Annotated in this window: 46 protein-coding genes and 2 tRNA genes (1 of these 48 running past the window's edge); 29 read left to right on the top strand and 19 right to left on the bottom strand. The window is 67.0% G+C overall.

Features of this window, described 5'->3' with window-relative positions:
- Positions 1-635: aldehyde dehydrogenase family protein (locus HWW87_RS28135; protein ID WP_175823040.1), on the top strand; the 635-nt coding region annotated here is incomplete at its 5' end.
- Between the two features lie 90 nt (positions 636-725).
- Here HWW87_RS28135 and HWW87_RS28130 read toward each other — a convergent pair.
- Positions 726-998: a hypothetical protein gene (locus HWW87_RS28130; RefSeq protein ID WP_174391013.1), complete on the bottom strand. Its 273-nt coding sequence runs from the start codon at positions 996-998 to the stop codon at positions 726-728.
- Positions 999-1323: 325 nt separating this feature from the next.
- On the opposite strand from HWW87_RS28130, the gene HWW87_RS28125 reads away from it, so the two are divergent.
- The 3 genes from HWW87_RS28125 to HWW87_RS28115 are packed head-to-tail and all read left to right on the top strand — an operon-like array spanning position 1324 to position 3556.
- Positions 1324-2106: an amino acid ABC transporter substrate-binding protein gene (locus HWW87_RS28125; protein WP_175823039.1), complete on the top strand. Its 783-nt coding sequence runs from the start codon at positions 1324-1326 to the stop codon at positions 2104-2106.
- 14 nt (positions 2107-2120) lie between these two features.
- Complete coding sequence (locus tag HWW87_RS28120) at positions 2121-2801, top strand: amino acid ABC transporter permease (RefSeq protein WP_174391015.1); 681 nt, start codon at positions 2121-2123, stop codon at positions 2799-2801.
- The gene (locus HWW87_RS28115) at positions 2798-3556 is read left to right on the top strand and encodes an amino acid ABC transporter ATP-binding protein (protein WP_175823038.1); all 759 of its coding nucleotides are present in this window, start codon (positions 2798-2800) and stop codon (positions 3554-3556) included. The genes HWW87_RS28120 and HWW87_RS28115 overlap by 4 nt, the downstream gene beginning before the upstream one ends.
- A 19-nt stretch (positions 3557-3575) precedes the next feature.
- Here HWW87_RS28115 and HWW87_RS28110 read toward each other — a convergent pair whose 3' ends face one another.
- The gene (locus HWW87_RS28110) at positions 3576-4391 is read right to left on the bottom strand and encodes an alpha/beta fold hydrolase (protein WP_175823037.1); all 816 of its coding nucleotides are present in this window, start codon (positions 4389-4391) and stop codon (positions 3576-3578) included.
- Positions 4392-4472: 81 nt separating this feature from the next.
- Here HWW87_RS28110 and HWW87_RS28105 point away from each other — a divergent pair, with 81 nt between their 5' ends.
- Complete coding sequence (locus tag HWW87_RS28105; protein ID WP_175823036.1) at positions 4473-5087, top strand: CGNR zinc finger domain-containing protein; 615 nt, start codon at positions 4473-4475, stop codon at positions 5085-5087.
- A 36-nt stretch (positions 5088-5123) separates the two neighbouring features.
- Here HWW87_RS28105 and HWW87_RS28100 read toward each other — a convergent pair whose 3' ends face one another.
- Both HWW87_RS28100 and HWW87_RS28095 read right to left on the bottom strand, forming a co-directional pair.
- The gene (locus HWW87_RS28100) at positions 5124-6170 is read right to left on the bottom strand and encodes a DUF3592 domain-containing protein (RefSeq protein WP_175823035.1); all 1047 of its coding nucleotides are present in this window, start codon (positions 6168-6170) and stop codon (positions 5124-5126) included.
- 190 nt (positions 6171-6360) lie between these two features.
- Positions 6361-6436 (bottom strand) — tRNA-Lys (locus HWW87_RS28095).
- Between the two features lie 190 nt (positions 6437-6626).
- Here HWW87_RS28095 and HWW87_RS28090 point away from each other — a divergent pair.
- Both HWW87_RS28090 and HWW87_RS28085 read left to right on the top strand, forming a co-directional pair.
- Entirely contained in the window at positions 6627-7031 is a 405-nt protein-coding gene (locus HWW87_RS28090; protein WP_027785770.1) for a PaaI family thioesterase, read from the top strand.
- Positions 7032-7039: 8 nt separating this feature from the next.
- On the top strand, positions 7040-7906 hold the full coding sequence (locus tag HWW87_RS28085; RefSeq protein WP_175823034.1) for a patatin-like phospholipase family protein: 867 nt from the start codon (positions 7040-7042) through the stop codon (positions 7904-7906).
- Positions 7907-7953: 47 nt separating this feature from the next.
- Here HWW87_RS28085 and HWW87_RS28080 read toward each other — a convergent pair whose 3' ends face one another.
- A complete protein-coding gene (locus HWW87_RS28080; protein WP_175823033.1) occupies positions 7954-8967 on the bottom strand; it encodes a D-2-hydroxyacid dehydrogenase family protein in 1014 nt (337 codons plus the stop codon).
- A gap of 427 nt (positions 8968-9394) precedes the next feature.
- On the opposite strand from HWW87_RS28080, the gene HWW87_RS28075 reads away from it, so the two are divergent.
- Positions 9395-10444 carry a LysR family transcriptional regulator gene (locus HWW87_RS28075; RefSeq protein ID WP_175823032.1) on the top strand — a complete coding sequence of 350 codons (1050 nt, stop codon included), beginning with the start codon at positions 9395-9397 and terminating at the stop codon, positions 10442-10444.
- A gap of 123 nt (positions 10445-10567) precedes the next feature.
- Here HWW87_RS28075 and HWW87_RS28070 read toward each other — a convergent pair whose 3' ends face one another.
- The 3 genes from HWW87_RS28070 to dprA form a co-directional block, all read right to left on the bottom strand.
- Positions 10568-13165: a DNA topoisomerase III gene (locus HWW87_RS28070; RefSeq protein ID WP_175823031.1), complete on the bottom strand. Its 2598-nt coding sequence runs from the start codon at positions 13163-13165 to the stop codon at positions 10568-10570.
- 193 nt (positions 13166-13358) lie between these two features.
- Positions 13359-13739, bottom strand: a complete 381-nt coding sequence (locus HWW87_RS28065; protein ID WP_174388623.1) for a thioredoxin family protein — start codon at positions 13737-13739, stop codon at positions 13359-13361.
- Positions 13740-13775: 36 nt separating this feature from the next.
- Positions 13776-15089: a DNA-processing protein DprA gene (gene dprA, locus HWW87_RS28060; protein ID WP_175823030.1), complete on the bottom strand. Its 1314-nt coding sequence runs from the start codon at positions 15087-15089 to the stop codon at positions 13776-13778.
- A 185-nt stretch (positions 15090-15274) separates the two neighbouring features.
- Between dprA and def the strand changes: the two genes are divergently transcribed.
- The 14 genes from def to HWW87_RS27990 all read left to right on the top strand — a co-directional run bounded on the left by def (position 15275) and on the right by HWW87_RS27990 (position 28105).
- Positions 15275-15778: a peptide deformylase gene (gene def / locus HWW87_RS28055; protein WP_174388625.1), complete on the top strand. Its 504-nt coding sequence runs from the start codon at positions 15275-15277 to the stop codon at positions 15776-15778.
- Positions 15779-15812: 34 nt separating this feature from the next.
- Positions 15813-16796: a methionyl-tRNA formyltransferase gene (fmt, locus tag HWW87_RS28050; RefSeq protein WP_175823029.1), complete on the top strand. Its 984-nt coding sequence runs from the start codon at positions 15813-15815 to the stop codon at positions 16794-16796.
- A 120-nt stretch (positions 16797-16916) separates the two neighbouring features.
- Positions 16917-17558, top strand: a complete 642-nt coding sequence (locus tag HWW87_RS28045; protein WP_175823028.1) for a LysE family translocator — start codon at positions 16917-16919, stop codon at positions 17556-17558.
- A gap of 100 nt (positions 17559-17658) precedes the next feature.
- On the top strand, positions 17659-18516 hold the full coding sequence (gene htpX, locus HWW87_RS28040; protein WP_174388628.1) for a zinc metalloprotease HtpX: 858 nt from the start codon (positions 17659-17661) through the stop codon (positions 18514-18516).
- Between the two features lie 233 nt (positions 18517-18749).
- Positions 18750-20141, top strand: coding sequence for a 16S rRNA (cytosine(967)-C(5))-methyltransferase RsmB (gene rsmB / locus HWW87_RS28035; RefSeq protein ID WP_175823027.1), 1392 nt, complete (start codon positions 18750-18752; stop codon positions 20139-20141).
- Positions 20138-20728 carry a DUF4390 domain-containing protein gene (locus tag HWW87_RS28030; RefSeq protein ID WP_175823026.1) on the top strand — a complete coding sequence of 197 codons (591 nt, stop codon included), beginning with the start codon at positions 20138-20140 and terminating at the stop codon, positions 20726-20728. Before rsmB ends, HWW87_RS28030 begins: the two co-directional genes overlap by 4 nt.
- Positions 20718-23132: a sensor histidine kinase EsaS gene (gene esaS / locus HWW87_RS28025; RefSeq protein WP_174388631.1), complete on the top strand. Its 2415-nt coding sequence runs from the start codon at positions 20718-20720 to the stop codon at positions 23130-23132. Before HWW87_RS28030 ends, esaS begins: the two co-directional genes overlap by 11 nt.
- A complete protein-coding gene (gene esaR / locus HWW87_RS28020) occupies positions 23133-23834 on the top strand; it encodes a response regulator transcription factor EsaR (RefSeq protein WP_006495385.1) in 702 nt (233 codons plus the stop codon).
- Between the two features lie 61 nt (positions 23835-23895).
- A tRNA-Phe gene (locus tag HWW87_RS28015) sits at positions 23896-23971 on the top strand.
- Positions 23972-24322: 351 nt separating this feature from the next.
- The gene (gene queC / locus HWW87_RS28010; protein ID WP_175823025.1) at positions 24323-25057 is read left to right on the top strand and encodes a 7-cyano-7-deazaguanine synthase QueC; all 735 of its coding nucleotides are present in this window, start codon (positions 24323-24325) and stop codon (positions 25055-25057) included.
- A 75-nt stretch (positions 25058-25132) separates the two neighbouring features.
- Positions 25133-25765 carry a 7-carboxy-7-deazaguanine synthase gene (queE, locus tag HWW87_RS28005; RefSeq protein ID WP_006482565.1) on the top strand — a complete coding sequence of 211 codons (633 nt, stop codon included), beginning with the start codon at positions 25133-25135 and terminating at the stop codon, positions 25763-25765.
- A gap of 18 nt (positions 25766-25783) precedes the next feature.
- The gene (gene queD / locus HWW87_RS28000; RefSeq protein WP_175823024.1) at positions 25784-26236 is read left to right on the top strand and encodes a 6-carboxytetrahydropterin synthase QueD; all 453 of its coding nucleotides are present in this window, start codon (positions 25784-25786) and stop codon (positions 26234-26236) included.
- Positions 26237-26570: 334 nt separating this feature from the next.
- Positions 26571-27356 (top strand): aldolase/citrate lyase family protein, encoded by a 786-nt coding sequence (locus HWW87_RS27995; protein ID WP_175823023.1) that lies wholly within the window; start codon positions 26571-26573, stop codon positions 27354-27356.
- Positions 27353-28105: a tetratricopeptide repeat protein gene (locus tag HWW87_RS27990; protein WP_175823022.1), complete on the top strand. Its 753-nt coding sequence runs from the start codon at positions 27353-27355 to the stop codon at positions 28103-28105. The genes HWW87_RS27995 and HWW87_RS27990 overlap by 4 nt, the downstream gene beginning before the upstream one ends.
- A gap of 70 nt (positions 28106-28175) precedes the next feature.
- Here HWW87_RS27990 and rodA read toward each other — a convergent pair whose 3' ends face one another.
- The 5 genes from rodA to HWW87_RS27965 all read right to left on the bottom strand — a co-directional run bounded on the left by rodA (position 28176) and on the right by HWW87_RS27965 (position 34466).
- Positions 28176-29324, bottom strand: coding sequence for a rod shape-determining protein RodA (gene rodA, locus HWW87_RS27985; RefSeq protein ID WP_175823021.1), 1149 nt, complete (start codon positions 29322-29324; stop codon positions 28176-28178).
- Between the two features lie 11 nt (positions 29325-29335).
- A complete protein-coding gene (mrdA, locus tag HWW87_RS27980; RefSeq protein ID WP_175823020.1) occupies positions 29336-31624 on the bottom strand; it encodes a penicillin-binding protein 2 in 2289 nt (762 codons plus the stop codon).
- A 101-nt stretch (positions 31625-31725) separates the two neighbouring features.
- A complete protein-coding gene (gene mreD / locus HWW87_RS27975) occupies positions 31726-32238 on the bottom strand; it encodes a rod shape-determining protein MreD (RefSeq protein WP_006482567.1) in 513 nt (170 codons plus the stop codon).
- Positions 32235-33296, bottom strand: a complete 1062-nt coding sequence (gene mreC / locus HWW87_RS27970) for a rod shape-determining protein MreC (protein WP_175823019.1) — start codon at positions 33294-33296, stop codon at positions 32235-32237. Before mreC ends, mreD begins: the two co-directional genes overlap by 4 nt.
- A gap of 126 nt (positions 33297-33422) precedes the next feature.
- On the bottom strand, positions 33423-34466 hold the full coding sequence (locus HWW87_RS27965) for a rod shape-determining protein (RefSeq protein WP_004189550.1): 1044 nt from the start codon (positions 34464-34466) through the stop codon (positions 33423-33425).
- A gap of 367 nt (positions 34467-34833) precedes the next feature.
- Here HWW87_RS27965 and gatC point away from each other — a divergent pair, with 367 nt between their 5' ends.
- The 5 genes from gatC (at position 34834) to HWW87_RS27940 (ending at position 39946) form a co-directional block, all read left to right on the top strand.
- Entirely contained in the window at positions 34834-35133 is a 300-nt protein-coding gene (gene gatC, locus HWW87_RS27960; protein ID WP_006477478.1) for an Asp-tRNA(Asn)/Glu-tRNA(Gln) amidotransferase subunit GatC, read from the top strand.
- A gap of 69 nt (positions 35134-35202) precedes the next feature.
- Complete coding sequence (gatA, locus tag HWW87_RS27955; RefSeq protein WP_175823018.1) at positions 35203-36693, top strand: Asp-tRNA(Asn)/Glu-tRNA(Gln) amidotransferase subunit GatA; 1491 nt, start codon at positions 35203-35205, stop codon at positions 36691-36693.
- A 4-nt stretch (positions 36694-36697) separates the two neighbouring features.
- Positions 36698-38173, top strand: a complete 1476-nt coding sequence (gene gatB / locus HWW87_RS27950) for an Asp-tRNA(Asn)/Glu-tRNA(Gln) amidotransferase subunit GatB (RefSeq protein WP_175823017.1) — start codon at positions 36698-36700, stop codon at positions 38171-38173.
- 118 nt (positions 38174-38291) lie between these two features.
- Positions 38292-39131: a polyphosphate kinase 2 family protein gene (locus HWW87_RS27945; protein ID WP_175823016.1), complete on the top strand. Its 840-nt coding sequence runs from the start codon at positions 38292-38294 to the stop codon at positions 39129-39131.
- Between the two features lie 41 nt (positions 39132-39172).
- Positions 39173-39946: an exodeoxyribonuclease III gene (locus HWW87_RS27940; RefSeq protein WP_175823015.1), complete on the top strand. Its 774-nt coding sequence runs from the start codon at positions 39173-39175 to the stop codon at positions 39944-39946.
- A gap of 93 nt (positions 39947-40039) precedes the next feature.
- Here the strand turns inward: HWW87_RS27940 and HWW87_RS27935 are convergent, their stop codons facing one another.
- The gene (locus HWW87_RS27935) at positions 40040-41092 is read right to left on the bottom strand and encodes an NAD(P)-dependent alcohol dehydrogenase (RefSeq protein WP_175823014.1); all 1053 of its coding nucleotides are present in this window, start codon (positions 41090-41092) and stop codon (positions 40040-40042) included.
- Between the two features lie 226 nt (positions 41093-41318).
- On the opposite strand from HWW87_RS27935, the gene HWW87_RS27930 reads away from it, so the two are divergent.
- On the top strand, positions 41319-42263 hold the full coding sequence (locus HWW87_RS27930) for an AraC family transcriptional regulator (protein WP_175823013.1): 945 nt from the start codon (positions 41319-41321) through the stop codon (positions 42261-42263).
- A gap of 23 nt (positions 42264-42286) precedes the next feature.
- Here the strand turns inward: HWW87_RS27930 and HWW87_RS27925 are convergent, their stop codons facing one another.
- The 5 genes from HWW87_RS27925 to HWW87_RS37280 all read right to left on the bottom strand — a co-directional run bounded on the left by HWW87_RS27925 (position 42287) and on the right by HWW87_RS37280 (position 47684).
- Positions 42287-43330, bottom strand: a complete 1044-nt coding sequence (locus HWW87_RS27925; RefSeq protein ID WP_175823012.1) for a M48 family metallopeptidase — start codon at positions 43328-43330, stop codon at positions 42287-42289.
- On the bottom strand, positions 43320-44741 hold the full coding sequence (locus tag HWW87_RS27920; RefSeq protein ID WP_174433999.1) for an AmpG family muropeptide MFS transporter: 1422 nt from the start codon (positions 44739-44741) through the stop codon (positions 43320-43322). Before HWW87_RS27920 ends, HWW87_RS27925 begins: the two co-directional genes overlap by 11 nt.
- Before the next feature lie 116 nt (positions 44742-44857).
- Positions 44858-45466, bottom strand: a complete 609-nt coding sequence (gene metW, locus HWW87_RS27915; RefSeq protein ID WP_034179337.1) for a methionine biosynthesis protein MetW — start codon at positions 45464-45466, stop codon at positions 44858-44860.
- Complete coding sequence (locus tag HWW87_RS27910) at positions 45463-46608, bottom strand: homoserine O-acetyltransferase (protein WP_175823011.1); 1146 nt, start codon at positions 46606-46608, stop codon at positions 45463-45465. The genes metW and HWW87_RS27910 overlap by 4 nt, the downstream gene beginning before the upstream one ends.
- Positions 46609-47306: 698 nt before the next feature.
- The gene (locus HWW87_RS37280) at positions 47307-47684 is read right to left on the bottom strand and encodes a hypothetical protein (protein WP_244107353.1); all 378 of its coding nucleotides are present in this window, start codon (positions 47682-47684) and stop codon (positions 47307-47309) included.
- On the opposite strand from HWW87_RS37280, the gene HWW87_RS27905 reads away from it, so the two are divergent.
- Positions 47644-55136, top strand: partial view of a YadA-like family protein gene (locus HWW87_RS27905; protein ID WP_244107352.1) — the 5' portion only. 823 nt of this gene lie beyond the right edge of the window; only the first 7493 of its 8316 coding nucleotides appear in the window; the start codon lies at positions 47644-47646; the stop codon falls past the right edge of the window. The two genes, HWW87_RS37280 and HWW87_RS27905, sit on opposite strands and share 41 nt — an antisense overlap.

The following is a 55136-nucleotide window of genomic DNA, read 5'->3' as shown; positions in this document are numbered from 1 at the left end:
ACGAAGCGAGTACGCTCGCGGTGTCGGGCTCGTACAAGAATTCGGGGCAGCGCTGCACGGCGATCAAGCGGATGCTCGTGCACGAGTCGGTGGCTGATCGCTTCACGGAACTCGTCGTCGGGAAGACGCGCGCATGGTCGTATGGCAATCCGTCCGATCCGTCGGTCGACATGGGCACGGTGATCGACGAAGCGGCCGCGAAGTTCTGCGAGCAGCAGGTAAATGATGCGATCGCGCGCGGGGCGCGGCTGCTGGTCGGCAACGTGCGTGACGGCGCGCTGTATTCGCCGACCGTCGTCGATCGCGTGACGCCCGACATGCCGCTGGTGAAGCATGAAACCTTCGGGCCGGTATCGCCGATCATGCGCTTTCGCGACATCGACGAAGCGATCCGGATGTCGAACAGCACCGACTACGCGCTGTCGTCGTCGGTGTGCACGAACCGCTTCGACCACATCACGCGCTTCATCACCGAGCTGGAAGTCGGCAGCGTGAACGTGCGCGAGGTGCCCGGCTATCGACTCGAACTGACGCCGTTCGGCGGCGTGAAGGATTCGGGGCTCGGGTACAAGGAGGGTGTGCAGGAAGCGATGAAGAGCTTCACGAATACGAAGACGTATTCGCTGCCGTGGTAAGCGGCGGTGTGATGCGGACGCGCCGGCGCGGAGGCCGGCGCGTGGAATGTCCTCGGGCGGGACGCGGCCGCGGCGGCCGCCGAGCGACCGTCAGTCGTCGTCGCCGCGGTGATGTCGCCAGCCGCGATGCCAGCCGTTGTCGTGCCGATAACGGCGGTAGCGATATTCGCCGTAGTACGGGCCGTAATAGGCGGGCGCCGGCTCGTACACGACGGGCGGCGGCGTGTAGTAGACCGGCGGCGGCGCCTCGATCACCGGCCCCGGCACGCCCAGGTACACGCCGACGTCGGTGTGCGCGAACGCGCCTGCCGACTGGCAGGCAGCCGCGATGCCGAGGGCACAGGGCAACAGGATGCGTTTCATTTGCCGTTCACTCCGATCGTGGGGAGCCAAGCCCGCGACCTATCGGTTCATCATGTTTTCATGGTACGTAGCGCGTGCCGAATGGGTGATACCGCAATGTCGCTTCTGTAACCGCCGGTAACGAATTGTCGGACGATTGTCGCGTTGAATCGCGACGGATTTCGTCTGCGCAATGAGCGGCTGCCCGCGCGTTATTCGACGCGCTCATATCGTTAGCGGATTTGCGTTTTTGCCGGGCATCGGCGCGTCGGTAGAATTCGCGGACCTCTCGCGCGGCCGCTCGGGCCGGCGGGTTCACTCCCTTTCATCGTTCGGGGTCCGCACCATGAAATTCCTCCGCTCCATTCTGCTCGTCGCGCTGCTGCAGGCTGTCGCGGCCACGAGCGCATTCGCCGCCGACGATCTCGCGCAGATCAAGTCGGCCGGCGTGTTCCGGGTCGGCACCGAAGGCACCTACGCGCCGTTCACGTACCACGACGAGACGGGCAAGCTGACGGGCTTCGACGTCGACATCGCGACCGCGGTCGCGCAGCGTCTCGGCGTGAAGCCGCAGTTCGTCGAAGGCAAATGGGACGGGCTGATCGCGGGCCTCGACGTGAACCGCTACGACGCGGTCGTCAACGAAGTGTCGATCACCGATGCACGCAAGGCGAAATACGATTTCTCGACGCCGTACATCACGTCGCACGCGGTGCTGATCGTGCGCGCGGACAACACGACGATCCGCTCGTTCGACGACCTGAAGGGCAAGAAATCCGCGAACACGCTGACCAGCAATTTCGGCAAGCTCGCGGCCGCGCACGGCGCGGACGTGGTGCCTGTGCAGGGCTTCAACGAATCGATCGACCTGCTGACGTCGGGGCGCGTCGATGCGACGATCAACGATTCGCTGTCGTACCTCGATTTCCGCAAGCACAAGCCCGACGCGAAACTGAAGATCGCGGCGACCGACAAGGCCGGCGCAGGCGACGCGTCCGGCGTGCTGCTGCGCAAGGGCAGCCCCGCGCTGGTGGCCGCGATCGACAAGGCGCTCGCGGACATCAAGGCGGACGGCACCTACGCGAAGATCTCGCAGAAGTACTTCGGCCGCGACGTGTCGCAGCCGTGATGCGGAGCTGAACGATGCCGGCCTGGCTGCACCTGATGGCGGAATCGCTGCGCCCCCTGCTGGTCGCGGGGCTCGTGTTTACGGTTCCGCTCACGCTCGCGTCGTTCGCGATCGGCCTGTTGCTCGCGTTCGGCGCGGCGCTCGTGCGGCTGTTCGGGCCGCGCTGGGCGCAGGCCGCCGTGCGGTTCTATATCTGGCTGTTCCGCGGCTCGCCGTTGCTCGTGCAGTTGTTCGTGATCTTCTACGGATTGCCGAGCGTCGGCATCGTGCTCGATCCGCTGACGGCCGCCGTGATCGGTTTCTCGCTGAACGTCGGCGCGTACAACGCCGAGGTGATCCGCGGCGTGATCGAGTCGATGCCGAAGGGGCAGTGGGAAGCCGCGTACTCGATGTCGATGACGCGCGCGCAGGCGTTGCGCCGCGCAATCCTGCCACAGGCCGCGCGCGTCGCGCTGCCCGCGCTGTCGAATTCATTTATTTCGCTCGTGAAGGACACGTCGCTCGCGGCCGTGCTGACGGTGCCCGAGATCTTCCAGGCCGCGCAGCGCATCGCGGCCGTGACCTACGAGCCGCTGATTCTCTATACCGAAGCCGCGCTGATCTATCTGCTGTTCAGCTCGGTGCTGTCCACGCTGCAACGTCGCCTCGAAACCCGCTTCGGCCGGCATGCGCTGTTCCACGCGGAGTTGCGATGATCTGCCTCGAACGCATCGACAAGTCGTTCGGATCGCATCGTGTGCTGAGCGGAATTGACCTCGCGTTGCAGCCGGGCAGCGTGACGGCGCTGATCGGCCCGTCCGGCAGCGGCAAGAGCACGTTGCTGCGCTGCGTGAACCTGCTCGAAGTGCCGGAGACGGGCACGCTCACGGTCGGCGAGGCGCGCATCGACTTCGTGCCGGGGCGCCGGCCGTCGCGCGACGCGGTGTTCGCGGTGCGCAAGCAGACCGGCATGGTATTCCAGAACTTCCAGTTGTTTCCGCACCTGAGCGTCGTGCAGAACGTGATGGAGGGGCTCGTGACCGTGCAGCGCTGGCCGCGCGAGCAGGCGCGCCAGCGGGCACTCGCGCTGCTCGACAAGGTCGGCATCGCGGACAAGGCCGACGCATGGCCGGCCACGCTGTCGGGGGGGCAGCAGCAGCGCGTGGCGATCGCGCGGGCGCTCGCGCCGTCTCCGCAGGTGCTGCTGTGCGACGAGCCGACGTCGGCGCTCGATCCGGAATTGTCCGTCGAAGTGGTCGAGGTGCTGCGCCAGCTCGCGCGCGAAGGCACGACGATGCTGATGGCCACGCACGACCTGCGCCTCGCTGCGTCGATCGCACACGATGCGGTGTTCCTCGCCGATGGCCGCATCGTCGAAGCCGGGGCATCGCGCGACCTGTTCGGCCGGCCGCGCGACCCGCGCACTGCGAAGTTCGTCGCGACGCTCGCGCAAGGCGTGCCGGCGTTCTGACGCGTGATGCGGTGCCGGCTCAGCCCGGCGCGTACCCGTCGAGCACGGCGGCGACGATTGCTTCCGGCGCATCCTCCTGAACCAGATGACCCGCATGCGGGACCCGGATCAGCTGGCCGTTCGCGATGCGATCGGCCAGCGTTTGTCCTTGTTCGAGCGGAATCCACGCATCGTCCTTGCCCCACACGATGCGCACCGGAAAGTCCGGCGGCGCGTAGCGGGCCTCCGCTTCCTCGATGTAGCGCTGGCGCATCTGGGCGATCTGACGATAGAACGCGGCCTGGCCGGCCGGCGTGAGCCACGGCGCACGGTAGATCGACAGCGCGTCGTCGCTCAACGGCCGCGCGACCGCATTGCCGAGATAGGCCGACACGAGCGCGCGATGCGCATACGCGGGCAAGCCGGTGAACGCGGCTTCGTGCTGCGCGACGTGACGTACGAACGGCGAGCCTTGCGGCGCGATTGCGACCGGGTTCACGAGCGTGAGATCCGCATACGCGATGCCGTCGAGAAAGTGCGCGCGCAGCACGGTTGCGCCGCCGTAGTCGTGCGCGAGCACGCGCGGCCGCGACAGTTTCCATTCATTCAGCAGCGCGCCGAACAGCGCGTTCTGGCGGCCCAGCGACACGTCCGCGTCCGGCATGTCGGACTGGCCGTAGCCGAGCAGGTCGTAGAAATACACGCGATGGCGCCGTGCGAGCCACGGTGCGATCCGGCGCCATACCTGCGACGAAAACGGCGTGCCGTGCACGAGCACGAGCGGCGGGCCTTCGCCGAGCGTGCCCCATGCAATCCGGTGGCCTTCGAAATTGAAGCGGTTCGGAAGTTCGAGCATCGGCTTCTCCGTGCTAACCTGTTTTGGTTGTTAACAGGTTACGCCGGATTCTCCGGATGTGAAACCGATAGGTGGAAATAAATGGTTACTCGATCCGACCCGGCTCGACACGGGCACGAATGGCGCGCGGCCGATTTCGTCGGCGGCCATCCGGCGCTCGACTTCCTCAACACGGTGGCCGACACCGGCAAGACGCGCGACGAGGAGAAGCTCGTCGACTGGCCGGCCGTGCGCGCATGGGCCGGGAAAGCGGGGTTGCTGGCGCCGGACGATCTGACGCGACTGCTGCGTCATCCCCGGCAGGATGGCCCCGACGAGCTGGCGGCGCTGCACCGCTTTCGCGACGACGCGTACATCGCGATCGCGCACCTGACGGCCGAAGGCGGCGGCGGCGCGGGCGCGCGCGCGTCGGACCGGCTCGCGGTGGCGATTCGCGAGGCGATCGGGCGCAGCGCGTTCGACGCGGTCGGCGGCCGCTTCGCATGGCGGCCCGATGCGCGTGCCGCGTCGCGCTGGATCGATGCGGTCGCGCTCGGTTTCGAGCATCTGATGCGCAGCGACGATTTCGCGCGCGTGCGGCAGTGCGGCCGGTGTACGTGGTTCTTCGTCGATCGCGGCCGCGGCGTCGGGCGGCGGTGGTGCGACATGCGCACGTGCGGGAATCGCGCGAAGGTGGAGGCGTTCAGGGAGCGGTGACGCGCGCGTCGCGGCGGTTGCCGCACCGCGCGTGCGTCATTGAGCGGCTTCGTGCTGCCGGTGGTCGGGCCATAGCGTCGCGGCGACGAACAGCCCCGCTGCAAGGAACGGCGCGCCGATCGCGAACAGGATGGCCGTGAGGCCCCAGCGATCCCAGAAGCGGTCGACGAGCGCACGCTCGGGGGTGACGGGGTCGTACAGCACGCTGACCGCGTCGCCTTCGTGCAGGCCCGGGTGCGACGACGCCGAGCCCTGGGCGAACGTGATCAGCCGCCCGCTGTCGGTCGTGAACGCGACGACGGCCGAATACAGCGACGTGCGCGGCCGCGACGACCGCCCGTTTTTCGCGATCTCGACCACATGGCCGGTCGAACGCGCATAGTGGTGGACGATCTGCCACTCACGCAGGCCGGCCGCGCCGGCGCCGGCAAGGAAGCCCGTGCCGATCGCGATCGGAATCAGCACGATCGCGACATCCCAGCGGCGCCGTGCCGGCTGGCGGGCGGCGCGGGGCTGCGCCGGCTCCGATTGCCGGCGGCGGCGCTCGCCGGCAATCAGCAGCCCGCCGATCGCGAACGACGCGACGGCGAGCAGCGCCGGCACGGCCGCCGGAAACCAGCGTTGCGTGAAATCGTCGATCAGCGCGGGGCGCTCGGGGTGGTCGGGATCGACCAGGACGTCGACGTTCTCGCCGATGTCGTAGGCGGGGACCGTCGACGCGGTATTGCCGGCGACTTCGCGGCGCTGGCCGTCGTTCGCGAGGTACGCGACGATCGGCCGGTACGCGCGCATCGCATCGCTGTCCTGGACGATGCGCACGACCGTGCCCGGCGCGCGGACCAGGTGGCCGGGTTCCCCGCTTGCCGTGATGGCGAGTACGCCGGCCAGCACGAACAGGACGACACCGATCATCAGCGCGACCAGCGCGTCCTTACCCGGCATGACACGATCCGGTTCGTGCGTCGCGCGGATTCGGGTGTGCCCGGGTGAGCGGCCCATCGCGACGGACAGGCCGATATTGGCGCAACCATGCCCTCTGAATGGTCGCGTCTCGTTCACATGCTTCCATGTCTGACGTCCCATGTTCTCTCAGTGCCGGCGGGCAAACGACGATATCTGCGCGCCGGTCGTGTGATATTTGTCGGACGATTCTAGCGGAAACGATGCACAACGGGCGTGCGATGGCATAGCCCGCGAAAGGCATGCGCGGCGAATGCGGCGCGCCAAAACGGAAAAGGCCGGTCAGCTTTCGCTGACCGGCCTTTGGAATTCCTGGTGGGGCGTGAGTGACTCGAACACTCGACCTACGGATTAAGAGTCCGCTGCTCTACCAACTGAGCTAACGCCCCCAACAGAAGAAAGATTATGCGTGAGTATTTCAGGCTTGGCAAGCCCTTTCTGCAAATTTCCTGAAAATATTTCGTCAAGACGGCGGCGGCTGCCGGCGCGGTAACGAGCGGCCGCAGTTTGCGCGCTCCCGGTATGATGACGCCACACGCGTTGCGCGGCGGTCGCGCAACGTTTTCTGGACATTCGAAGATGGACGAAAACGCAGTCCGCGAATTGCTGGATCGCCTGCTGGCCCCGTGGGTCCGCTCGCTGGGTCTGGTCCCCGTGTCGATCGGCGACGACAGCGTCACGCTGCGCCTGCCGTTTTCCGGCGAGTTCCGCCATTCGGGCGGCGTGATCTGCGGCCAGGTGTTCACGGCGGCCGCCGACACCGCGATGGTGGTCGCGATCTCGGCCGCGCTCGGCGAATTCCGGCCGATGACGACGGTGTCGCTGAACACGAACTTCATGCGTCCCGTGCGCAAGGGCGACGTGCTCGTCACCGCACGCGTGCTGCGGATGGGCCGCAACCTCGTGTTCGGCGAAGTCGAGCTGTTCGACGAGGACGGCAAGATGGCCGTCCACGCGACGTCGACCTACGCGCTCGTCAGCTGAGCGGCGCGATGTTCGACCAGATCGTCTTTGCGGGCGGCGGCAATCGCTGCTGGTGGCAGGCCGGCTTCTGGGACGTCGCGCAGCCGGCCCTCGGCCTGCGCCCGCGCGTGATCACCGGCATCTCGGCCGGCGCGGCCACCGCATGCATGCTGTATACGCGCGACGCCGCATGGGTGATGCGCTATTACGAAGAGGCGCTGCGCCACAACCGGAAGAACGCGTACTGGGGCAACCTGTTCGGGCGCGAGCCGGTGTTTCCGCATTACCGGATCTACCGCCAGGCGCTGCTCGACATCTACGGCGAGCCGTTCGCGAAGCTCGCCGCGGCGCCGGAGATCCGCATCGGCGTGTCGCACGTGCCGCGCTGGCTCGGCGCGCGCAGCGCGGTCGCCGCCGGCCTCGTCGCGTACAACATCGAAAAGTACGTGCGCAAGACGCTGCACCCGACGCTCGGGCGCACGCTCGGCTTTCGGCCCGAATTCGTGCGCGCGCAGGCCTGCACGCAAGTCGACGAACTCGCCGACCTGATCCTGCAGTCGTCCTGCACGCCGCCGTTCACGCCGGTGTTGCGGCGCGGCGGCCGGCCGGTGCTCGACGGCGGGATGGTCGACAACGTGCCGGTCGATGCGCTCGACCCGTCGCCGGGCGACGTGCTGGTGCTCGTCACGCGGCTGTATCCGCGTCCGCAGATGTTCACGGTCGCGCATGGCGACCAGCGGCGGCTGTACGTGCAGCCGTCGAGCAAGGTACCGATTTCGAGCTGGGATTACACGAGCCCGTCGCAGATGCGGCATGCGTACGATCTCGGGCGGCGCGACGGCGAGCATTTCCTCACGCGCGTCGGCACGATGACGGGCGGCCGCGTGGCCGCCTGACGATCGGGAATGAAACGTCGGGGCCGCGCGGCGCGCGGCCCGTGCGATCAGCGCTTGCGGATCGGCGTCAGCGCTTCCGGGTTGGCGACGCTCGACATGTCGCCGTCGTCGAACGCGAGAATGTTGCGGAATGCGGCACTGAAATACAGCTCGTAGCTTTCGCGTTCGACGTAGCCGATGTGCGGCGTGCAGATCACGTTTTCCATCCGCAGCAGGCTGTAGCCCTGCAGGATCGGCTCGCTCTCGAACACGTCGATCGCGACCATCCCCGGACGGTTGTGCGATAGCGCGTTGACGAGCGCGTTTTCCTCGAGCAGCTCGGCGCGGCTCGTGTTGACGAGCAGCGACGTCGGTTTCATCCGCATCAGGTCTTCCTGCTTCACGATCCCGCGCGTGTCGTCGTGCAGGCGCAGATGCAGCGACAACACGTCGCTCTGCTCGAACAGTGCTTCGCGGCTCTCGGCGGCCGTATAGCCGTCGGCGCGCGCGGCTTCGAGCGAATGCTCGCGGCCCCAGATCAGCACGTTCATCCCGAATGCCTTGCCGTAACCGGCGACGAGCCGGCCGATCTTGCCGTAGCCCCAGATGCCGAGCGTCTGGCCGCGCAGCACCTGGCCGAGGCCGAAGTTCGGCGGCATCGCCGACGTCTTCAGGCCCGACTGCTGCCACGCACCCTGCTTCAGGTTCGCGACGTATTGCGGAATGCGGCGCTGGGCGGCCATCACGAGCGCCCAGGTCAGCTCGGCGGGCGCGACCGGCGAACCGGTGCCTTCGAGCACCGCGACGCCGCGGTCGGTACACGCTTCGAGATCGATGTGGCTCGACACGCGGCCGGTCTGGCTGATCATGCGCAGGTTCGGCAGCTTGGTGAGCAGCTGTGAAGTAATCGGGGTTCGTTCACGAATCAGCACGAGCGCCTCGACTTCCGCCAGACGGCTGGCGAGCTGTCCCAGGCCGCGCACCGTATTGTTGAAGACCTTTACGTCGTGGTCGGCGAGCATCTCGAAGCAGTTCAGCTTGCGGACGGCGTCCTGATAGTCGTCAAGGATGGCAATTTTCATGGTGAACGGGGTGTCGCGCGTTGAAAGCGGCGGGGGCGGCGGCGCATCTTGCGCGCCCGTTCCGCCCGGCCGGGGCCGACATGATGCTACGTCGGCCGCCTGCGTAGTGTCTTTTTAACAGGTTGTTACGCTCCGCCGCAATCGGCGCCAGCCACCCCCGGCGCCGCTCGCGCGCCGTGCAGAGGGGTGCGCTGTTGTGTCGCATCAAACACGTCCTTCCTGATTCGGCCACTTACTCGACGAGGTTCACCCAATTGTTGCTGCAAGCAGAATAATTGGATCAACTATCCGCAGAGGCCGAGGATTTTTGACTATTTTTATCGTCAACCGGCCCCTTGTTGAGCAACTCTGCATCATTTCCGCTGTCGTAGGAGAATTACGCATTTGCTTCATCTTTTTGAAGTTGTAACAGCGGCAGGAGTCATTTATGGATCATTTGCAGTCGATGCGCGTGTTCGTCAAGGTTGCAGATCTCGGCAGTTTCGCGCGGGCCGCGAGCGCAATGGATATCTCCAACGCGGTCGCGACGCGCCACGTCGCCGATCTGGAAGGCCGTCTCGGCACGCGTTTGCTTAACCGCACCACGCGCAGCCTCTCCCTGACGGAGTCGGGTCAGGTCTATCTGGAGCGTGCCCGCCAGATCCTCGACGAGCTCGAGGATGTCGAGCAGATGGTCGTCGCGCGCAATCACGAGCCAGTCGGCACGCTGCGCATCGTTGCGCCGGTCGTGTTCGGCCTGCACAACCTCGCCCCCGTGCTGCAGTCGTACACGGAGAATTTCCCGAAAGTGGTGCCGGATCTCACGCTGGTCGACCGGCAGGTCGATCTCGTCGAGGAAGGCTTCGACGTCGGCATCGTCGTCACGCGCCAGATGCGCAGTGCGAGCATCGTCACGCGGCGTCTGACCACCGGTTGCATGACCGTGTGCGCGACGCCGAGCTATCTGGAGAAGCACGGCGTGCCGATTCATCCGGAGCAGCTCGCCGAGCATCCGGCCCTGAGCCTGCCGACCGAATACTGGGGCGACGAGCGCGTGTTCACGGGGCCGGACGGCGAAGTGCGCGTGCGCCCGACCAACGTGATCGTCGCGAACAACACCGCGATGCTGCGCCAGTTCGCGTTGCTCGGAATGGGCGTCGCGATCCTGCCGAGCTACCTGATCGGCAGCGACATCGCGCGCGGCGCGCTCGTGCGGCTGCTGCCGGATTTCCGGCTGCCGCAGGTCGAGATCAACATCGCCTACCCGAGCCGGCGCCATCTGCCGGCGAAGGTGCGCACGTTCATCGACCACCTCGTCGAGCATTTCAGCCACTCGACCGACGCGACGATCGGCGAACAGTGGGCCGCGCAGGGCGCGACGCTGCCGCCGATCGGCGTGGAGATGCGTGCCGAGCAGCCCGAATCGACCGATCCGAACCTGCAGCCGCGTCTTGCGCGCTCGCCGCGCACGCGCGTGGCGGTGCCGTCGCCGCTGTAACGGCTCGGCGCCGGCAGCGCGACGGCCGGCACAAATAAAAAACGCGGATCGATCGATCCGCGTTTTTTTATGGCTGCGTGCCGGCGCCGGGCGCGCCGCAAGCGGCGCCCGGCGGCCGGGCCGTCACGAACCCGTCTTGCGTGCCGTCGTCTTGCGGGCGGCGGTCTTGCGGGCCGGTGCCGGTTTCTCTTCGGCGCCTTCGGTCACGGTTTCGGCATCCTTCGTCGCCGATTTGGCCGTCTTCTTCGCGGCGGCGGCTTTCGGCTCCTTCTTCTCGAACTCGAAGCCGATCTTGCCGTCCGGCTGCTTCACGAGGAACGCCTTGAAGTTGCGGCCGGTACGCGACGACTTGAAGCCCGGCAGCAGATCCGTGCGGCCGTCGGCAAGCAGCTTGCCCATCTGCTCGCGCGTGATTTCCTGCTGCAGGATCACCTTGCCCGAGCGGAAGTCGCAGGTCTTCGGGTTCGCCACCGAGTGCTCGCACACGTAGCTCATGCCGTGCTCGAACACGCGGCCCTTGCACTTCGGGCACGCGCCGACCGGTTCCTGCGCGGAGAAGTCGGGTGCTTCGCCTTCCTCGCCGCCCTGGTCCTGGCCAAAATCGAACTCGAGCTTGTAGTTCTTCGTCTCGTCGTCGAAGGACAGCTTGAGGATCGCCGAGAACGGGCGGCCCATCTTGCTGCGAAAGCCGGACAGCGGCCCGATTTCCTTCTTCTGCAGCAGCTCCTCGACTTCCGGGATCTCGAACTGCCGGCTGCCCGGGATCTTCGAGATCGAGAACTCGCACTTCGTGCACGCGAAGCGGCGGTAGTTTTCCTTCACCTGGCCACCGCAGTTCGGGCACGGCGTCTGGAGGGTCGCGTAGTCGCCGGGGATCGTGTCGGAATCGTATTCCTTCGCGCGCTTGACGATCTGCTGCGTCATGCGGGCAATTTCCTGCATGAACGCGTCGCGACCGAGATTGCCGCGTTCCATCTGCGACAGCTTGTATTCCCATTCGCCGGTGAGCTCGGGCGCCGTGAGTTCCTTCACACCGAGGCCGCGCAGCAGCGTCATCAGCTGGAATGCCTTCGCGGTCGGGATCAGTTCGCGGCCCTCGCGCAGCAGGTACTTCTCGCCGAGCAGGCCTTCGATGATCGCCGCGCGCGTCGCCGGCGTGCCGAGGCCCTTCGCGGCCATCGCCTCGCGCAATTCGTCGTCCTCGACCAGCTTGCCCGCGCCTTCCATCGCGGACAGCAGCGTCGCTTCCGAGTAGCGTGCGGGCGGCTTCGTCACCAGCGCGACGGCGGCGATCTCGTCCGTCTTCACCTTCTCGTCCTTCTGCACCGGCACGAGGTTCGCGTCCGCGCCTTCGGCGTCGCGGCCGTACACCTGCAGCCAGCCCGGCTCGACGAGCACCTTGCCTTCGGTCTTGAAGTGATGGCCGGCGACTTCGGTGATCCGGGTCGTCACGCGGAATTCGGCCGCCGGGAAGAACACCGCGAGGAAGCGCTTCACGACCAGGTCGTACAGCTTCTGCTCCGGCTCGGACAGCGATTTCGGCGCTTGCAGCGTCGGGATGATTGCAAAGTGGTCGCTGATTTTCGAGTTGTCGAAGATCCGCTTGTTCGGCTTCACCCAGCCCTTGTCGAGCACCTGCTTCGCATGCGGCAGATAGTTGTTGCTCTCCTTGAGCATCTCGAGCGTGGACTCGACCGTCGACAGGTAGTCTTCCGGCAGCGCCCGCGCGTCGGTACGCGGGTAGGTCAGCACCTTGTGCTTTTCATACAGCGCCTGGGCGAGGCCGAGCGTGTTCTTCGCGGAGAAGCCGAAGCGGCCGTTCGCCTCGCGCTGCAGGCTCGTCAGGTCGAACAGCAGCGGCGACAGTTGCGTCGACGGCTTCGATTCCTCGGACACCGTGCCGACCTGGTCGCGGCAGGCGGCGACGATCGTTTCGGCGGCCGGCAGGCTCCACAGACGGGAGTCGCGCTTTTCCGGATCGAATTCGTCGCGCTTGAATTTCGGGTCGTACCACCTGCCTTCGTAGAAGCCGCCCGCGCATGCGAATTCGGCCCTCACTTCCCAGTAGTCGCGCGGGATGAAGCGGCGGATTTTCTCTTCCCGTTCGACGACGATCGACAACGTTGGCGTCTGAACGCGGCCGACGGTGGTCAGGAAGAAGCCGCCGCCCTTGCTGTTGAACGCGGTCATCGCGCGCGTGCCGTTGATCCCGACGAGCCAGTCGGCTTCCGAGCGGCAGCGTGCGGCGTCGGCGAGCGGCTGCATGTCCGAGTCGCTGCGCAGGTTCGCGAACCCGTCGCGGATCGCCTGCGGCGTCATCGATTGCAGCCACAGGCGCTGGACCGGCTGCTTCGCCTTCGCATGCTGCGCGATCAGCCGGAAAATCAGCTCGCCTTCGCGCCCCGCGTCACATGCGTTGATCAGGCGGTCGACGTCCTTGCGCTTCATCAGCTTCGTGAGCACCTTGAGGCGCGACTCGCTTTTTGCGATCGGGTTCAGGTCGAAATGCGGGGGAATGACGGGCAGATGCGCGAAGCTCCATTTCCCGCGTTTGACTTCGTATTCCTCCGGGGCGGCGATTTCCAGCAAGTGGCCGACAGCGGACGAAAGGACGAAATCGTCGCTCTCGTAATACTCGTCATGCTTGGTAAAGCCGCCCAAAGCGCGTGCGATGTCGTTCGCGACAGAAGGCTTTTCCGCAATGATCAGTGCTTTGGACATGACAGGTGTGTGTTGGTAGACCGGGTACGCCGGTGTGGGTCCCTTTTACGACGGCTTTATAGCACACGCGGCAGCGACGGCGGCTCGGCGTGTAAAAAAGCGGCTCATCATAGAGGGGGGCTGCAACGGCGGCAAGCGCCCGGCGCGGCGGGGCGCGCAAACCTGCGCAAGACCGCCGCGCCGGCCCGCGAATTCAGGCTTCGACGTTCAGGACGTCGCGCAATTTCGGTGCGTGCGGCGCACCGGGCACCGCGCTCAGGTCGGACAGCATGCGCTCGACGATCGCCGCGTGCGGCAGCACCGTGCCGAAGAAGCGTGCGGTATGGGCATCCTCGATCAGGATGGTCGGGAAGTTCTCGACGTCGAGATCGTCGAGCCGGTCGGCATGGGTTTCGATGTCGATCCAGGCGAAGCAGGCGTCCGGATGCGCGTCGGCGAGCTGGTCGAAGGCGCTCCGGTAGTCGCGGCACGTGCCGCACCACTCGGCGCACAGGCAGGCGACCAGCAACGTGCCGGGATCGGCGAGGCGCTCGGCGATCCGATCCGCATCGGTGTCGAGATTCAGCGCGGGCATGGAATTCCTTGGGTAGCGTCGGCGGCCGGGCCGCCCCTATGGCGGGGAATGTAGCACGCCCCGCGCGGAGGGGGTGGGCGCCGCGTCAAGCCGCGCGAAGCGTCCGCCGGCGACGCTCGCGATGCGGCCGGCCAGTTCCAGCGCAAGCAGCGCGCCATGCAGCACGTCGTCGGACAGGCCGCTGTGCTCGGCGAGCCATTCGTACGTCACGGGGCCGTATCCCAAGGCGGCGAGCACCGCCTGTTCCGATGGATCGCCCGGTGGCGGGGCTGCGATTCGGGGCGGCGCGGCGGCCGCGACGGCGCGATCCGCTTGCGCGACGCCGGCAGTGTCGGGCACGCGGATTTCGCCGGAGTTCGCGTGCGGGTTGCCGGCCCGCGCCGCGCCGCCCGTTGTGCGCGCCGCCGGCTCGCCCAGCCCGTATTCCTCGAGCACGTCGAGCGGCGCCGCGGTGAGCTTTGCGCCGTCGCGGATCAGCGCGTGGCAGCCCTGCGCGAGCGGGGCATGGATCGAACCGGGCAGAGCGAACACATCGCGCCCCAGTTCGTTCGCGATCCGCGCGGTGATCAGCGAGCCCGAGCGCGGGGCGGCCTCGACGACGAGCACGCCGATCGCGAGCGCGGCGATCAGCCGGTTGCGCTGTGGAAAATGCGCGGCGCGGGCCGGCGTGCCGAGCGGCCATTCCGACACGATCGCGCCGTGCGCGGCGATCTCGTGGGCGAGCGCGCGGTGCCGCGCCGGATAGACGAGATCGGCGCCCGTCGCGATCACCGCGACGGTGCCCGCCCGGCCGTCGAGCCCGCCACGATGCGCGGCGCCGTCGATCCCGAGCGCGAGGCCCGAGACGATCGTGAGACCCGCGTCGGACAACGCGTGGGCGAAATGCGTTGCGTCGGCGAGCCCCTGCGGCGTCGCATGGCGGCTGCCGACCACGGCGAGGCCGCGTGCGTGCAGCAGGTCGAGCCGCCCCTTTACATATAGCAGCGGCGGCGGATCGTGCAGGTCGCGCAGCCGCGGCGGGTAGGTCGGATCGCTCAGCGTGACGAGCACGTTGCCCGGCCCGTCGAGCCAGGCGAGCGCGGCGTCGGTGCGCGTATCGAGATCGTCGCGTTCGCTCGCGCGCACGGCTTGCGCGGCGGCGGGGCTGGTCACGGCGCCGATGGCCTCGTCGGACGCGCGCAGCAGCGCCGCCGGCGAGCCGAATGCCGTGAGCAGCGCCTGCAGCACGGCGGGCGGGAGGCCGGGCGCATGCGCGAGCTGCAGCCATGCGCGCAGCGCGGCGGGCGTCAGCGCTTGCGGCGACATGAGGCTGCCCTCGAATGCGGCGGCCAGCGGAGTGCGTGGCGCCATGATAAAATTTTCATCATCCGAAATACTCGACAGGGCCGTGCGCGCAGGCGCCCGGCCGATTGCAGGAGGCGCGATCCGCGGCATTGATATGCCACGCATCCGCCTCATCTTCATTGCATCCCGGCGGCGGCGCCAGCCGGCCGGATGGCCGATGCGGCACGCCGCTCCACCGAATACCGAACACCATGGCTTTGCTCAATATTCTTCATTACCCCGACAAGCGGCTGCACAAGGTCGCGAAGCCCGTCGACAAGGTCGACGACCGGATCCGCAAGCTCGTCGCCGACATGGCCGAGACCATGTACGCAGCGCCCGGCATCGGCCTGGCGGCCACCCAGGTCGACGTGCACGAGCGCGTGATCGTGATCGACATCTCCGAGGAGAAGAACGAGCTGCGCGCGTTCATCAACCCGGAGATCGTGTGGTCGAGCGACGCGAAGCAGATCTATGAAGAGGGCTGCCTGTCGGTGCCCGGCATCTACGACGAAGTCGAACGCCCCGACCACGTGCGCGTGCGCGCGCTCAACGAGCAGGGCGAGACGTTCGAGCTCGACTGCGAAGGCCTGCTCGCCGTGTGCGTCCAGCACGAGATGGATCACCTGATGGGCCGCGTATTCGTCGAATACCTGTCGCCGCTCAAGCAGACGCGCATCAAGACGAAGATGAAGAAACTCGAACGCGCGATGTGACGCGCGTACGCCCAGCCCGACCCCGAACGCTGTCATGACCCATACGTTGCGCGTGATTTTTGCCGGCACGCCGGAATTCGCCGCGGCTGCCCTTGCCGCGATCCACGAGGCCGGTTTCCCGGTGCCGCTCGTGCTCACCCAGCCCGATCGCCCGGCCGGGCGCGGGATGAAACTCCAGGCGAGCGCCGTGAAGCGCTACGCCGTCGAGCACGGGATGACCGTCGCGCAGCCGCCGTCGCTGCGCCGCGCGGGCAAGTACCCGGCGGAGGCGGCCGACGCGATCGAGCTGCTGCGCACGACGCCGCACGACGTGATGGTGGTGGCCGCGTACGGCCTGCTGTTGCCGCAGGAGGTGCTCGACATCCCGCGCGCCGGCTGCATCAACATCCACGCGTCGCTGCTGCCGCGCTGGCGCGGCGCTGCGCCGATCCATCGTGCGATCGAGGCCGGCGACGCCGAGACGGGTGTCACGCTGATGCAGATGGACGTCGGCCTCGACACCGGCGCGATGATCGAGGAGGCGCGCATCGCGATCGCGCCCGACGATACGACCGCGACGCTTCACGACCGCCTTGCCGCCGACGGCGCGCGGCTGATCGTCGACGCGCTCGTGCGGCTCGAGCGCGACGGCACGCTGCCGGCGACGCCGCAGCCGGCCGACGGCGTGACCTACGCGGAAAAGATCGGCAAGCACGAAGCGTCGCTCGACTGGCGCAAGCCTGCCGACGTACTCGCGCGCCAGGTGCGTGCGTTCGATCCGTTCCCGGGCGGCGTCGCGACGCTCGACGGGGCGGCCATCAAGCTGTGGGCGGCCGAGCCCGTGGCGGCGCGCGGCGACGCGGCGCCCGGCACGATCGTCGAAGCCGCGCCGGAAGGCGTGGTGGTCGCATGCGGCAGCGGCGCGCTGCGTGTCACCCAGTTGCAGAAGCCGGGCGGCAAGCGGCTGCCCGCGCGCGAATTCCTCGCCGGTTCGCCCCTCGCCGCGGGCCAGCGGTTCGCGTTGCCCGACGTTGACTGACACGGCCTGAGCGCCATTCGACCCGGTTTGCCGGCGCCGCGCAACTGGCCGGACGGCCGAGTCGCGCGGGGCCGCAGGCACGCGTAGAATTTCCCTGCGCTCTCCGGTTTCGAGGTTTTCATGTTCGGCATCACCCATTTCGGCTTCTTCGTGTTCGCGGTTTTCCTGCTGAACATCACGCCCGGCCCCGATACGGCCTACATCGTCGGCCGCAGCGTCGCGCAGGGGCGCGGCGCGGGGCTGATGTCGGCGTTCGGTATTTCGGCCGGCTGCTGCGTCCACGCGCTGGCATGTGCATTCGGCCTGACCGCGCTGCTGGCGGCGTCGGCTACCGCGTTCACGGTGATCAAGCTGGTCGGCGCCGCGTACCTGATCTATCTCGGCGTGCGGATGATCATCGCGAAGCAGGCCGCCGCGCCGTCGGGCGCCAAAGCCGCGCAGGCCGCGGCCGCCAAGCCGCTGCGCCAGCTGTTCATGCAGGGTTTCTGGACCAACGTGCTGAATCCGAAGGTCGTGCTGTTCTTCGTGTCGTTCTTCCCGCAGTTCGTGTCGGCCGATAGCCCGCACAAGGCATGGGCGTTCCTGACCCTCGGCGCGGTGTTCGTCGCGATGAGCACGGTCTGGACGAGCCTCGTTGCGTGGGTGGCGGGCAGCGTCACGCAGCGCTTTTCCGGCAAGCCGGGCGTCAAGAAGTGGCTCGACCGCACGGTCGGCAGCGCTTTCGTCGGCCTCGGCCTGCGTCTTGCAAGCTCGCAACATTGAGATTGAATTTTTCCGGCAAGACCTTATCTAACAAATCGCTTACAATTTTCTGCCGTGCGCTGTAAAGCGCGGCGGGTCCCCTGACGGATAAGGAGTGGGTATGTTCAATTGGGTCAAAACGGCGATGCTGATGGCCGGGATCACGGCCCTGTTCATCGTGATCGGCGGGATGATCGGCGGCTCGCGCGGCATGACGATCGCGCTGCTGTTCGCGCTCGGCATGAATTTCTTCTCGTACTGGTTTTCGGACAAGATGGTGCTGCGCATGTACAACGCGCAGGAAGTCGACGAGAACACGGCGCCGCAGTTCTACCGGATGGTGCGCGAGCTGGCCACGCGCGCGAACCTGCCGATGCCGCGCGTCTACCTGATCAACGAGGATGCGCCGAACGCGTTCGCGACGGGCCGCAACCCCGAGCACGCGGCGGTCGCCGCGACGACGGGCATCCTGCGCGTGCTGTCGGAGCGCGAGATGCGCGGCGTGATGGCGCACGAGCTCGCGCACGTGAAGCACCGCGACATCCTGATCTCGACGATCACCGCTACGATGGCGGGCGCGATCTCGGCGATCGCGAACTTCGCGATGTTCTTTGGCGGGCGCGACGAGAACGGCCGGCCGGCCAACCCGATCGCCGGTATCGCGGTCGCGCTGCTCGCCCCGATCGCCGGCGCGCTGATCCAGATGGCGATTTCGCGGGCCCGCGAGTTCGAGGCCGACCGCGGCGGCGCGCAGATTTCCGGCGATCCGCAGTCGCTGGCCACCGCGCTCGACAAGATCCATCGCTATGCGGCGGGCATCCCGTTCCAGGCGGCCGAGGCGCATCCGGCCACCGCGCAGATGATGATCATGAACCCGCTGCACGGCGGCGGCTTGCAGAACCTGTTCTCGACGCACCCGGCCACCGAGGAGCGCATCGCGCGCCTGATGGAGATGGCGCGCACCGGCCGCTTCGATTGACCCCCGGCGTACCGCGCGGTCGTTGCCGCGCGGAGGCCGCCCCGCCACCCCGCATGCTTCGCGCTGCGGGGTGTTTCGTTTGTGCGCGCCGTAAAGGGGCCAAAGGGACAGCATGGCCGCACGCTACAATGCGCGGTTTGGGATCGCAGGGCCATGTGGCGGTTGCGATCCCGCCGTTTGCCGCATTTGTTTGCCGCACCCGATTGCCGCGCCTGTTTGCCGATTCCGCACCGATGACACGACCCCGTTCTTCCGCTCCGACTTCTTCCGGCCGCCCCGCGCGCCTGGCCGCGCTGCACCTGGCGCCCGATTCGCTCGGCTTCGCGCTCGACGCGGCCGCGCAGGCGGTCGATGCGGTGCGACGCGGCACCGCGTTGCCGGCGGCACTGTCGGCGGTATTCGCGCAGATGCCGTCCGGTGCGCAGGCACTCGCGCGCGGCGCGACGCAGGACGTCGCCTACCGGACGATGCGCCGCCTCGGCAGCGCGGACTGGCTGATCGGCAAGTTCGTCAGCAAGGCGCCGCCCGCGCACGTGCACGCGGTGCTCGCCGGCGCGTTCGCGCTGCTGCTCGACCCGGCGGACGACGCCGCGTACCCGGCGTTCACGGTGGTCGACCAGGCCGTCACCGTCATCGGTGCGCGGCGCGAATGCGCGTTCGCGAAGGGGATGGTCAACGCGGTGCTGCGCCGTTTCCTGCGCGAGCGCGACGCACTCGTCGCGGCGATGCAGGACGACCCGGTCGCGCGCTGGAATTACCGTGCGTGGTGGGTCGATGCGGTGAAGCGCGCCTGGCCCGACGCGTGGCAGGCGATCCTCGCGGCCGGCGAGCGTCAGGGGCCGCTGACGCTGCGCGTGAATGCGCGCCGCGCGAGCGTCGATGCGTATCTCGATACGCTGCGTGCGAGCGGGATCGACGCGACCGCGATCGGCCGGCATGCGGTGCGGCTCGCGTCGGCGCTGCCGGTGGATCGCATTCCGGGATTCGCCGACGGCGTGGTGTCGGTGCAGGACGCTGGCGCGCAGCTCGCGGCCGAATGGCTCGGCGTGCGCGACGGCATGCGCGTGCTCGACGCGTGCGCGGCGCCCGGCGGCAAGACCGGCCATATTCTGGAACTCGCCGATGCGGACGTCGTGGCGCTCGAAAGCGACGCGACGCGCGCGGCGCGGATCGGCGAGAATCTCGTGCGCCTGTCGCTTGCCGCGAACGTGTGCGTCGGCGACGCGGGCGCGCCGGACGCGTGGTACGACGGGCGCCCATTCGATCGCATCCTGGCCGACGTGCCGTGCTCGGCATCCGGCATCGTGCGGCGGCACCCCGACATCCGCTGGCTGCGCCGCGAGGCCGACATCCCGGCGCTGGTCGCGGAGCAGCGTCGCATCCTGTCGGCGCTGTGGCCGCTCGTGAAGCCGGGCGGCGAACTGCTTTATGTGACCTGTTCGATCTTCCCCGAAGAAGGCGAATTGCAGGCCCGCTGGTTTGAAGCGGCCTGCGAAGATGCGGTACGATTGGACGCCCCCGGCCAACTGCTGCCGGGCGGCGTGCAGGGACGGGCGGCCGCCGGCGCACTCGACCAGAACACCGATCACGACGGATTTTTCTACGCGCGGTTTCAGAAACGGTGACGATCAAACACCTTTTTCCATTTCGGCTCGCGGCCGTCTTGCTGGTCGCGTTGACGCTGTGCCTGGCCGTCGTCCGGCCGGCGCATGCCGAATCGATCGCCGTGCAGCGCGCATCGCTCCAGTCCGACGGAAGCGGCTGGAGCCTGGACGCGCGTTTCGACTTCGAGCTGAATCCGAACCTCGAGGATGCCGTCAACAAGGGCATCCCGCTTTACTTCACGACCGATTTCGAACTGAGCCGCGCGCGCTGGTACTGGTTCGACGAGCAGCCGGTGGCGGTCACGCAGACGATCCGCCTGTCGTTCCAGCCGCTCACGCGCGAGTACCGCGTGTCGACGGGCGGCCTGCAACTCGGCTTCCCGTCGCTGAAGGATGCGCTCGCGGTGATCCGCCACATCACGTCGTGGCACGTGATCGACCGCAACCAGGTGCGCGCGGGCGAAACCTACACGGCGTCGGTGCGGATGCAGCTCGATACGGCGCTGATGCCGAAGCCGTTCCAGGTCGATGCCGTGAACAACCGCGACTGGACGCTCGGGTCGGACTGGAAGCGCTTCAACTTCACGGTGACCGAACGTGCTAAATAAAGTACGCCGCGCGGCCAGCGGGAAGAGCCTCCTCATTCGCGTGATCGTCTCGACCGTCGCGCTGACCGCGCTGCTGCTGCTCGTGCTGCTCGCGGCCGCGAGCGCGAACACCGAATTCTTCGACCGTTACTACTCGTGGCTGTACGCGACGAACATCGTCGTCGCGCTCGTGTTCCTGCTCGTGGTGCTCGGGTTGATCGGGATGATCGTCGTGCGCCTCAGGAAGGGCAAGTTCGGCACGCGGCTGCTCGCGAAGCTCGCGGTGTTCTTCGCGCTCGTCGGCGTGGTGCCGGGCGGGATCATCTACATCGTGTCGTACCAGTTCGTGTCGCGCAGTATCGAATCGTGGTTCGACGTGAACGTCGAGACCGCGCTGACGGCCGGCCTGAACCTCGGCCGCGGGATGCTCGATGCGTCGCTGTCCGACCTGCAGACGAAGGCGCGGCTGATGTCCGACCAGCTCGCGAGCGTCGATGCGAACACGAACGGCACGACGCTCACGCTGCTGCGGCTGCGCGACCAGTTCGGCATGCAGGACGCGACGATCGTCGAGCCGAGCCGCGGCGGCTCGGGCGCCGCGCCCGACCTGCACATCGTCGCGCAGGCGTCGGGCAATTTCGCGGCGCTGATTCCGGACGACCTGCCGACGCCGCTGATGCTGAGCCAGGCGCGCGAACACGGCGCGTATGCGGCGATCGAGGGCGAAGTCGACGGCGACCCGCGCGCGCATGGCGCGAAGGGCCCGCTGCGGCTGCGCGTCGTGCGGCCGATTCCCGATGCGACGACGTCGCTGCTGCAGCCGGCGGAGCGATTCCTGCAGCTGACGCAGCCGGTGCCGCCCGGGCTCGCGCACAACGCGGACGCCGTGCAGCGCGCGTACCGCGAGTACCAGGAAAAGTCGCTCGGTCGCACGGGGCTGCGCAAGATGTACATCGGCACGCTGACGCTCGCGCTGTTCCTCGCGACCTTCATCGCGATGATGCTCGCGCTCGCGCTCGGCCAGCAGCTCGCGCGGCCGCTGTTCCTGCTCGCGCAGGGCACGAAGGAGATCACGGAAGGCGACTACACGCCGAAGCGCGAGATCAAGACGCGCGACGAGCTCGGCTTCCTCACGCAGTCGTTCAACGCGATGACGCGCCAGTTGTCCGAGGCGCGGCTCGCGGTCGAGAAGAACCGCATCGCGCTCGAGCATTCGAAGACGTATCTCGAGAGCATCCTCGCGAACCTGACGGCCGGCGTGTTCGTGCTCGACCGCCAGTTCCGGCTGACGACGGCCAATCGCGGCGCCGAGCGGATCTTCCGGCAGCCGTTCAACTCGCTGATCGGCACGACGCTCGACCGGATCGGCGTGGCCGCCGGGTTCGGCGCGATGGTGCGCAAGGCGTTCGCCGATCGCGAGGCGGCGTCCGACGGCGGCAGCGGCGATCGCGGTCACTGGCAGCAGCAGTTCGCGATCGAGGTGCCGGGCGAAACCGAGCCGCTGACGCTGCTCGTGCGCGGCACGCGTCTCGTGTCGACGGTCGAGGGGCAGGCCGACGATCCGCAGACGTCCGGTTACGTCGTCGTGTTCGACGACATCTCCGACGTGATTTCCGCGCAGCGTTCGGTCGCGTGGGGCGAGGTCGCGCGGCGGCTCGCGCACGAGATCAAGAATCCGCTGACGCCGATCCAGCTGTCGGCCGAGCGGCTGCAGATGAAGCTGTCCGACAAGCTCGCGCCGTCCGATGCGGACGTGCTCAAGCGCGGCGCGACGATGATCGTGAACCAGGTGGCCGCGATGAAGCGGATGGTCGACGATTTCCGCGAATACGCGCGCACGCCGCCGGCGGTGCTCGCGAACCTGCAGTTGAACGAACTGGCGAGCGAGGTGCTCGGGCTGTACGGCGTCGGCGAAGGCAAGAACCCGATCGTCGCCGAGCTCGCGCCGTCGCTGCCGGTGATTCGCGGCGACGCGACGCAATTGCGCCAGGTGATTCACAACCTGCTGCAGAATGCGCTGGATTCGGTTGCGGAGTCCGCGCATCCGCGTGTGTTGATCGAAACCAAGACAGTAGAATATGGCGATCCCGACGCCGAAGGCAAAACGCGCGTCGCGGTACGCCTGACCGTGTCCGACAACGGGCCCGGTTTTCCGGCACGCATCCTGACCCGCGCGTTCGAGCCTTACGTGACGACGAAGGCGAAGGGCACGGGGCTCGGGCTGGCCACGGTCAAGAAAATCGTTGACGAGCACGGTGCGCGGATCGATCTGCGCAATCGCATGCACGGCGAGACCGTCGAGGGTGCGCAGGTGTCGATCCTCTTCCTGCAGATGGCGAGCGATACGCCAGGCGCCGAACCGGGCGCACAGGACGGGGCGACTCCCGCCAAGACAAAAGCAAGTGAGCAGACAAAGGCAGCGTAAATGGCAACCATCCTGGTGGTAGATGATGAAATGGGCATCCGGGAATTGCTCTCGGAGATCCTCAGCGATGAAGGACATGTCGTCGAGGCGGCGGAGAACGCGCAGGCCGCGCGGGAATACCGGCTGAATCAGGCGCCCGATCTCGTGCTGCTCGATATCTGGATGCCCGATACCGACGGCGTCACGTTGCTCAAGGAATGGGCGGCGCAGGGGCTGCTGACGATGCCCGTGATCATGATGTCCGGGCACGCGACGATCGATACCGCCGTCGAGGCGACCAAGATCGGCGCGCTCGATTTCCTCGAGAAACCGATCGCGCTGCAGAAGCTGCTGAAGTCGGTCGAGCACGGTCTCGCACGCGGCGCGGCACCGGTGTCCGCGAACGCGGCGGCGAAGGCGGGCGGCGGGCAGGCCGCGGGGCCGGCGGCGGTCGCGTCCGCGGCGGCGCTGCCGACGCTCGGCGACGACATGGCGTCGGCGCTCGGCCTCGCGGGCCAGACGGCCGCGATCCCGTTCGACATCCCGTTGCGCGAAGCGCGCGATGCGTTCGAGCGCGCGTACTTCGAATATCACCTCGCGCGCGAGAACGGCAGCATGACGCGCGTCGCGGAGAAGACGGGCCTCGAGCGCACGCACCTGTATCGCAAGCTCAAGCAGCTCGGCGTCGAGCTCGGCAAGAAGCCGTCCGAAGGCGCGCTGTAAAAATATTTTGCGAAACCCCTTGCTCAAGTGAAAGGGGCTCGATATACTTTCATTCTTCGTTGGCCCGGTAGCTCAGTTGGTAGAGCAGCGGATTGAAAATCCGCGTGTCGATGGTTCGATTCCGTCCCAGGCCACCAGCATTTAAAACCCCAAGAATCGGAAGGTTCTTGGGGTTTTTCGTTTGTGGTGGGTATCGCGTGTCGTGGGCGGCGAGCCCGGCAGCATTCGCCGGGGCGTGATAAAATCCGTGCCCGCTCAATGACTTAGCGCATCGCTTCATGCGCATGGCAGGCTGCCCGCGGCGCGCCTGCCGTGGCGCGCGGCAACGATGCCGCGCGATGAGCGGTATAAGCGCGCCGCCGCATTCGCGGCCGATCGCGCTGCCTATACTGGTCGAGCCGGCGCAGGCCGGCCGCGTCGGGCCGCCCGGCGGCAGCCGGCCTCGAGGCGCAGTGCGACGCGAGCCTACATATTCACGGAGTATCACGGTGATTCGGACAGACGCTAAAGACGGCGCGCTCGTGTTGTTTTCCGGCGGGCAGGACTCCGCCACGTGCGTGGCATGGGCCCTCGAACGCTACCAGACGGTCGAGACGCTCGGCTTCGATTACGGCCAGCGTCATCGCGTCGAACTCGAGTGTCGCGAAGGCGTGCGCGAAGCGCTGAAGCACAAGTTTCCGGCGTGGTCGGACCGGCTCGGCGACGATCACATGATCGACCTGTCGGTGCTCGGCGCGATCAGCGACACCGCGATGACGCGTACGATCGAGATCGAGACGACGGCAAACGGCCTGCCGAACACGTTCGTGCCGGGCCGCAACCTGATGTTCATGACGATCGCCGCGGCGATCGCCTATCGCCGCGGGCTGCGCGTGCTGGTCGGCGGGATGTGCGAGACCGATTTTTCGGGCTATCCGGACTGCCGCGACGACACGATGAAGGCGCTGCAGGTCGCGCTGAATCTCGGGATGGATACGCGCATCGTGCTCGAGACGCCGCTGATGTGGCTCGACAAGGCGCAGACGTGGCAGCTCGCCGAACAGCTCGGCGGCGAGGCGCTCGTCGAACTGATCCGCGTCGAGACGCACACGTGCTACGTGGGCGAGCGCGCGGAACTGCACGACTGGGGCTTCGGCTGCGGCGAATGCCCGGCCTGCAAGCTGCGCAAGCGCGGCTACGAGGCCTACCTGAAGGGCGAGCGGGTGACCGAAGCGCCGCTGTGACGCGGCTGCGCCGGCGGCGCTTGATGGACAACGGATTCTGATCGACAACGAGCGGCGCGAGCCGGACGAAGCACGATGACTTACGCGGTCAAGGAAATTTTCTACACGTTGCAGGGCGAGGGCGCGAATGCGGGCCGGCCGGCCGTGTTCTGCCGGTTCGCCGGCTGCAACCTGTGGTCGGGCCGCGAAGAGGATCGTGCGGAGGCCGTGTGCCGCTTCTGCGATACGGACTTCGTCGGCACCGACGGCGAGAACGGCGGCAAGTTCAAGGACGCCGCGGCGCTCGTCGCGACGATCGCCGGCCTGTGGCCGGAGGGCGAAGCGCACCGCTTCGTCGTCTGCACGGGCGGCGAGCCGATGCTGCAGCTCGACCAGCCGCTCGTCGACGCGCTGCATGCGGCAGGCTTCGAGATCGCGATCGAGACCAACGGTTCGCTGCCGGTGCTCGAATCGATCGACTGGATCTGCGTGAGCCCGAAGGCCGATGCGCCGCTCGTCGTCACGAAGGGCAACGAACTGAAGGTCGTCGTTCCGCAGGACAACCAGCGGCTGGCCGACTACGCGAAGCTCGACTTCGAGTACTTCCTGGTCCAGCCGATGGACGGCCCGTCGCGCGACCTCAATACGAAGCTCGCGATCGACTGGTGCAAGCGTCATCCGCAGTGGCGGCTGTCGATGCAGACCCATAAATATCTGAACATTCCCTGAGCCACGGCTTTTGACATCGTGCTGATTACCCGAAAACTCGAATTCGACGCGGGCCACCGCATCCCCGATCACCGCAGCCAGTGCCGGAACCTGCACGGCCATCGCTACGTGCTCGAAATCACGCTGCGCGGCGATCTCGTCGATACCGAGGGGGCGCCCGACCGCGGCATGGTGATGGATTTCGCCGACGTGAAGGCGCTCGCGATGGAGCACCTCGTCAGCAAGTGGGACCACGCGTTCCTGGTCTATGCGCGCGACGAGGTCGTGCGCTCGTTCCTCGAGCAGATGGCCGACCACAAGACCGTCGTGCTCGACCGGATCCCGACCGTCGAGAACCTCGCGGCGATCGCGTTCGACCTCCTCGCGAACGTGTACGACGCGCACTACGGCGTGAATCTGCGTCTCGAGCGCGTGCGCCTGTACGAAACGCCGAACTGCTGGGCCGACGTCGAGCGCCAGCCCGGCCGCTGATCCTGCCTTCCCGCGAGGCAGCCCCGCCGTCCGGCGCGGGCTGCCCGTCGCCGCGCACCGCGGCCTCGCCTCCTCCGCGCCGCGTCGGTACGGCTTCCCCCGTCTGTTCCCGCATTGAGCACCCCGCCGCGCTATGATCGTCGTGCGGCGCCGAAAAACGCTCGCGTGAGCCATTGCGCGGCCTGCGTTGTCAGATCGGCCGTCCCGGGCCGACTCACGTTCTCCGGCGCGCGATCTGCCGCCGCCGCCATGCTTCGATTGCCCGGCGGCGTGCGTTTCGCTTCGCCTGTTGCTTGTCCCGTTCGATTGCCGTTCCGTTTCGGAGGCCGTATCGATGAGCACGCTCACCAATTCCCTCAAACAACGCCTGTGCGACGGTGACGAGCCGCTGTATGGCCTGTGGCTCTCGCTCGGCAGCGACTCGGCCGCGGAAGCGCTCGCGCATGCCGGTTACGACTGGCTCTGCATCGACATGGAGCATGCGCCGAACGACAGTCGCGACGTGGCGTCGCAACTGCGCGCGATCGCCGCGGCGCACCTGCCGAGCGAGCCGGTCGTACGTGTGCCGGCGCGCGAGCCGTGGCTCGTGAAGCGCGCGCTCGACGCCGGCGCACGCACGCTGATGTTCCCGTGTATCGAGACGCCCGACGACGCCGCGCACGCGGTGCGGCTCACGCGCTTCCCGTCGCCCGAATCGCCCGACGGGCTGCGCGGCGTGGCGGGCATGGTACGCGCGGCGGCGTTCGGCATGCGCCGCGACTACCTGCAGACGGCGAATGCGCAAGTCGCGGTGGTCGTGCAGATCGAATCGGCGCGCGGCGTCGACGAAGTCGAGCGGATCGCGGCGACGCCCGGCGTCGATTGCCTGTTCGTCGGCCCGGCCGATCTCGCGGCGAGCCTCGGGCATCTCGGCGATATCCGCCACCCGGACGTCGAAACCGCGATGGCGCGCGTGCTCGCGGCCGGCAAGCAGGCCGGCGTCGCGGTCGGCATCTTCGCCGGCGATACGGCGGCCGCGCGCCAGTATCGCGAGGCCGGTTACCGGATGATCACGGTGTCGGCCGACGTGAGCTGGCTGTTGCGCGCGACGCGGCAGGCGTTGCAGGAGGTACGGTCATGAACGGCGCAGACGGTGCGTGCCGCAGGCGCGCGCGGATCGGGGCGATGGTCGGCCTGTGGGCCGCGTGTGCGGCGGCCGCCGCGCAGGGCGCGCCGCAAGCGAAGCCCGATCCATCGCACGAGACGCAATCGGCGGTCGCCGACTACAACGCCGGCGACTATCGCGCGGCGCTCGTGCAATTCCACGATGCGGCCGAGCGCGGCGATCGCCTCGCGCAGTTCAACTACGCGATGATGCTGCTGACGGGTGAAGGCGTGACGGCGAACGTCGACGAAGGGTTGCGCTGGCTGAAGCGCGCGGCGGACGCGAACATGTCGCATGCGCAGTACGTGTACGGCCGGATGTTCGACGACGGCGAGTTCGTCGCGCGCAACCCGGCCGAAGCGCATCGCTGGTTCCTGCGGGCCGCGAAGCAGGGGCACGTGCAGGCCGAGCTGTCGCTCGCGAACCAGTTCCTCGACGGGCGCGGCACGCCGCGCGACAACCGTCAGGCGTTCGCGTGGTACAAGCAGGCCGCCGACGCGGGCGAGCCCATCGCACAGTACGTGACCGCGTCGTTCTACGAGCGCGGCGGCGACGGCGTCGCGCAGAACCTGAACATCGCGCGCGCGTATTACGCGGCGGCGGCCGCGCAGGGCGACGAGACGGCCGGGCTGAAATTCAAGGAGCTGAGCGCGCGGCTGAAGGCGCCGACGCCGGCATCGGGCGCCGGCGCGGAGCCAGGCAAGCCGCACGCGCCGCCGCAGTAAGCGGCCCTCGCCCAATGAAAAACGGCGCCCCGGGGTGCCGTTTTCGTGTACCGCGGTGCAGGCCGCGCGGTCAGCTCTTCATCAGCCGCCGCTGCCGCCCGACGCTCATGATCATCCCGATCGCGATGCCGAGCGTCGTGAGCGCGGTGCCGCCGTAACTCATGAACGGCAGCGGCACGCCGACGACCGGCAGCACGCCGCTCACCATCCCGATGTTGACGAACGCGTAGACGAAGAACGCGAGCGTGAGCGAGCCCGCGAGCAGCCGGCCGAACTGCGTCGCGCCCTGCGCGGCGATGTAGAGCCCGCGCGCGATCAGCGCCATGTACAGCGTCAGCAGCACGAGCCCGCCGGCGAGCCCCCATTCCTCCGAGAACACCGCGAAGATGAAGTCGGTGTGTTTTTCCGGAATGAATTCGAGGTGCGCCTGCGTGCCTTTCAGGTAGCCCTTGCCGAGCACGCCGCCCGAGCCGATCGCGATCACGGCCTGGATCGTGTGGAAGCCCTTGCCGAGCGGGTCGGAGGTCGGGTCGAGCAGCGTGCACACGCGGTGCTTCTGGTAGTCGTGCATCAGCGGCCACTGCACGTCGGGCTGGCAGATGCGTTCCTCGAACACGGCGATCGAGCCGACCGCGATCACGCCCGCGACGAGCACCGGCACGATCAGCTTGAACGACAGGCCGGCGAGGTAGATCACGAAGAAGCCGGCCGCGAACACGAGCAGGCCCGTGCCGAGGTCGGGCTGCTTCGCGATCAGCCCGACCGGCACCAGCAGGATCGCGAACGCGGCGACGAAGTCGTACCAGCGCAGCCCGCCTTCGCGGCGCTGGTAGTACCACGCGAGCATCAGCGGCGTCGCGATCTTGAGGATTTCGGACGGCTGGATCACGACGCCGACGTTCAGCCAGCGCTTCGCGCCCTTCTTGGTCATCCCGAACAGCGCGACGGCGATCAGCAGCGTGACCCCGAACGTGTAGAGCGGGACCGCGAAGCGCATCAGCGTGGTCGGCGGGATGTTGGCGATCACCCACATCAGCACGAACGTCAGCAGGATGTTGCGTAACTGGTCCTCGACGCGGCCCGGCATGTCGATCGACGCGCTGTACAGCGTGACGATGCCGACGCACAGCAGCAGGAACACGATGAGGGCGAGCGGGCGGTCGAAGCCCGCGAACATCTGCTTGATCTTGTCGAGCCAGGCGCGCTTGTCGAATTGCATGCCTTTCTCCGTTAATGAGCGGTGCCGGCGTCCGCCGCTTTCGCGGGGGCCGTCGCACGGTGGTTGTCGTCCCGCGGCGTGGCGACGAGCGGCTGCGCGTCGCTGGCGGGCCGGCGCGGCCGGTGCGGGCGCCGGATCGGCGGCAGGCTCGCGGCCTTCGGCGCCGCGGCGCTCGCGTCGGCGGGCGCCGTGGCGCTGGCGCCGGCCGTATCCGAGGCGCCCGAGGCAGCCGACGCGGCCGATGCCGCCTCGGCCGCGCTGGCCGCCGACGGCACGACCGGCTGCGGCAGCGCGGTGAAGCCGGCCGCGACGGTGGCGGGCTTCGCGGTGTCGCCGACCACGGGCGCGCTTACCGGCTCGGTCGCCGACGCGGCGGCGGCCACGGCCGCGGCTTCGTTCCTCGGGTTCTGGCGCTCGACCAGGTAGTAGTCGAGCACGCGACGCGCGATCGGGCCGGCGGCCTGGGCGCCCCAGCCGCCGTTTTCGACGACCAGCGCGACGGCGATCTGCGGGTGGTCGACCGGCGCATACGCGATGAACAGCGCGTGGTCGCGCAGGTGTTCGGCGAGCAGGTGGCCCTTGTAGTTCGAGCCCTGCAGCGAGAACACCTGCGCGGTGCCGGTCTTGCCGGCGGCGAGGTACGGCGCGCCGCGGAACACCTTGTACGCGGTGCCGGACGGGTTCTCGATCACGTTCTCCATCCCGCGCTTCACGACGTCGATGTCGCCCGCCTTCAGCGGGATCACCTCGCTTTCCTTCGGCACGGTCAGGTGGCGCGCCCGCGAGATCGGATCCTCGACTTCCTTCACGAGGTGAGGCTTCATCACGACGCCGTTGTTCGCGAGCGTCGCGGTCGCGTGCGCGAGCTGCAGGATCGTGAACGAGTTGTAGCCCTGGCCGATCCCGAGGCTGATCGTCTCGCCGTCGAACCACTTCTGCTGCGCGGCCTTCTTGAACGCCTTCTTCTTCCAGTCGGTCGACGGCAGGATCCCGCGCGCCTCGCCCTGGATGTCGATCCCGGTGATCTGGCCGAAGCCGAACGGCTTCATGAAGTTCGCGATCGCGTTCACGCCGAGGTCGCGCGCCAGCATGTAGAAGTAGGTGTCGTTCGACACCATGATCGCCTTGTTCATGTCGACCCAGCCCTGGCCCGAGCGCACGTCGTTGCGGAACGTGTGGCCGCCGAACGTGAAGTAGCCGGGATCCTGGAAGCCCCAGCCCGGCGTGCGCTTGCCGAGCGTCAGGCCCGCGAGCGCCATGAACGGCTTGTACGTCGAGCCGGGCGGGTAGGTGCCGTGCAGCGGGCGGTTCAGCAGCGGCTTGTCGGGCGAGTTGTTCAGCTCGTCCCAGGTCTGCTGGTCGATGCCGTCGACGAACGAATTCGGGTCGAAGCTCGGCGACGACACGAACGCGAGCACGTCGCCCGTCTTCGGCTCGATCGCGACGAGCGCGCCGCGCTTGCCGGCGAACGCCTGCTCGGCAACCTGCTGCAGCCCGATGTCGAGCGACAGCACGAGGTTGTTGCCGGGCGTCGCCTGGGTGCGCGACAGCGTGCGCACCGGCCGGCCGCCGGCCGTCACCTCGACTTCCTCGAAGCCCGTCAGCCCGTGCAGCTCGGTCTCGTAGCTCTGCTCGACGCCGATCTTGCCGATGTAGTCGGTGCCCTTGTAGTTGTTCGCGTCGCGGCGCGGATCGTAGTGTTCCTGGTCGCTGTCGTTGTCGTCGCTCATCGCGTCGATGCGATCCTGGTCGCGCTTCGAGATCCGGCCGATATAGCCGATCACGTGCGCGGCGGTCATGCCGAGCGGGTACTGGCGGAACAGCCGCGCGCGCACGTCGACGCCGGGGAAGCGGAAGCGCTGCGCGGTGAAGCGCGCGACTTCCGCGTCGGTGAGCCGCGTGCGGATCGGCAGGCTCTCGAAGTTCTTCGAGTCTTCCTGCAGCTTCTTGAAGCGGCGGCGGTCGCGGGCGTCGATCGGGATGATCTCGGACAGCTTGTCGATCGTGTTGTCGAGCGTGTCGTCGAGCTTCGACGGCGTGATCTCGAGCGTGTACGCCGAGTAGTTCTTCGCGAGGATCACGCCGTTGCGGTCGGTGATGATCCCGCGGTTCGGCACGATCGGCGCGACCGAGATGCGGTTTTCCTCGGCCTGCAGTGCGTATTTGCCGTGCTGCATCAGCTGCAGGTAGAAGAAGCGGCTCGCGAGCAGCCCGAAGCAGACGAACACGAACACGCCCGCCGCCGCGACGCGCAGGCGGAACTTCGAGAGCTGCTGTTGGGTGTCGTTGAATTCGGTCATTTAAGGGCAATCTGGCCCGCGCGCGGGCGCGGGCGAGGTGCCGCCCCGGAGCGCGGCGCGCGGCGGGCGTGGGGGCGGCGGGTATTCAAGGTCGGTCCGGCTCAGATGGGGCGCGTATCGTCCGGGTCGACCGGGCGGCGTTGCGGCATCAGCAGCAGGTGGCTCGCGATCGGCCACAGCGCGGCTTCGACGAAACCGTCGACCAGATAGCGCCAGCCCGGGAACGCGGCGCCCATCAGCAGGCGGATCACGAACGGCACGAGCTGCGCGACGACCAGCAGCGGCGTGACGTACAGCACCTGCACGCCGATCGGCATCCACAGCACGCGGCGGTGGATCGTGATCGCGCCGTACGACAGCAGCGTATAGGCGAGCGCGTGCTCGCCGAGCAGCCCCGCGTCATGCACGTCCATCAGGATGCCGAGCGCGAACGCGACGCCCATCCCGACCTTGCGCGGCTGGTGGATGTTCCAGAACAGCAGCACGAGCGCGACGAAGTCGGGCACGCCGGGCAGGCGGCCCCACGGCATCAGGTTCAGCAGGAATGCGGCGGCGAGGCTGAAGACGATGAAGTACGGATTGACCGGCTGCAGGATGTATTGCGGGCGGTTCATCGCTGGGCTCCTGATTGCCCGGCGGCGGGCTTCGCGGGCGCAGCGGCGGGCTTGGCCGGCGCGGCGGGGGCAGCCGGCGCCGGCTTCGCAGCGGCGGGCTGGGCCGCGGCGGCCGGTTTCGCGTTCGCGTCGGCTTTCTCGGCCTTCGCGGCGGCTTTCGCGCCCTTCTTGCCCTTCGCGTTCTTGTCGGCGGCGGGATCGGGCTCAGCCGGGCGCGGCGGGATGTCGTTCCGGTAATGCAGCACGAGCATCTGGCGCGCGCCGCGCACGGCCGCGACCGGCGCGCAGGTCACGCGGGCGAACGCGGTATCGGCGAGCTTGTCGACGCGCACGACCTTCGCGACCGGCAGGCCGGGCGGATAGACGCCGTCGAGACCGCTCGTGACGAGCTCGTCGCCGGCGACGAGATCCGCGCTCGTCGGCACGAAGCGCAGGTCGAGCGAATCGCCCTTCGGCGTGCCGTAGATCACGCTGCGCAGGCCGGTGCGCAGCACCTGCACGGGAATCGCGAGATCGCGGTCGGTGACCAGCGTGACTTCGGATTGCAGCGGGAACACGCGCGTGACCTGACCGATCACGCCGTCCTCGCTGACGACGGGCGAGCCGTCCTGGATGCCTTGCTGCGAGCCTTGCCCGACCACGATCTTCTGCGTGAACGGATCGCTCGTGTCGTACTGGATCTCGACCGGCGTCGATTGCGTCGCGATGTGCTGGCGCAGTTCGAGCACCGCGCGCAGGTGCGCGTTTTCCTGCGTGAGCACGGCGGCCTGGTTGGCCTGCGTGGACAGTTGCAGGTTGCGCTTGCGGAGGTCGTCGTTCTCGTGGCGCAGCGACGCGCCGGTGACGGCGATGTCGGCCGCGCCCATGAACAGGTCGCGCGGCACGAGCGCCGCGCGTTGCAGCGGGTAGAGCACGGTGCCGAGCACGCCGCGCACGATTTCGAGCGTGCTGAAGCGCGCGTCCGACACGAGGAGCGCGATGGCGAGGGCGACGAAGAAGATGAGCCGCGCGAGCGCGGGCGGACCTTGCTTGAAGAGGGGCGGCGGACTGTATTCCATGGTCGGCGCCGGGCGCGTGTGATCGGTTAAATAATGCTCAGACGCGCAAACGGCGCGGCGGTTCGTTCTAAACGAGCGATCCGGCCACGCCGCGGGTGCGTCATATCAACGAAACAGCTTAGACGATCACTCGTACGAGAAGATGCTGCCCAGCTTGTCCATGCGCTCGAGCGCCATGCCCGAACCGCGCACGACGCAGGTCAGCGGATCTTCCGCGACGAGCACCGGCAGGCCGGTTTCTTCCGCGAGCAGGCGGTCGAGGTCGCGCAGCAGCGCGCCGCCGCCCGTCAGCATCATCCCGCGTTCGGCGATGTCGGCGCCGAGTTCCGGCGGCGTCTGTTCGAGCGCGATCTTCACCGACGACACGATCTGGTTCAGCGGATCGGTCAGCGCTTCGAGGATTTCGTTGCTGGAGATCGTGAAGCTGCGCGGAATGCCTTCCGACAGGTTGCGGCCCTTCACTTCCATTTCCTTGACTTCGGAGCCCGGGAACGCGGAGCCGATTTCCTTCTTGATCGCCTCGGCGGTTTGTTCGCCGATCAGCATCCCATAGTTGCGGCGGATGTAGTTGACGATCGCCTCGTCGAACTTGTCGCCGCCGACGCGCACCGAGCCTTTGTAGACGATGCCGCCGAGCGAGATCACGCCGACTTCGGTCGTGCCGCCGCCGATGTCGACGACCATCGAGCCGGTGGCTTCCGACACCGGCAGGCCCGCGCCGATCGCGGCCGCCATCGGCTCCTCGATCAGGTAGACCTGCGACGCGCCGGCGCCGTGCGCCGCTTCCTTGATCGCGCGGCGCTCGACCTGGGTCGAGCCGCACGGCACGCAGATGATGATGCGCGGCGACGGCGAGAACATGCGCGACTCGTGGGCCGTCTTGATGAACTGCTTGATCATCTGCTCGGTGACGGTGAAGTCGGCGATCACGCCGTCCTTCATCGGGCGGATCGCCTCGATGTTGCCCGGCACCTTGCCGAGCATCTGCTTGGCTTCCTTGCCGACCGCCTGGATCGTCTTCTTGCCGTTGGGGCCGCCTTCCTGGCGGATCGACACGACGGACGGCTCATCGAGGACGATGCCCTTGCCGCGCATGTAGATCAGGGTGTTTGCGGTGCCGAGGTCGATCGCGAGATCGTTGGAGAAGTAGCTGCGCAAAAAACCGAACATTCAGAATCCTGTTTCGCTCTGGGCCGGCCCTGCATAGCGAGCGCTGAGGGCGGCAGCGGAAAAAATAACAGCCTCGGGAAGCGTGGCGGAAGCGGCCGCCGCGGCGCACGAAGCTGCGAGTGATGTCTACCGGGGATCGCACGAAGCACGCACGGCTTGCCGAAGTGGGGCGAAACGGTGCGGGAAAAGGCTGCCGGGTTTGGGTCGAACGCGTAATGATACCTTATAATTTCACGGTATTTGAATCGAAACGGGCGGTATTTTTGCCGCTTCGGCCCCGATTTTTGAGGGTGGGATCGCACCCTCCAACCCCCCGCCGCAGTGCTGCTGTCGATGCACTGCGCAGCCTTGTTTTTCCGGTGATCGCATGGCCCTGACCCTGACCGATGTGAAACGCATCGCGCACCTGGCGCGACTCGAAATGGCCGACGCCGACGCCGAGCACATGCTCGGCCAGCTCAATGAATTCTTCGGCCTCGTCGAACAGATGCAGGCGGTCGACACCGCCGGCATCGCGCCGCTCGCCCACCCGATCGAACAGATCCAGGAAGTCGCGCAGCGCCTGCGCGACGACGCCGTGACGGAAGTCGTCAATCGCGACGACAACCAGCGTCCGGCGCCGGCCGTCCAGGACGGCCTCTATCTGGTGCCGAAGGTGATCGAGTAAGCATTCGATGACAAGCGCGCCGGCCATCCAGCGCCGCGCGCCACCCAGAATTCCCAGGAAAACCACTCAATGCACGCAAAAAGCCTGACCGAACTGCGCGCCGCGCTCGCCGCCAAGGAATGCTCGGCCGTCGAGCTCGCGCAGCACTATCTGAAACGGATCGACGCCGCGCGCGACCTGAACGCGTTCGTCCACGTCGACGCCGACCTCACCCTCGCGCAGGCGAAAGCCGCCGACGCGGAACTCGCGCGCGGCGCGGGCGGCGCGCTGACCGGCCTGCCGATCGCGCACAAGGACGTCTTCGTCACGCGCGGCTGGCGCTCGACCGCCGGCTCGAAGATGCTCGCGAATTACGAGAGCCCGTTCGACGCGACCGTCGTCGCCCGCCTGCAGGCGGCCGGCATGGTCACGCTCGGCAAGACCAACATGGACGAGTTCGCGATGGGCTCGTCGAACGAGAATTCGGCGTTCGGCGCGGTGAAGAACCCGTGGGACACGAACGCGGTGCCGGGCGGCAGCTCGGGCGGCAGCTCGGCCGCCGTCGCCGCGCGCCTCGCGCCGGCCGCGACCGGCACCGACACCGGCGGCTCGATCCGCCAGCCCGCGTCGTTCGCGGGCGTGACCGGCATCAAGCCGACCTACGGCCGCGTGTCGCGCTACGGGATGATCGCGTTCGCGTCGTCGCTCGACCAGGGCGGCCCGATGGCGCAGAGCGCGTCCGACTGCGCGTTGCTGCTGAACGCGATGGCCGGCTTCGACGAGCGCGACTCGACGAGCCTCGAGCGCGACGACGAGGATTTCACGCGCCACCTCGGCCAGCCGTGGGCGGCCGGCAACGACGCCAGCAAGCCGCTCGCCGGCCTGCGCATCGGCCTGCCGAACGAGTATTTCGGCGCCGGCCTCGCCGACGACGTGCGCGCGACGATCGACGCGGCGCTCAAAGCTTATGAAGCGCTCGGCGCGACGCTCGTGCCGGTATCGCTGCCGAAGACGGAACTGTCGATCCCCGTGTACTACGTGATCGCGCCGGCGGAAGCGTCGTCGAACCTGTCGCGTTTCGACGGCGTGCGCTTCGGCCACCGCGCCGCGCAGTACGGCGATCTGCTCGACATGTACAAGAAGTCGCGCGCCGAAGGCTTCGGCCCCGAGGTGAAGCGCCGGATCCTGGTCGGCACCTATGTGCTGTCGCACGGCTACTACGACGCGTACTACCTGCAGGCGCAGAAGATCCGCCGCATCATCGCGAACGATTTCCAGGAAGCGTTCAAGTCCTGCGACGTGATCATGGGCCCGGCGTCGCCGACGGTCGCATGGGATCTCGGCGCGAAGGGCGACGATCCGGTGCAGATGTATCTCGCGGATATCTACACGCTGTCGGTGAGCCTCGCGGGCCTGCCCGGCATGAGCGTGCCGTGCGGCTTCGGCGCGGGTGCGAACGCGAAGCGCCCGGTCGGCCTGCAGATCATCGGCAACTATTTCAACGAAGCCCGGATGCTGCAGGTCGCCGATGCGTTCCAGCGCGCGACCGACTGGCACAAGCAAGTTCCGGCAGGGGTGTAAGCATATGGCTACTCAATGGGAAGTCGTCATCGGTCTCGAGACGCACGCGCAACTGTCGACCGTCTCGAAGATTTTCTCCGGCGCATCGACGCAGTTCGGCGCCGAGCCGAACACGCAGGCGTGCCCGGTCGACCTGGCGCTGCCGGGCGTGCTGCCGGTGCTGAACCGCGGCGCGGTCGAGCGGGCGATCCGCTTTGGTCTCGCGATCGGCTCGACCATCGCGCCGCGCAGCATCTTCGCGCGCAAGAATTATTTCTACCCCGATCTGCCGAAGGGTTATCAGATCAGCCAGTACGAGATTCCGGTCGTGCAGGGCGGCCAGATCACGATCCAGGTGCCCGCCAACGAAAAGGCCGGCAAGGAAGCGTACGAGAAGACGGTCAACCTGACCCGCGCGCACCTCGAGGAAGACGCGGGCAAGTCGCTGCATGAAGACTTCGCCGGGATGACCGGGATCGACCTGAACCGCGCGGGCACGCCGCTGCTCGAGATCGTCACCGAGCCGGAAATGCGCAGCGCGGCCGAGGCCGTCGCGTACGCGAAGGCGCTGCACGCGCTCGTCGTGTGGCTCGGTATCTGCGACGGCAACATGCAGGAAGGCTCGTTCCGCTGCGACGCGAACGTGTCGGTGCGTCCGGTCGGCCAGGAGAAGTTCGGCACGCGCGCGGAAATCAAGAACCTGAACTCGTTCCGGTTCCTCGAGGAAGCAATCAACTACGAAGTGCGTCGCCAGATCGAGCTGATCGAGGACGGTGGCGAAGTCGTGCAGGAAACGCGCCTCTACGATCCGGACAAGCGCGAGACGCGTTCGATGCGCAGCAAGGAAGACGCGCACGATTACCGCTACTTCCCCGATCCCGACCTGATGCCGCTCGTGATCGGCCGGGACTGGGTCGAGCGCGTGCAGTCCGGCATGCCGGAGCTGCCGGCCGCGATGCAGCAGCGCTTCGTCGACGAATACGGCGTGTCCGCGTACGACGCGGGCGTGCTGACGTCGAGCAAGGCGATGGCCGCGTACTTCGAGTCGGTGGTCGCGAAGGCCGGCGCCGCGAACGCGAAGATCGTCGCGAACTGGCTGATGGGCGACGTGTCGTCGCAGCTGAACCGCGACGGCATCGAGATCGACGCGATTCCGGTGTCGGCCGCGCAACTCGCGCTGCTGCTGCAGCGTATCGCCGACGGCACGATCTCGAACAAGATCGCGAAGGAAATCTTCGCGACGATCTGGGACGAGAAGGCGACCGACGAAGCCGCGGCCGACCGCATCATCGACGCGAAGGGCCTGAAGCAGATCTCCGACACCGGCGCGCTGGAAGCGATCATCGACGAGGTGCTCGCGGCGAACGCGAAGTCGGTCGAGGAATTCCGCGCGGGCAAGGAAAAGGCGTTCAACGCGCTGATCGGCCAGGCGATGAAGGCGACGAAGGGCAAGGCCAATCCGCAGCAGGTCAACGAACTGCTGAAGAAGAAGCTCGGCTGAGCATGCGCGCGCGCCTGAACCGCGCTTGACGACGGGCCGCTCCGAACCAGTTCGGGGCGGCCCGTTGCGTTTGGTGGATGCGTTATCGTATGCATCGCACCGTCCAACGGAGGAACGAATGGCGAAACAACCGTCGCTCGACGATTTCCGCGTGCCCTACAGCGCGCGCGACAAGGAAGCCGCCGCATTCAAGCTCGATGCGTTCGACCCGGCCGCGAAGCCGTTTTCGTCCGGTTCGAAGGAGGCCGACCGCGAACGGCTGTCGGTCGTGTCGACCGAGCTCGACGTCCAGCAAGAGCGCCTGCACACGCAGCAGAAGAAGCGCGTGCTGCTCGTGCTGCAGGGCATGGATACGAGCGGCAAGGACGGCACCGTGCGCGCGGTGTTCCGCGAGGTCGACCCGCTCGGCCTGCGCATCGTGCCGTTCAAGGCGCCGACGCCGATCGAGGCCGCGCACGACTTCCTGTGGCGCGTGCATGCGCAGGTGCCGGCGGCCGGCGAACTCGCGATCTTCAACCGCAGCCACTACGAAGACGTGCTGGTGCCGCGCGTGCTCGGCGCGATCAGCGACAAGGAGTGCGAGCGCCGCTACCGGCAGATCCGCGATTTCGAGACGATGCTGTTCGAGAACGGCACGACCATCGTCAAGTGCTTCCTGCACATCTCGAAGGACGAGCAGCGCGCGCGGCTGCAGGCGCGCATCGACGACCCGACCAAGCACTGGAAATTCGACATCTCCGATCTCGATGCGCGCAAGCACTGGGACGCTTACCAGTCCGCGTACCGCGACGCGCTCGCCGCGACGTCGGCCGAGCACGCGCCGTGGTACGTGATCCCGGCGAATTCGAAGACGCACCGCAACGTGATGATCGCCGAGCTGCTGCTGCGCACGATGACCGACATGAAGCTGGAATTCCCGCCGCCGAAGCCCGAGCTCGAAGGCGTGAAGATCCGTTAAGCTGCCACCCTGTAAAAATATCGAACTGAACGGAACCCGACATGATGCGAGTGATTACCGCCAACCTGAACGGCATCCGCTCCGCCGCGAAGAAGGGCTTCTTCGACTGGCTCGGCGAGCAGAACGCCGATTGCGTGTGCGTGCAGGAAATCAAGGTATCGGCCGACGACCTGCCGGCCGAATTCGTCGAGCCGCACGGCTTCAAGAGCTATTTCCACCACGCCGAGAAGAAGGGTTACAGCGGCGCGGGCGTGTACAGCCGCCGCGAGCCCGACGACGTGATCATCGGCTTCGGCAGCAGCGAATTCGATGCCGAAGGGCGCTACGTCGAGGCGCGCTACGGCAAGCTGTCGGTCGTGTCGGTGTACGTGCCGTCCGGCTCGAGCGGCGAGGAGCGCCAGCAGGCGAAGTACCGCTTCATGGCCGAATTCATGCCGCACCTCGCCGCGCTGAAGAAGAAGCGCGAGGTGATCCTGTGCGGCGACGTGAACATCGTCCACAAGGAAATCGACATCAAGAACTGGAAGAGCAACCAGAAGAACTCGGGCTGCCTGCCGGAAGAGCGCGAGTGGCTCACGAAGCTGTTCGACGACGTCGGCTACGTCGACGTGTTCCGCACGCTCGATCAGCGCCCCGAGCAGTACACGTGGTGGAGCAACCGCGGTCAGGCGTACGCGAAGAACGTCGGGTGGCGGATCGATTACCAGATCGCGACGCCGGGCGTGGCCGGTACCGCGAAAAGCACGTCGATCTTCAAGGACATCAAGTTCAGCGACCATGCGCCGTTGACGATCGACTACGACTACACGAAGTGATGCGCGGGGCTGCGCATGGCGCGCAGCCGGATAACGCGTGACGCAAAACGGGCCGCATGTCGAACATGCGGCCCGTTTCGTTTGGGGCGCGGCTTACTGCTTCAGCGACGCCATATCCACGACGAACCGGTACTTCACGTCGCTCTTCAGCATCCGTTCGTAAGCGGCGTTGATCTGCTGCATCGGAATCGTTTCGATGTCCGACGTGATCCCGTGCTCCGCGCAGAAATCGAGCATTTCCTGCGTCTCCGCGATCCCGCCGATCAGCGAGCCCGCGAGGCGGCGGCGCTTGAAGATCAGGTTGAACACCTGCGGCGACGGATGGTCGTGCTCGGGTGCGCCGACCAGCGTCATCGTGCCGTCGCGCTTCAGCAGGTGCAGGAACGGATTCAGGTCGTGCTGCGCGGCGACCGTGTTCAGGATGAAGTCGAAGCTGTTCAGATGCGCGTTCATCTGCGCCTCGTCCTTCGAGATCACGACTTCATGCGCGCCGAGCCGCTTGCCGTCCTCGATCTTCGACGGCGACGTCGTGAACAGCACGACGTGCGCGCCCATCGCGCGCGCGAGCTTCACGCCCATGTGGCCGAGGCCGCCGAGACCGACGATGCCGACCTTCTTGCCGGGGCCGACGTTCCACTGCCGCAGCGGCGAGTAGGTCGTGATCCCCGCGCACAAGAGCGGCGCGGCGCCGGCCGGGTCGAGCGTGTCCGGCACGCGCAGCACGAACGCCTCGTCGACGACGAGCTGCGTCGAATAGCCGCCGTACGTGACGTCGCCCGTCACGCGATCCTGGCCGTTGTAGGTGCCGACGAAGCCGTTCTCGCAATACTGCTCGAGGCCTTCTTCACAGCTCGCGCAGGTGCGGCACGAATCGACGAGGCAGCCGACGCCGACCAGCTCGCCGACCTTGAAGCGCGACACTTGCGGGCCGGTCGCGGTCACGCGGCCGACGATTTCATGGCCCGGCACGACCGGGTAGATCGTGTTGCGCCATTCGTTGCGCGCCTGGTGAAGATCCGAGTGGCAGACGCCGCAGTAGAGGACGTCGATCTGGACGTCGAGGTCGCGCAGCGCGCGACGCTGGAATTCGAACGGGGCGAGCGGCGACTGCGAATCGGTCGCCGCGTAGGCATAGGTTGTGCTCATGCAATGGCTCCTTGTCCGGAAAACATCCGGCGAAACAGACTGCCGCCGCACCATGTGGCGATGCGGCGAGACAGGTGCCTATCGTAAGGAGCGCACCGCCGCGGCGAAATACCCGAAGGTCTGGAAGATTTGCCTATTCCTCTCGAATTGCCCGCGAACAGCCGTCAAAACGCGTTCAAGGTGCTACATTGCGAGCCAGATTCTCTTGCCGGACAGGACCGCACTGATGAGCTTCCAGCCCCTTTTGGCCGACGCGGCCGAGCGCGTGCAGCGCCGCATGATCGAGCTGCACACGCGCCTCGCGCCGAACGAGGGCGACACGCTCGCGGCGCTCGACGGCGTGCGCTTCATCCGGGTGACCCGGCCCGCGCCGCGCATGCCCGTGCTGTACGAGCCGAGCATCATCGTCGTGTGCCAGGGGCGCAAGCTTGGCTATCTCGGCGACCGCTCGTTCGTGTACGACGCGCAGCAATACCTGGTGCTGTCGGTGCCGCTGCCGTTCGAATGCGAGACCTTCGCGAGCATGGAAGAGCCGTTTCTCGCGATCTCGATCCGCGTCGATCTCGCGGTGATCGCCGAACTCGCGATCCTGCTCGACGAGACGCTCGGCGCGGCGGTCAGCGAGCCGCTCGGCGTCTATTCGACCCCGCTCGATGCGCCGCTGGCCGATGCCGTCGTGCGGCTGCTCGAAGCGCTCGCGTCGCCGCACGACACGCGCGTGCTCGGGCCCGCGATCATGCGCGAGATCGCGTATCGCGTGCTGACCGGCGAGCAGGGCGACGCGATGCGCGCGGCGCTCGTGCAGCAGCATCATTTCGGCCGCATCGCGAAGGCGTTGCGGCGCATTCACGCGGAACTGAAGGCCGATCTCGACGTCGAGACGCTCGCCCGCGAAGCCGGGATGAGCCTGGCGGTGTTCCACGCGCAGTTCAAGCACGTGACGGCGACGTCGCCGATGCAGTACGTGAAGGCCGCGCGGCTGCACCAGGCGCGGCTGATGATGGTGCGTGACGGGGTGGGCGCCGGCGCGGCGGCCGCGCGGGTCGGCTATGCGAGCGCGTCGCAGTTCAGCCGCGAGTTCAAGCGATTGTTCGGCCGCAGCCCCGGAGACGAAGTGCGCTGGATGCGTGACAGCGGGGTGCGGCCGGCGATGGCCGACGCGGACGCGTAGCGTCCGGCGTCTCGCTCGGCGGCTCAGCGCCGCACGATCTTGCGCCGCTGCGCGCTGATACCCGCGTAGTCGGGCAGCGATTCGACGCGTTTGCCGGTCGCCTTCGCGTACAGCGGCATCAGGTCCGGCAGCCGGTTCAGCAGATCCTGGCGGCGCGCGTTGCTGTACGGGTGCGTGTAGATGAAGCCCGACGCCTTGTTCGCGCGCGTCGCGACCGCGAGCTTGTCCCACAGCGTGATCGCCGCGCGCGGATCGAAGCCCGCGCGTGCGGCGATGTCGCCGCCAATCACGTCGGCCTCGGTCTCGTCGGTCGGATCGTAGTGGAGCGACTGCAGGCGCTCGCCGAGGTTCAGCGCCTGCGGCAGCGGATCGCCGACGCCGAACAGCGGCGGCAGCGCGGCCGCGCGCAGCGACGTCTGCGAGGTCACGCTGAAGTTGCTGCGCGCGTGTTCGCGTAGCGCATGCGCGATGCCGTGCGCGAGCAGCACGCCGAGCTCGTCGTCGTTCAGGCGCACGCGATCGAGCATGCCGCCGTACACCAGCACCTTGCCGCCCGGCAGGCAGGTCAGGCGGATGTCGCGCGAGCGGATCGCGTTGACGTCCCATGCCCAGCTTTTCACGCGGTCGTTCCACTTCACCGAATACGGCGCGAGCTTCGCGACGATCGCGCGCAGCCGCTTCACGCGCGGCTGGTTCGCGGGCAGCAGGCGGTTGCTGTCGGTGGCCGTCTGCACGATCTGCGCGTATTCGTTCGCGGTGAGCTGCTCGAGCAGCGGCGACGGGATCAGCGTGCGGAACGCGATCGCGTTGCCGTAGCGGACCTGCTGCGGCGTCGGTGTATAGGCCTTCGCCGGCACGGCGGCGCCGGTCGGCTGCGCGCCTTCGGCGGCGGATGGCGCGGCGGACGTGGCAGGGGCGGGCGGCGAGGCCTGCGCTGCGGCCGATGCGGAGCCTGCCGCCGTCGCGCCGGTGTCGGTCGCGTGCGCGCCGGTCGCGGCGAGTGCCGCGGCGCCGACGCTCAACGCAGCCGCCACGTGTGCGAGACGATGCAGGCGGCTACCGCGCACGGCTGGCCTCGCCGTTGCGCGCGGCGCCGTTCCACGGCGCGATCCTGAACAGCAGCAGCATGCCGGGAATCGCGAGCGCGGTACACACGATGAAGTAGTCGTACCAGCCGATCTTCGCGACGACGAAGCCGCTCGCGGCCGACGCGAGCGTGCGCGGCACCGACGCGAGGCTCGTGAACAGCGCGAACTGCGTGGCCGTATAGCGCGGGTCGGTCGTGCTCGCGATATACGCGACGAACGCGGCCATCGTCAGGCCGGTCGTGAAGGTTTCGAAGCCGTAGACGATCGCGAGCGCGACCGTCATCGGGCTGAATTGCGGCGTGACGGCGACGCCGAACACCGACAGCGCGGACGCGACCGCGTGGCTCGTCGACACGGTGAAGTCGTAGAGCATCGCGAGCACCGGCGAGCCGGGGCCGAGCTGCGCGAGCCAGGCGAAGCCGAGCGTCGACACCATCTGCAGCGCGCCGAAGATCCATAGCCCGCGGCCGATGCCGATCTTCACGAGCCAGATGCCGCCGATGATGCCGCCGGCGACGCTCGCGACGAGCGCGGTGGTCTTCGCGACGATGCCGATCTCGGTGCGCGTGAAGCCGATGTCGAGGAAGAACGACGTCGACAGCGTGGTGGCCATCGTGTCGCCGATCTTGAACAGGAAGATGAATGCGATGACGAGCAGCGCGCCGGTCCAGCCGTCGCGCTGGATGAATTCGCGGAACGGCAGCACGATCGCGTCGCGCAGGTTGCGCGGCGGCGCGCCGACCACTTCCGGCTCGCGCACGACGAGCGTCATCAGGATGCCCGGCAGCATGAATGCGCCGGTGATCGCGAACACGGCGTCCCACGGCATGTGGTCCGACAGGATCAGCGCCAGCGAGCCGGGGATCAGCGCGGCGAGCTTGTACGCGTTCACGTGCACCGCGTTGCCGAGGCCCTGCTCGGTGTCGCGCAGCAGCTCGCGGCGGTACGCGTCGATCACGATGTCGGCGCTCGCGCCGAAGAACGCGACGAGCGTCGTGAGCGCGGCGACCGTCCAGATCGAGTCGCGCGGCGACACGAAGCCGAGCGCGGCGATCGCGCCCGCGACCAGCAGCTGCGTGAGCAGCAGCCAGCCGCGCCGGCGGCCCGGCCGCCAGCCGGGCAGGCGCGGGATGTAGCGGTCCATCAGCGGCGCCCACAGGAACTTCCACGTATACGGGAACTGGATCAGCGCGAACAGGCCGATTTCCTTCAGGTTCACGCCCTCGGAGCGCAGCCATGCCTGCACGAGGTAGACGAGCGTGAAGAGGGGCAGCCCCGACGTGAAGCCCAGGAACACGCAGATCAGCATGTGCGTGTTCAGATAGGCGCGCCAGCCGGGGTGATCCTCGTGAGCGGTGAGTGCGGGCGCCTCGTGTGGCGTTTTCGACATGGACTGGAACTGGGTAGCGTTGACTGATGGCGGCGGCAGCGCAGGCGGCGCGGACGGCACAGGAGGGGCGGCCGCGCGCGTGGGCGGGCCGGATCTTCCGTCAACGGCTCCCCGGCTCAGCTGCGCTTGACGCGATAGACAGCAAGACTACCACGCCAGTTCGCTCCCCATCGAATCGGCTGGCCTTCGTGCAGCACGACGCGGTCGAGGATCGTGACGCCGACCTCCGGCGCGAGCGCCTCGAAATCCTTGATCGTCAGCACCCGCACGTTCGGCGTGTTGTGCCACTGGTACGGCAGCGATTTCGATACCGGCATCCGGCCGTGGAGCACCGACAGCCGGTGCGGCCAGTAGCCGAAGTTCGGGAACGACACGATGCACTCGCGGCCGACGCGCGCCGTTTCGCGCAGGATCGCGGCCGTCTGGTGGATCGTCTGCAGCGTCTGCGACAGGATCGCGATGTCGAAGCTGTGGTCCTCGAACAGGCGCAGGCCGTCCTCGAGGTTCTGCTGGATCACGTTGATGCCGTTCTTGGCGCTCGCGAGCACGCCCGCGTCGTTCAGCTCGATCCCGTAGCCGGTGACGTCCAGCTCCTCCATCAGCAGCGCGAGCAGCGAGCCGTCGCCGCAGCCGAGGTCGAGCACGGTCGAGCGCGGCTCGACCCAGCGGGCGATCGTGCGGAAGTCCGCGCGCGCGGACAGGGAATTCAGCGCTTGCTGGTTCATGCTCCCACCTCGATGGCGATTCGTTCGTAATACGCACGGATCAGGTTGTGATAGCGCGCGTCGTCGAGCAGGAACGCGTCGTGGCCGTGCGGCGCGTCGATTTCCGCGTAGCTGACCGTGCGCTTGTTGTCGAGCAGCGCCTTCACGATCTCGCGCGAGCGTGCGGGCGCGAAGCGCCAGTCGGTCGAGAAGCTCGCGATCAGGTATTTCGCCTGCGTGTGCGCGAGCGCGGCCTTCAGGTTGCCGTCGAACGCCTTCGCCGGATCGAAGTAGTCGAGCGCGCGCGTGATCAGCAGGTAGGTGTTCGCGTCGAAGTAGTCGGCGAACTTGTCGCCCTGGTAGCGCAGGTACGACTCGACCTCGAACTCGACGTCGAAGCTGAAGTTGTATGCATCGAGCGCGCCGTCCGCGCGGCGCAGCGCGCGGCCGAATTTCTCGGCCATGTCGTCGTCGGACAGGTACGTGATGTGGCCGATCATCCGCGCGACGCGCAGGCCGCGCTTCGGCTTCACGCCGTGCGCGTAGTAGTCGCCGCCGTGGAAATCGGGATCGGACAGGATCGCCGAGCGCGCGACCTCGTTGAACGCGATGTTCTGCGCGGACAGCTTCGGCGTCGACGCGATGTCGATGCAGTGCGCGACGCGTTCCGGATACATCAGGCTCCATGCGAGCGCCTGCATGCCGCCGAGGCTGCCGCCCATCACCGCGGCGAAGCGCTCGATGCCGAACGCATCGGCGACGCGCGCCTGCGCATGGACCCAGTCCTCGACGGTGACCACCGGGAACTTCGCGCCGTACGGCTTGCCGGTCGACGGATCGATGCTCATCGGGCCGGTCGAGCCGAAGCACGAGCCGAGGTTGTTCACGCCGATCACGAAGAAGCGGTTGGTGTCGAGCGGCTTGCCCGGACCGACCATGTTGTCCCACCAGCCGGTGCTGCGCGGATCGTCCGCGTAGACGCCGGCGACGTGATGCGACGCGTTGAGCGCGTGGCAGACGAGCACCGCGTTCGAGCGCGCGGCGTTGAGCTCGCCGTACGTCTCGACGACGAGCTGATAGTTGCCGATCGCGCTGCCGCTTTGCAAGCGCAGCGGTTCGGCGAAGTGCATGGTCTGTGGAGCGACGATGCCGATCGATTCCATTCGTTCCGCCTTATGACTGGGCGGCTAAACGGTGTCGGCGAGGCGCGGAGGCGAAGGTGCGCGGCTGACGACCTCTTTAGCCGCATTTGTAGTGAACCGCCGGGGAGTGACGCATGACGCATCAAGGCCCCGGCCGGTTCGCGCGCCCGCAATCGAGTCAGCAAATCGGCGCACTTCCGACCTGCCGCTTAGGAGGCGGCAGGTCGGAAGAGTATAGCGGATTTTTCCCGACGGGCGCGTGCGCGATCGGGAGGGCCGCGCACGCGTCCGGCGTCGACGCGTGTCGTCCTGGCTGATTCGCGTTTGCAAAACGACGTTTACCGTTTTTTTAATACAGAAAATATCAAATTATTCAACTGGCAGCTGGAAAGGGTAAATCCTTCAAATCTTGTAAATTCCATTGAATATCAAAAACAATTAGTACGAGTTCCAGTTGAATTTCTGGTGATTTAGTAACGGTCCTGTTTTCGATGTGGACGCTCGCCAATAGAGTTTCAACCAGCTTTCACTATCCGGTTGAAACGCGCGATTCAGCGGCCTTGTCGGCATGATCTTCCGCCCCTGTTCGGGTGATTTCTCAGCATGCACGTTTCGCATTTCTTTCCGGAAAACCGTAAGCGTTGAGCTACTTGTCACCGCTCTCGCCGCGTCGTCGTATCGGCATCGCTATGCAAAACCGATGCGCGTCGTGGAGAGGTTTACCCAAAGGAAAAGGTTCGTATGAACAAGTCATATCGTGTCGTGTGGAACGCCTCGACCAGCACCTGGTGTGCGGCGTCGGAAATTGCGCGCGGACGCTCGAAGTCGTCGCGCTCAGCGAAATCGAAGATTGCGGCGGCCACCGCGCTCATCGTTGCTTCCATGGGCTCCGCGTATGCGGACGATGTTGACGATCCGCTTCTGCTGACCGACGCGAAGCCGGTCGATCGGGAAACCCTCAAGCGGAGCGTCCCGAACACCCGGGCAGTCGTGCCCGACACCAGCGCGTACGTGAAGATCGACGCGAGGGGCGACGGCTCGGACAATGCCTCGGCGATGGGCGAGAAGTCGATCGCGATCGGCAGCAGCGCGAGCACGCGTCCGTCGCCGACGGGCCTCGGCGGCGCGGTGGCGATCGGGGGGGCGGCGACGGCGGCGGGCAACAACGTCGCGCTCGGCGCCAGCGCGTCGGCACTGGGCGACGAAGGGGCGATCGCGCTGGGGGCGGGCGCAAACGCGGGCGGCAAGTCGTCGATCGCGCTCGGCAACGAGGCGCAGGCGACCGGCTGGGGCGCCTACGCGCTGGGCCGCAAGGCGAAGGCGACCGCGGAATCCTCGCTGGCGATCGGCGATTCGTCGATGGCGACGCGCCAGGGCACGATGGCAATCGGGGCGCAAGCTGCGGCCGCAGCGGAAAACGCGATCGCGATCGGTCAGAGTGCGGCGGCGCGCGGTGCCGACTCCCTGGCACTCGGTTCGTATTCCGAAACTGACCGCAACCTGACGGTCTCGGTAGGCACCGCCGGCTTCGAGCGCCAGATCGTCAACGTCGGGCGCGGCACGCAGGCGACCGACGCCGTCAACGTCGCGCAGCTCAAGGGCGTAACCGATGTACTGGGCGGCAACGCAACCGTCGGCGCGGACGGCAACATCAAGAAGCCGACCTACACGATCGGCAGCAAGACCTACGACAACGTCGGCGACGCGCTGCTCGCCGCCTCGACGTCGGGCGGCGGGTCGGCAAACGCGGTCGAGTACGACTCCGACGCGAAGAGTTCGGTGACCCTCGGCGGTACCGGTTCGGCCGCGGTCAAACTCACCAACGTGCGGGCGGCCACGTTGTCGTCGAACAGCACGGACGCCGTCAACGGCGCGCAGCTGTTCGCGACCAACAACCGCGTGACCAACGTCGAGCAATCGCTGAACGATAGCGGCCTGATCGATCCGTCGACTGGCGAATCGCTGGCTGTCACGTACACCAATGCAACGAAGAGCACCGTGTCGCTGGGTGGCATGGGCGGCACCGTCGTCACGAACGTGAAGGCGGGCAAGGTCATGTCGGCCAGCAAGGACGCCGTGAACGGCGGCCAGTTGTACGACGTATCGTCGAGCGTCGCGTCCGCCCTCGGCGGCGCGTCGACCGTCAATTCGGACGGCACCGTGTCGAAGCCGACCTACCAGGTCGGCGACAAGACCTACAACAACGTCGGCGATGCGCTTCAGGCCGCGGCTGCAACGGGGGGAGCCGGCGGTGGCGAGGATGCGAATGCCGTCCACTACGACAGCGCGAACAAGTCGAGCGTGACGCTGGGCGGCACGGGCACCACGAAGCCGGTCGCGCTGAAGAACGTCGCGACGGGCACGGCCGGCACCGACGCCGTCAACGTGGCCCAGCTTCAAAGCGGCCTGAGCGATGTCAAGGACGAGATCAAGCAGGATCTCGGCAACGGTACGCTCGACATGAAGTACATCAAGGTTCGGGCCACCGGCATGCAGGCCAGTGCACTTGGCAAGAACAGCGTGGCGATCGGCTCGCAAGCGAGTGCGACGAACGTCGATACGTTGGCGATCGGTTCGGGTTCGAGAGCGTCGGGCATGAACTCCGTCGCGATCGGGATCAACTCGGTCGCCACGGGCGCCAATACCGTGTCGGTAGGCGACACGGGAGCGACGCGCCGGCTCGTCAACGTCGGCGATGGCGTCGACGGAACCGATGCCGTCACGATGAAGCAGTTGGCCGATGCGATGCGCACCACCAATACGCAGCTCGACAAGCGGATGATGCGGATGACGCGCGACGTCGAATCGAAACCGGGCAGCTTCGTTGCGATCGAAGGGTTGGGGGCGGACGGCAGCATGCCGAATATTGCGTCGATGAACGGTCGCGATCCGAGTCTGGGAACGTCCGCCGCCATCGGCGTAGGGAGTGGCGCTGGCGGGATCAATTCGATCGCAGTCGGTCTGCAGGCGGTCGCGAGTTCCGACTACGCGGTGGCGATCGGCAGTATTGCCCAGACCGGCGTCGACCACCCGTATTCGGTCGCGATGGGCAGCATGGTCACGACGAATGGCCCGGGCGCGCTGGCAATCGGTTCTCGAGCAAAAGCCAATGCCGAAAATGCGGTGGCGGTCGGCAACAATGGCGTGACAGCCGTGGGCAAGAGCTCGATCGCGATCGGCGACAAGGCGTTGGCGGCGGCGGGTACCGTGAACAGCGTTGCGATGGGCAAGTCTGCGAACATCGCGCAAAACGTCACGGATGCCATTGCACTGGGTGCCAACGCGAGCGTGAAGTCGGGCAATAACGCTGGTATCGCACTGGGCGCCAATTCCATCGCCGAGCGTGGCAATGCGCTCTCCGTCGGGTCGAATTCGCTCCAGCGCCAGATCGTTAACGTCGCAAAGGGCACGCAAAACAACGACGCGGTGAACGTGAGCCAGTTGACGGGCGTGACGAACGCGCTCGGCGGCGGCGCGGGCATCGATACGGACGGCAGCATCAAGGCACCGACGTACAAGGTCGGCGACACGATGTACAACAACGTCGGCGATGCGCTGGACGCAATGGCGAAGAGCGGCGGCTCCGATCCGAACGCGGTCGCGTACGACACCGATACGAAGGACAAGGTGACGCTGGCCGGTACGGCCGGCACGACGCTGACGAACGTGAAGGCCGGCGCACTGTCGGCGACGAGCACGGACGCGGTGAACGGTTCGCAACTGTTTGCGACGAACGAGAACCTCGGCAATCTGAAGGACACGCTGACGGATGGCGGTGTCATCGACAAGACAACCGGCGAATCGCTGGCGGTGGTGTACGACAGCACGTCGAAGGACAAGGTGACGCTGGCGGGCAAGACGGGCACGACGCTGTCGAATGTTGCAGCGGGCAAAGCCGACCTGGATGCGGTGAACGTGTCGCAGCTGAAATCGTCGGGCCTGATCGGCGAAGACGGCAAGTCGGTCGCTGCAGTGACGTACGACAAGAACGCGGACGGCACGCCGAACTACAAGTCGGTGAAGCTGGCAGGCACAGGCGGCACGACGCTGTCGAACGTGGCGGCCGGCAAGGCCGATATGGATGCGGTGAACGTGTCGCAGCTGAAGTCGTCGGGTCTGGTCGGCGAAGACGGCAAGTCGGTCGCTGCAGTGACGTACGACAAGAACGCGGACGGCACGCCGAACTACAAGTCGGTGAAGTTGGCAGGTGAAGGTGGCACGACGCTGTCGAACGTGAAGGCGGGCGAACTGTCGTCGACGAGCATGGACGCGGTGAACGGCTCGCAACTGTTCGCGACGAACGAGAATCTGGGCAATCTGAAGGACACGCTGACGGATGGCGGTGTCATCGACAAGACAACCGGCGAATCGCTGGCGGTGGTGTACGACAGCACGTCGAAGGACAAGGTGACGCTGGCGGGCAAGACGGGCACGACGCTGTCGAACGTTGCGGCAGGTAAAGCCGACCTGGACGCGGTGAACGTGTCGCAACTGAAGTCGTCGGGCCTGATCGGCGAGGACGGCAAGTCGATTGCCGCGGTGACGTACGACAAGAACGCGGACGGCACGGCGAACTTCAATTCGGTGACGCTGGGCGGAGGCAAGTCGGCGGGCCCGGTGACGCTGTCGAACGTGGCAAAGGGCAAGACCGGCACGGACGCGGTGAACGTCGATCAGTTGACGGACGCCATTCGCAACGTGGAAGGCGGCCTGAATCCGTTGTCGGTGTCGTACGACAGCGCGGCGAAGGACAAGGTGACGCTGACCGGCAAGACGGGCACGACGCTGACGAACCTGAATGCGGGTACGGTGAGCGTGGACAGCAAGGACGCGGTCAATGGATCGCAGTTGTACGGCACGGCGAAGAGCGTGGCGGACGCGTTGGGCGGTGGCTCGACGGTGGACGAGAACGGCAAGGTGAAGGCACCGACGTATAGCCTGACCGATCCAGCAGGCGGTTCGAAGCAGGTCGACTATCACACGGTCGGCGATGCGCTGGAGAACCTGGACGGCCGTGTGGCGAGCAATACGGGAGACATCACGAACATCAACAACCAGTTCACGAACACGGGCCTGGTGGATGGTAACGGCGACACGCGCGCCGCGGTGACGTACGACAAGAATGCGGACGGTACGCCGAGCTACAAGTCGGCAACGCTGGCAGGCGCAGGTGGCACGACGCTGTCGAACGTTGCGGCGGGCAAAGCCGACCTGGACGCGGTGAACGTGTCGCAGCTGAAATCGTCGGGCCTGATCGGCGAGGATGGCAAGTCGGTCGCCGCGGTGACGTACGACAAGAACGCGGACGGCACGACGAACTACAAGTCGGTGAAGCTGGCGGGTGAAGGTGGCACGAAACTGTCGAACGTGAAGGCCGGCGAACTGTCGTCGACGAGCACGGACGCGGTGAATGGTTCGCAACTGTTCGCGACGAACGAGAGCCTCGGCAACCTGAAGGACACGCTGACGGATGGCGGCGTCATCGACAAGACGACGGGCGAATCGCTGGCGGTGGTGTACGACAGCACGTCGAAGGACAAGGTGACGCTGGCGGGCAAGACGGGCACGACGCTGTCGAATGTTGCGGCGGGCAAAGCCGACCTGGACGCGGTGAACGTGTCGCAGCTGAAATCGTCGGGCCTGATCGGCGAGGACGGCAAGTCGATTGCCGCGGTGACGTACGACAAGAACGCGGACGGCACGGCGAACTTCAATTCGGTGACGCTGGGCGGAGGCAAGTCGACGGGTCCGGTAACGCTGTCGAACGTGGCAAAGGGTAAGGCCGGCACGGACGCAGTGAACGTCGACCAGTTGAACGATCTGGAAGACTCGCTCGTCAACGGAGCGGTCAGGCTCAAGTACATCAAGGTCAACTCGGATGGGCGCGAGGCAATTGCAAGAGGTCCCGAAAGCGTAGCGATCGGTGCGAACGCCTGGGCAACCCGGCCTCAAACGATGGCATTGGGGTCGGGGTCGCGCGCGAACGGCCTCAACTCGGTGGCAATCGGCTACAACTCGATTGCCGACGACGACAATACCGTTGCGGTGGGTAGCGTCGGTGAAGAGCGCCGTATCGTTCACGTGGCTGCTGGCAACGTCGGTGCGGACAGTACCGATGCCGTGAACGGTTCCCAGCTTCATGCGGCGCTGGACAAGCTCAACGCGAACGTGTCTGCCCAGGAAAAGCGCCTGATGACGTTGAAGCAGACGCGTGACGTCGAATCGAAGCCGGGCAGCTTCGTCGCGATCGAGGGGTTGGGGGCGGACGGCAGCATGCCGAACATTGCGTCGATGAACGGTCGCGATCCGAAGATGGGTACGTCCGCCGCCATTGGCGTAGGAAGTGGTTCCAGCGGGATCAATGCGATCGCGGTGGGTCTGCAGGCAGTCGCGAATTCGGACCAGTCGGTCGCGATCGGCAGTATTGCCCAAACCGGCGTCGACCACCCGTATTCGGTCGCGATGGGCAGTATGGTCACGACGAATGGCCCGGGCGCGCTGGCAATCGGTTCTCGGGCCAAGGCCAACGCGGAAAACGCGGTGGCGGTCGGCAACAACGGCGTGATGGCCGTGGGCAAGAGCTCGATCGCGATCGGCGACAAGGCGGTAACGATGAGCGGGGCCGTCAACAGCATTGCCGTCGGTACGAACGCGAACGTGGCCAGGAACGTGGCCGACGCCGTCGCGCTCGGGGCGAACTCGAAGGCGATTCAGTCGAACAGCATCGCGCTGGGCGCCGGCTCGCTCGCGGATCGTGCGAATGCGCTGTCGATCGGCACCGCAGGCGCCGAGCGGCAGATCGTTAACGTCGCAAAAGGCACGCAGAACACCGATGCGGTGAACCTCGCGCAGCTCAAGGGCCTCGCGGAAGTGGTCGGCGGCGGTACGGGCTTCGACGCGAACGGTGACGTGACTGCGCCGACGTACAAGATCGACGGCAAGGAGTACCACAACGTCAACGACGCGCTGCAGGCTGCGGCGAAGAGTGGCAGTGATGGCGGAAACGGCACGGATCCGAATGCGGTGGCCTATGACGGCGCGCAGAAGGACTCGGTGACGCTGGCTGGCCAGAACGGCACGACGCTGTCCAACGTGAAGGCCGGTACGGCCGACACGGACGCGGTGAACGTGTCGCAACTGAAGTCGTCGGGCCTGATCGACAAGGACGGCAACGCGGTGGCTGCGATGACGTACGACAAGAACGCAGACGGCACGCCGAACTTCAAGTCCGCGACGCTGGCGGGCGAAGGCGGCACGACGCTGTCGAATGTGGCGTCGGGCAAGTCCGACACGGACGCGGTGAACGTGTCGCAGCTGAAGTCGTCGGGCCTGATCGGCGAGAGCGGCAAGTCGCTCGCGGCCGTGACCTACGATACGCACGCCGACGGCACCACCAACTTCGCTTCGGTGACGTTCGGTGGCATGAACGCCGGTATCCCTGTCGCGCTGCATAACATTGCCGCCGGCAAGACGTCGACGGATGCGGTCAACGTGTCGCAACTGAAGGGCGTGACCGATGCGATCGGCGGCGGCTCGGGCATCGACCCGGACGGCAAGGTCACTGCACCGGTCTATACGGTCGACGGCACGGATTACGCGTCGGTCGGTGATGCAATCAAGGCGCTGGAGAAGCGTGACGGCGGTTCCGGCAGCGGCACGAACTCGAACGCGGTCGTCTATGACAACGCAACCCAGGCAGCGGTGACGTTGGCCGGCGCGAAGGGCACGGTGATTCGCAACGTCGCGGACGGCTCGCTTGCACTCGACAGCACCGAGGCAGTTAACGGCGGCCAGCTGAATTTCGCCGTGTCCAGCATCGCGGACAGTCTCGGCGGCGGTGCCAAGTTCGATCCGGTGACCGGCGATATTTCGGCGCCGACGTATGAACTGACTGCCGCGGATGGGTTGAAGAACACGTACGACAACGTCGGCGATGCGTTCAAGCATGTCGACGAGCGCACGACGGCGAACACGACGCAAATCGGGACGCTGCAGAAGGGGCTCGCGAACGCGGTTCAGTACGACGATGACGCACATACCTCCATCACGCTAGGCGGTACTGGCGCGGCACCGGTCAAGCTGAAGAACGTCGCGGACGGTACCGAAGAAACCGATGCGGTCAACGTGCGGCAGTTGCGCTCGGCTGGCCTGGTCGGTGAAGACGGCAAGCTGCAATCGGCGGTCGTGTACGACAAGAACGCGGACAACACGACGAACTACGGTTCGGTGACGCTCGGCGGCAAGGACGCGGCCGGACCGGTCGCCCTGCACAACGTGGCGGCGGGTACGGCCAAGACGGATGCGGTGAACGTCAGCCAGTTGAGCGGCGTGACCGACGCGCTCGGCGGCGGTGCGAAGGTCGATGACAAAACCGGCGAGATCGTTGCGCCGACCTACAAGGTGGGTGGCGACAGCTTCCACAATGCAGGCGACGCATTGACCAACATCGACAACCGGGTCACGCAGATCCAGAGCAATCTCGGTGAAGCCACGAAGCTGGTCGGCGCGGTCGCGTACGACAAGAACGGCGACGGCACCGTGAATTGGGG

The organism is Burkholderia sp. BCC0419, from assembly GCF_902830285.1.
GTDB lineage: Bacteria > Pseudomonadota > Gammaproteobacteria > Burkholderiales > Burkholderiaceae > Burkholderia.
The sequence above is the reverse complement of the archived record's forward strand: the minus strand, read 5'-3'. Positions and strand labels throughout refer to the sequence as shown.

What these genes read in the sequence shown, in the direction of transcription:
- HWW87_RS28130 (WP_174391013.1), bottom strand. Translation starts at nt 998, where the DNA reads ATGAAACGCATCCTGTTGCCCTGTGCCCTCGGCATCGCGGCTGCCTGC.
- HWW87_RS28125 (WP_175823039.1), top strand. Translation starts at nt 1,324, where the DNA reads ATGAAATTCCTCCGCTCCATTCTGCTCGTCGCGCTGCTGCAGGCTGTC.
- HWW87_RS28120 (WP_174391015.1), top strand. Translation starts at nt 2,121, where the DNA reads ATGCCGGCCTGGCTGCACCTGATGGCGGAATCGCTGCGCCCCCTGCTG.
- HWW87_RS28115 (WP_175823038.1), top strand. Translation starts at nt 2,798, where the DNA reads ATGATCTGCCTCGAACGCATCGACAAGTCGTTCGGATCGCATCGTGTG.
- HWW87_RS28110 (WP_175823037.1), bottom strand. Translation starts at nt 4,391, where the DNA reads ATGCTCGAACTTCCGAACCGCTTCAATTTCGAAGGCCACCGGATTGCA.
- HWW87_RS28105 (WP_175823036.1), top strand. Translation starts at nt 4,473, where the DNA reads ATGGTTACTCGATCCGACCCGGCTCGACACGGGCACGAATGGCGCGCG.
- HWW87_RS28100 (WP_175823035.1), bottom strand. Translation starts at nt 6,170, where the DNA reads ATGGGACGTCAGACATGGAAGCATGTGAACGAGACGCGACCATTCAGA.
- HWW87_RS28090 (WP_027785770.1), top strand. Translation starts at nt 6,627, where the DNA reads ATGGACGAAAACGCAGTCCGCGAATTGCTGGATCGCCTGCTGGCCCCG.
- HWW87_RS28085 (WP_175823034.1), top strand. Translation starts at nt 7,040, where the DNA reads ATGTTCGACCAGATCGTCTTTGCGGGCGGCGGCAATCGCTGCTGGTGG.
- HWW87_RS28080 (WP_175823033.1), bottom strand. Translation starts at nt 8,967, where the DNA reads ATGAAAATTGCCATCCTTGACGACTATCAGGACGCCGTCCGCAAGCTG.
- HWW87_RS28075 (WP_175823032.1), top strand. Translation starts at nt 9,395, where the DNA reads ATGGATCATTTGCAGTCGATGCGCGTGTTCGTCAAGGTTGCAGATCTC.
- HWW87_RS28070 (WP_175823031.1), bottom strand. Translation starts at nt 13,165, where the DNA reads ATGTCCAAAGCACTGATCATTGCGGAAAAGCCTTCTGTCGCGAACGAC.
- HWW87_RS28065 (WP_174388623.1), bottom strand. Translation starts at nt 13,739, where the DNA reads ATGCCCGCGCTGAATCTCGACACCGATGCGGATCGGATCGCCGAGCGC.
- dprA (WP_175823030.1), bottom strand. Translation starts at nt 15,089, where the DNA reads ATGGCGCCACGCACTCCGCTGGCCGCCGCATTCGAGGGCAGCCTCATG.
- def (WP_174388625.1), top strand. Translation starts at nt 15,275, where the DNA reads ATGGCTTTGCTCAATATTCTTCATTACCCCGACAAGCGGCTGCACAAG.
- fmt (WP_175823029.1), top strand. Translation starts at nt 15,813, where the DNA reads ATGACCCATACGTTGCGCGTGATTTTTGCCGGCACGCCGGAATTCGCC.
- HWW87_RS28045 (WP_175823028.1), top strand. Translation starts at nt 16,917, where the DNA reads ATGTTCGGCATCACCCATTTCGGCTTCTTCGTGTTCGCGGTTTTCCTG.
- htpX (WP_174388628.1), top strand. Translation starts at nt 17,659, where the DNA reads ATGTTCAATTGGGTCAAAACGGCGATGCTGATGGCCGGGATCACGGCC.
- rsmB (WP_175823027.1), top strand. Translation starts at nt 18,750, where the DNA reads ATGACACGACCCCGTTCTTCCGCTCCGACTTCTTCCGGCCGCCCCGCG.
- esaR (WP_006495385.1), top strand. Translation starts at nt 23,133, where the DNA reads ATGGCAACCATCCTGGTGGTAGATGATGAAATGGGCATCCGGGAATTG.
- queE (WP_006482565.1), top strand. Translation starts at nt 25,133, where the DNA reads ATGACTTACGCGGTCAAGGAAATTTTCTACACGTTGCAGGGCGAGGGC.
- HWW87_RS27995 (WP_175823023.1), top strand. Translation starts at nt 26,571, where the DNA reads ATGAGCACGCTCACCAATTCCCTCAAACAACGCCTGTGCGACGGTGAC.
- HWW87_RS27990 (WP_175823022.1), top strand. Translation starts at nt 27,353, where the DNA reads ATGAACGGCGCAGACGGTGCGTGCCGCAGGCGCGCGCGGATCGGGGCG.
- rodA (WP_175823021.1), bottom strand. Translation starts at nt 29,324, where the DNA reads ATGCAATTCGACAAGCGCGCCTGGCTCGACAAGATCAAGCAGATGTTC.
- mrdA (WP_175823020.1), bottom strand. Translation starts at nt 31,624, where the DNA reads ATGACCGAATTCAACGACACCCAACAGCAGCTCTCGAAGTTCCGCCTG.
- mreD (WP_006482567.1), bottom strand. Translation starts at nt 32,238, where the DNA reads ATGAACCGCCCGCAATACATCCTGCAGCCGGTCAATCCGTACTTCATC.
- mreC (WP_175823019.1), bottom strand. Translation starts at nt 33,296, where the DNA reads ATGGAATACAGTCCGCCGCCCCTCTTCAAGCAAGGTCCGCCCGCGCTC.
- HWW87_RS27965 (WP_004189550.1), bottom strand. Translation starts at nt 34,466, where the DNA reads ATGTTCGGTTTTTTGCGCAGCTACTTCTCCAACGATCTCGCGATCGAC.
- gatC (WP_006477478.1), top strand. Translation starts at nt 34,834, where the DNA reads ATGGCCCTGACCCTGACCGATGTGAAACGCATCGCGCACCTGGCGCGA.
- gatA (WP_175823018.1), top strand. Translation starts at nt 35,203, where the DNA reads ATGCACGCAAAAAGCCTGACCGAACTGCGCGCCGCGCTCGCCGCCAAG.
- gatB (WP_175823017.1), top strand. Translation starts at nt 36,698, where the DNA reads ATGGCTACTCAATGGGAAGTCGTCATCGGTCTCGAGACGCACGCGCAA.
- HWW87_RS27945 (WP_175823016.1), top strand. Translation starts at nt 38,292, where the DNA reads ATGGCGAAACAACCGTCGCTCGACGATTTCCGCGTGCCCTACAGCGCG.
- HWW87_RS27940 (WP_175823015.1), top strand. Translation starts at nt 39,173, where the DNA reads ATGATGCGAGTGATTACCGCCAACCTGAACGGCATCCGCTCCGCCGCG.
- HWW87_RS27935 (WP_175823014.1), bottom strand. Translation starts at nt 41,092, where the DNA reads ATGAGCACAACCTATGCCTACGCGGCGACCGATTCGCAGTCGCCGCTC.
- HWW87_RS27930 (WP_175823013.1), top strand. Translation starts at nt 41,319, where the DNA reads ATGAGCTTCCAGCCCCTTTTGGCCGACGCGGCCGAGCGCGTGCAGCGC.
- HWW87_RS27920 (WP_174433999.1), bottom strand. Translation starts at nt 44,741, where the DNA reads ATGTCGAAAACGCCACACGAGGCGCCCGCACTCACCGCTCACGAGGAT.
- metW (WP_034179337.1), bottom strand. Translation starts at nt 45,466, where the DNA reads ATGAACCAGCAAGCGCTGAATTCCCTGTCCGCGCGCGCGGACTTCCGC.
- HWW87_RS27910 (WP_175823011.1), bottom strand. Translation starts at nt 46,608, where the DNA reads ATGGAATCGATCGGCATCGTCGCTCCACAGACCATGCACTTCGCCGAA.